50 protein-coding genes and 3 pseudogenes (2 of these 53 cut by a window edge) are annotated in these 57,671 nt (G+C 58.1%); 13 read left to right on the forward strand and 40 right to left on the reverse strand.

Features of this window, described 5'->3' with window-relative positions:
- The 11 genes and pseudogenes from N2601_RS32700 to N2601_RS32750 all read right to left on the reverse strand — a co-directional run.
- Positions 1-1,114, reverse strand: partial view of an aldehyde dehydrogenase family protein gene (locus N2601_RS32700; RefSeq protein ID WP_260306086.1) — the 5' portion only. The gene continues 386 nt to the left of window position 1, outside the view; only the first 1,114 of its 1,500 coding nucleotides appear in the window; it begins with the start codon at positions 1,112-1,114; its stop codon lies off the left edge, out of view.
- A gap of 52 nt (positions 1,115-1,166) precedes the next feature.
- Complete coding sequence (locus tag N2601_RS32705; RefSeq protein WP_260306087.1) at positions 1,167-2,126, reverse strand: AraC family transcriptional regulator; 960 nt, start codon at positions 2,124-2,126, stop codon at positions 1,167-1,169.
- A gap of 39 nt (positions 2,127-2,165) precedes the next feature.
- Positions 2,166-2,963 carry a 3-oxoadipate enol-lactonase gene (pcaD, locus tag N2601_RS32710; protein ID WP_260306088.1) on the reverse strand — a complete coding sequence of 266 codons (798 nt, stop codon included), beginning with the start codon at positions 2,961-2,963 and terminating at the stop codon, positions 2,166-2,168.
- Between the two features lie 139 nt (positions 2,964-3,102).
- Positions 3,103-4,396: pseudogene (locus N2601_RS32715) on the reverse strand (MFS transporter); the annotation flags it as partial.
- 36 nt (positions 4,397-4,432) lie between these two features.
- Positions 4,433-5,221, reverse strand: coding sequence for a benzoate diol dehydrogenase BenD (benD, locus tag N2601_RS32720; protein WP_260306089.1), 789 nt, complete (start codon positions 5,219-5,221; stop codon positions 4,433-4,435).
- On the reverse strand, positions 5,218-6,249 hold the full coding sequence (benC, locus tag N2601_RS32725) for a benzoate 1,2-dioxygenase electron transfer component BenC (RefSeq protein WP_260306092.1): 1,032 nt from the start codon (positions 6,247-6,249) through the stop codon (positions 5,218-5,220). Before benC ends, benD begins: the two co-directional genes overlap by 4 nt.
- Before the next feature lie 41 nt (positions 6,250-6,290).
- Entirely contained in the window at positions 6,291-6,779 is a 489-nt protein-coding gene (gene benB / locus N2601_RS32730; RefSeq protein ID WP_260306093.1) for a benzoate 1,2-dioxygenase small subunit, read from the reverse strand.
- Complete coding sequence (locus N2601_RS32735; protein WP_260306095.1) at positions 6,776-8,134, reverse strand: Rieske 2Fe-2S domain-containing protein; 1,359 nt, start codon at positions 8,132-8,134, stop codon at positions 6,776-6,778. Before N2601_RS32735 ends, benB begins: the two co-directional genes overlap by 4 nt.
- A 107-nt stretch (positions 8,135-8,241) precedes the next feature.
- A complete protein-coding gene (gene catA / locus N2601_RS32740) occupies positions 8,242-9,180 on the reverse strand; it encodes a catechol 1,2-dioxygenase (RefSeq protein ID WP_260306096.1) in 939 nt (312 codons plus the stop codon).
- Between the two features lie 72 nt (positions 9,181-9,252).
- Entirely contained in the window at positions 9,253-9,543 is a 291-nt protein-coding gene (gene catC, locus N2601_RS32745) for a muconolactone Delta-isomerase (protein ID WP_260306097.1), read from the reverse strand.
- A gap of 10 nt (positions 9,544-9,553) precedes the next feature.
- On the reverse strand, positions 9,554-10,729 hold the full coding sequence (locus N2601_RS32750) for a muconate/chloromuconate family cycloisomerase (RefSeq protein WP_260306099.1): 1,176 nt from the start codon (positions 10,727-10,729) through the stop codon (positions 9,554-9,556).
- 162 nt (positions 10,730-10,891) lie between these two features.
- Between N2601_RS32750 and N2601_RS32755 the strand changes: the two genes are divergently transcribed.
- On the forward strand, positions 10,892-11,830 hold the full coding sequence (locus N2601_RS32755; RefSeq protein WP_260306100.1) for a LysR family transcriptional regulator: 939 nt from the start codon (positions 10,892-10,894) through the stop codon (positions 11,828-11,830).
- 692 nt (positions 11,831-12,522) lie between these two features.
- Positions 12,523-13,977: a methyl-accepting chemotaxis protein gene (locus N2601_RS34185; protein WP_311319480.1), complete on the forward strand. Its 1,455-nt coding sequence runs from the start codon at positions 12,523-12,525 to the stop codon at positions 13,975-13,977.
- 747 nt (positions 13,978-14,724) lie between these two features.
- On the opposite strand, the gene N2601_RS32765 is transcribed toward N2601_RS34185, so the two are convergent.
- The 3 genes from N2601_RS32765 to N2601_RS32775 are packed head-to-tail and all read right to left on the reverse strand — an operon-like array spanning position 14,725 to position 17,502.
- Positions 14,725-15,540 carry an aldo/keto reductase gene (locus N2601_RS32765; RefSeq protein ID WP_260306101.1) on the reverse strand — a complete coding sequence of 272 codons (816 nt, stop codon included), beginning with the start codon at positions 15,538-15,540 and terminating at the stop codon, positions 14,725-14,727.
- A gap of 14 nt (positions 15,541-15,554) precedes the next feature.
- Positions 15,555-16,286: a 3-oxoacyl-ACP reductase family protein gene (locus N2601_RS32770; RefSeq protein WP_260306102.1), complete on the reverse strand. Its 732-nt coding sequence runs from the start codon at positions 16,284-16,286 to the stop codon at positions 15,555-15,557.
- 1 nt (position 16,287) lies between these two features.
- Positions 16,288-17,502: an MFS transporter gene (locus N2601_RS32775; RefSeq protein ID WP_260306103.1), complete on the reverse strand. Its 1,215-nt coding sequence runs from the start codon at positions 17,500-17,502 to the stop codon at positions 16,288-16,290.
- A gap of 104 nt (positions 17,503-17,606) precedes the next feature.
- Between N2601_RS32775 and N2601_RS32780 the strand changes: the two genes are divergently transcribed.
- The 4 genes and pseudogenes from N2601_RS32780 to N2601_RS32795 all read left to right on the forward strand — a co-directional run.
- Positions 17,607-18,296 (forward strand): TetR/AcrR family transcriptional regulator, encoded by a 690-nt coding sequence (locus tag N2601_RS32780; RefSeq protein ID WP_260306105.1) that lies wholly within the window; start codon positions 17,607-17,609, stop codon positions 18,294-18,296.
- Between the two features lie 215 nt (positions 18,297-18,511).
- A complete protein-coding gene (locus tag N2601_RS32785; RefSeq protein ID WP_260306107.1) occupies positions 18,512-19,426 on the forward strand; it encodes a fumarylacetoacetate hydrolase family protein in 915 nt (304 codons plus the stop codon).
- 539 nt (positions 19,427-19,965) lie between these two features.
- The gene (locus tag N2601_RS32790) at positions 19,966-21,999 is read left to right on the forward strand and encodes a methyl-accepting chemotaxis protein (protein ID WP_260306109.1); all 2,034 of its coding nucleotides are present in this window, start codon (positions 19,966-19,968) and stop codon (positions 21,997-21,999) included.
- Positions 22,000-22,396: 397 nt separating this feature from the next.
- Positions 22,397-22,811 (forward strand): annotated as a pseudogene (locus N2601_RS32795) (LacI family transcriptional regulator); the annotation flags it as partial.
- Here the strand turns inward: N2601_RS32795 and N2601_RS32800 are convergent.
- The 4 genes and pseudogenes from N2601_RS32800 to hisD all read right to left on the reverse strand — a co-directional run.
- Positions 22,794-23,091, reverse strand: a pseudogene (locus tag N2601_RS32800) (IS66 family transposase zinc-finger binding domain-containing protein); the annotation flags it as partial. The pseudogenes N2601_RS32795 and N2601_RS32800 sit on opposite strands and share 18 nt — an antisense overlap.
- 476 nt (positions 23,092-23,567) lie before the next feature.
- Positions 23,568-25,007 carry an NAD(P)(+) transhydrogenase (Re/Si-specific) subunit beta gene (locus N2601_RS32805; protein WP_260305842.1) on the reverse strand — a complete coding sequence of 480 codons (1,440 nt, stop codon included), beginning with the start codon at positions 25,005-25,007 and terminating at the stop codon, positions 23,568-23,570.
- An 18-nt stretch (positions 25,008-25,025) separates the two neighbouring features.
- Positions 25,026-26,600: a Re/Si-specific NAD(P)(+) transhydrogenase subunit alpha gene (locus N2601_RS32810; protein ID WP_260305844.1), complete on the reverse strand. Its 1,575-nt coding sequence runs from the start codon at positions 26,598-26,600 to the stop codon at positions 25,026-25,028.
- Between the two features lie 162 nt (positions 26,601-26,762).
- Entirely contained in the window at positions 26,763-28,073 is a 1,311-nt protein-coding gene (gene hisD / locus N2601_RS32815) for a histidinol dehydrogenase (protein WP_260305845.1), read from the reverse strand.
- A 90-nt stretch (positions 28,074-28,163) separates the two neighbouring features.
- Here hisD and N2601_RS32820 point away from each other — a divergent pair, with 90 nt between their 5' ends.
- The gene (locus N2601_RS32820; protein WP_260305848.1) at positions 28,164-29,144 is read left to right on the forward strand and encodes a LacI family DNA-binding transcriptional regulator; all 981 of its coding nucleotides are present in this window, start codon (positions 28,164-28,166) and stop codon (positions 29,142-29,144) included.
- Between the two features lie 651 nt (positions 29,145-29,795).
- Here the strand turns inward: N2601_RS32820 and N2601_RS32825 are convergent.
- From N2601_RS32825 to N2601_RS32840, 4 genes are all read right to left on the reverse strand, one after another.
- Entirely contained in the window at positions 29,796-30,773 is a 978-nt protein-coding gene (locus N2601_RS32825; RefSeq protein WP_260305849.1) for a helix-turn-helix transcriptional regulator, read from the reverse strand.
- A gap of 337 nt (positions 30,774-31,110) precedes the next feature.
- The gene (locus N2601_RS32830) at positions 31,111-32,109 is read right to left on the reverse strand and encodes an XdhC family protein (protein ID WP_260305850.1); all 999 of its coding nucleotides are present in this window, start codon (positions 32,107-32,109) and stop codon (positions 31,111-31,113) included.
- A 280-nt stretch (positions 32,110-32,389) separates the two neighbouring features.
- Positions 32,390-33,157, reverse strand: a complete 768-nt coding sequence (locus N2601_RS32835; RefSeq protein WP_260305851.1) for an SDR family NAD(P)-dependent oxidoreductase — start codon at positions 33,155-33,157, stop codon at positions 32,390-32,392.
- 8 nt (positions 33,158-33,165) lie between these two features.
- Positions 33,166-34,116, reverse strand: coding sequence for a cyclase family protein (locus N2601_RS32840; protein ID WP_260305852.1), 951 nt, complete (start codon positions 34,114-34,116; stop codon positions 33,166-33,168).
- A gap of 117 nt (positions 34,117-34,233) precedes the next feature.
- Between N2601_RS32840 and N2601_RS32845 the strand changes: the two genes are divergently transcribed.
- From N2601_RS32845 to N2601_RS32860, 4 genes are all read left to right on the forward strand, one after another.
- A complete protein-coding gene (locus N2601_RS32845; RefSeq protein ID WP_260305853.1) occupies positions 34,234-34,908 on the forward strand; it encodes a TetR/AcrR family transcriptional regulator in 675 nt (224 codons plus the stop codon).
- Between the two features lie 561 nt (positions 34,909-35,469).
- Positions 35,470-36,501 carry a GTP 3',8-cyclase MoaA gene (gene moaA, locus N2601_RS32850; RefSeq protein WP_260305854.1) on the forward strand — a complete coding sequence of 344 codons (1,032 nt, stop codon included), beginning with the start codon at positions 35,470-35,472 and terminating at the stop codon, positions 36,499-36,501.
- An 18-nt stretch (positions 36,502-36,519) separates the two neighbouring features.
- Complete coding sequence (locus N2601_RS32855; protein ID WP_260305855.1) at positions 36,520-37,185, forward strand: nucleotidyltransferase family protein; 666 nt, start codon at positions 36,520-36,522, stop codon at positions 37,183-37,185.
- A gap of 289 nt (positions 37,186-37,474) precedes the next feature.
- Positions 37,475-38,416, forward strand: a complete 942-nt coding sequence (locus tag N2601_RS32860; RefSeq protein WP_260305856.1) for a LysR family transcriptional regulator — start codon at positions 37,475-37,477, stop codon at positions 38,414-38,416.
- A gap of 79 nt (positions 38,417-38,495) precedes the next feature.
- On the opposite strand, the gene N2601_RS32865 is transcribed toward N2601_RS32860, so the two are convergent.
- The 15 genes from N2601_RS32865 to N2601_RS32935 form a co-directional block, all read right to left on the reverse strand.
- Positions 38,496-40,319: a methyl-accepting chemotaxis protein gene (locus tag N2601_RS32865; protein ID WP_260305859.1), complete on the reverse strand. Its 1,824-nt coding sequence runs from the start codon at positions 40,317-40,319 to the stop codon at positions 38,496-38,498.
- Positions 40,320-40,401: 82 nt separating this feature from the next.
- On the reverse strand, positions 40,402-41,169 hold the full coding sequence (locus N2601_RS32870) for an ABC transporter ATP-binding protein (RefSeq protein ID WP_260305860.1): 768 nt from the start codon (positions 41,167-41,169) through the stop codon (positions 40,402-40,404).
- Positions 41,123-41,854, reverse strand: a complete 732-nt coding sequence (locus N2601_RS32875) for an ABC transporter ATP-binding protein (RefSeq protein WP_260305861.1) — start codon at positions 41,852-41,854, stop codon at positions 41,123-41,125. The genes N2601_RS32870 and N2601_RS32875 overlap by 47 nt, the downstream gene beginning before the upstream one ends.
- The gene (locus N2601_RS32880) at positions 41,847-42,839 is read right to left on the reverse strand and encodes a branched-chain amino acid ABC transporter permease (protein ID WP_260305863.1); all 993 of its coding nucleotides are present in this window, start codon (positions 42,837-42,839) and stop codon (positions 41,847-41,849) included. The genes N2601_RS32875 and N2601_RS32880 overlap by 8 nt, the downstream gene beginning before the upstream one ends.
- Positions 42,836-43,708 carry a branched-chain amino acid ABC transporter permease gene (locus N2601_RS32885; protein WP_260305864.1) on the reverse strand — a complete coding sequence of 291 codons (873 nt, stop codon included), beginning with the start codon at positions 43,706-43,708 and terminating at the stop codon, positions 42,836-42,838. The genes N2601_RS32880 and N2601_RS32885 overlap by 4 nt, the downstream gene beginning before the upstream one ends.
- Positions 43,709-43,736: 28 nt before the next feature.
- Complete coding sequence (locus N2601_RS32890; RefSeq protein WP_260305865.1) at positions 43,737-44,996, reverse strand: amino acid ABC transporter substrate-binding protein; 1,260 nt, start codon at positions 44,994-44,996, stop codon at positions 43,737-43,739.
- 19 nt (positions 44,997-45,015) lie between these two features.
- Positions 45,016-47,394 (reverse strand): xanthine dehydrogenase family protein molybdopterin-binding subunit, encoded by a 2,379-nt coding sequence (locus tag N2601_RS32895; protein WP_260305866.1) that lies wholly within the window; start codon positions 47,392-47,394, stop codon positions 45,016-45,018.
- The gene (locus tag N2601_RS32900; RefSeq protein WP_260305867.1) at positions 47,387-47,869 is read right to left on the reverse strand and encodes a (2Fe-2S)-binding protein; all 483 of its coding nucleotides are present in this window, start codon (positions 47,867-47,869) and stop codon (positions 47,387-47,389) included. Before N2601_RS32900 ends, N2601_RS32895 begins: the two co-directional genes overlap by 8 nt.
- 23 nt (positions 47,870-47,892) lie before the next feature.
- Positions 47,893-48,759 (reverse strand): FAD binding domain-containing protein, encoded by an 867-nt coding sequence (locus N2601_RS32905; protein ID WP_260305868.1) that lies wholly within the window; start codon positions 48,757-48,759, stop codon positions 47,893-47,895.
- Positions 48,760-48,772: 13 nt separating this feature from the next.
- Positions 48,773-49,705 (reverse strand): alpha/beta hydrolase, encoded by a 933-nt coding sequence (locus N2601_RS32910; RefSeq protein ID WP_260305869.1) that lies wholly within the window; start codon positions 49,703-49,705, stop codon positions 48,773-48,775.
- Positions 49,706-49,755: 50 nt separating this feature from the next.
- A complete protein-coding gene (locus N2601_RS32915) occupies positions 49,756-50,229 on the reverse strand; it encodes an SRPBCC family protein (RefSeq protein ID WP_260305870.1) in 474 nt (157 codons plus the stop codon).
- Positions 50,230-50,504: 275 nt separating this feature from the next.
- Positions 50,505-50,804, reverse strand: coding sequence for a hypothetical protein (locus N2601_RS32920; RefSeq protein ID WP_260305871.1), 300 nt, complete (start codon positions 50,802-50,804; stop codon positions 50,505-50,507).
- Positions 50,805-51,183: 379 nt separating this feature from the next.
- A complete protein-coding gene (locus N2601_RS32925; RefSeq protein ID WP_260305873.1) occupies positions 51,184-51,558 on the reverse strand; it encodes a COG4315 family predicted lipoprotein in 375 nt (124 codons plus the stop codon).
- Positions 51,559-51,584: 26 nt separating this feature from the next.
- Positions 51,585-52,214, reverse strand: a complete 630-nt coding sequence (locus tag N2601_RS32930; RefSeq protein ID WP_260305874.1) for a YbhB/YbcL family Raf kinase inhibitor-like protein — start codon at positions 52,212-52,214, stop codon at positions 51,585-51,587.
- A 54-nt stretch (positions 52,215-52,268) separates the two neighbouring features.
- Positions 52,269-52,580, reverse strand: a complete 312-nt coding sequence (locus tag N2601_RS32935) for a putative quinol monooxygenase (protein ID WP_260305875.1) — start codon at positions 52,578-52,580, stop codon at positions 52,269-52,271.
- Positions 52,581-52,688: 108 nt separating this feature from the next.
- Here N2601_RS32935 and N2601_RS32940 point away from each other — a divergent pair, with 108 nt between their 5' ends.
- Positions 52,689-53,657, forward strand: a complete 969-nt coding sequence (locus N2601_RS32940) for a GlxA family transcriptional regulator (protein ID WP_260305876.1) — start codon at positions 52,689-52,691, stop codon at positions 53,655-53,657.
- Positions 53,658-53,725: 68 nt separating this feature from the next.
- On the opposite strand, the gene N2601_RS32945 is transcribed toward N2601_RS32940, so the two are convergent.
- The 3 genes from N2601_RS32945 to N2601_RS32955 all read right to left on the reverse strand — a co-directional run bounded on the left by N2601_RS32945 (position 53,726) and on the right by N2601_RS32955 (position 57,076).
- Positions 53,726-54,889, reverse strand: coding sequence for a DUF3095 domain-containing protein (locus N2601_RS32945; RefSeq protein WP_260305877.1), 1,164 nt, complete (start codon positions 54,887-54,889; stop codon positions 53,726-53,728).
- A gap of 74 nt (positions 54,890-54,963) precedes the next feature.
- Entirely contained in the window at positions 54,964-56,364 is a 1,401-nt protein-coding gene (locus N2601_RS32950) for a heavy metal sensor histidine kinase (protein ID WP_445945077.1), read from the reverse strand.
- A 28-nt stretch (positions 56,365-56,392) separates the two neighbouring features.
- On the reverse strand, positions 56,393-57,076 hold the full coding sequence (locus N2601_RS32955) for a heavy metal response regulator transcription factor (protein ID WP_260305879.1): 684 nt from the start codon (positions 57,074-57,076) through the stop codon (positions 56,393-56,395).
- Positions 57,077-57,234: 158 nt separating this feature from the next.
- Here N2601_RS32955 and N2601_RS32960 point away from each other — a divergent pair, with 158 nt between their 5' ends.
- Positions 57,235-57,671, forward strand: the 5' portion of a protein-coding gene (locus N2601_RS32960) for a hypothetical protein (protein WP_260305880.1). 181 nt of this gene lie beyond the right edge of the window; the window shows 437 of its 618 coding nt (coding positions 1-437); the start codon lies at positions 57,235-57,237; its stop codon lies beyond the right edge, outside the window.

Genomic DNA, 57,671 nt, shown 5'->3' on the forward strand with positions numbered 1-57,671 from the left:
GCTTTTCGCCACCCGCATGAATCTTTGCTCCGGCCGCAATAGCCGCCTTGACTAGGCGGTCAATTCGGTTGAGCTGGCGGTCATTTATGATCGGCCCGACCACGCACATCTGGTTCTCGGGTTCGATCGGTTTGAAATTGGCGACCTTTGCCGTGAGCTTCGCCAAGAAGGTTTCGTAAAGATCGCTGGCAACAATGACCTTGTCGGCAGACATGCATATTTGGCCCTGATGCAGGAACGAGCCGAAGAAGGCGACGTCCACGGCATAGTCGATATCGGCATCATCGAGCACAACGATCGAATTCTTGCCGCCCATTTCGAGAATGACCCGCTTGAACTGGGCAGCGCAGGACTTGGCGATCTCGCGCCCGACCGCCGTCGAGCCGGTGAAGCTGACACGTGCCACGCGGGGGTCCTCGACCAGCTGCGTGCCGATCTCGCCAACGCGCTCGCGGCTGCAGGTCACTACATTGATGGTTCCCACCGGAAAGCCGGCATCTTCGAACAGCTTGGCCAGCATCAGGCCGCCGGTGAGCGGTGAATCCTCCGACGGCTTCAGCACGGCCGTATTCCCGAGTGCAAGACCATAGACGAAGCCGCGCAGCGATAGATAGAGCGGGAAATTCCAAGGGGATATGACCCCGATCACGCCAGCGGCCTTGCGCTGGACCGTATTCACCTTGCCGGCAACATTGGACGGCAGGATCTCGCCGATGGCCCGCGTCGACAGTGCCGCGGCTTCCCGAAGCGCCAAAGGCACCAGGCTGCATTCGAACATCGCCTTGCCGAAGCCGGAGCCTGTCTCCACAATCAGCGCGTCGCAGAATTCGCGCTCGCGGGCAACAAAGAGCTCCGCGGCCTTGTAGAACAGTTCCGAACGCGCTGCAGGCGGCAAGGCAGCCCATGCCGGCTGCGCTGCATGGGCCGCCGCAATCGCCTGAGACAAGTCGGATGCGCTGGCATCCGGGATCCGGGCAAAACCTTGCCGTGTCGTGGGGTTGATGTCATCGAAATGCGAGGCGGTCTCGCGCCACTCACCGCCGACGAAGATTCGGTATTGCTGCGTAGTCGATCCATCCCCGCTCGCAACGAATTCCGCGATTAAATCCAGCATGGGCTGATGCTCCTCCCTGTTGATCGAAGAAGGATATGCCGGGCGCCGGGCTTCAGATATGTCCGGCACTCTCAAAGTCTTGCCTGACGCCATCAAGTTCCAGCAGCCGCGACCTCGAGCAGCGCTTGGCGTACTCCCCCGGCGTCTCGCCCGACACTTGCTTGAATATCCTCGAGAAATGGGCAAGGCTCTGGAAGCCTACCTCAAAGGCCACCTCGTTCAGGGATATGTTCCCGGCCAGCAGTATGTCCTTCGCTTTCTGAATCCGTGCCTGATGGGCGTATCGCGACGGCGTGGTGCCGAACTTCTGCCTGAAGTGACGAAAGAAGGTGGCTTCGCTCATACCGGCGATCCTTGCGTACTGTTCGGGATCGGGCCGGTTGTGCGGTTGGCTGGCAATGTACCGGGCCACAGCATCGAGTCCGGTGTCTGGCACTGTCGACCGTGTTTCCAGCAGCAGCCGCCTGTTCTGAACCTGCAACAGACGGATGGCAAGCTCGACCATGTTGGCGTCGACGAGCAGATCCCGGTATTCGGAATTTGTCTCAAGGTAGAAGTTCATTAGCCGATCCAACTGGAAATCAATCTCCCGCTCGCCTCGATAAATGGCGTAGCTGGTCCAGTCGATGGCCAGTTCATGACGCTCTCCGGCCTTGCGACGGGCATCATTTAGCCGGAAGAGGATGTCGTCGAACTTCGCGCGCTCGATTTCGAAGCAGATGCAGGTGGTCGGGTTGTCCGTGTCCGCAAACGGAAAATCGATGATGAGCGGCATACTTGGGGGCACCATCATGGATTCGCCCGGCACAAAGGCGAAAGGCGCCGAGCCGCCCACGCGCATCGTCTTGTGGCCAGACATCATTCGGCACACGATCGGATTGGAAAACTGCAGCGGCACGGAAGCCCGCTCATTGGTGAAGTAGCTCGAAGCCTCCGAGGCAGCGCTGTAATATACTTCCCGATGCTCGACCGCTTTCTGTACGTCCCGCCCCGTCTTGCCACTGGAATTCATGATGCAGTCCTCCCAGGATTATCAAGTCTCTCGGAAACCCTACGTCTCTTCGCTGAGGAAATCGAGCATATCGGTGCTAAAGCGGCAAGTGTCCTGCGCGTTCACGATGTGCCGCCCAGGCAGCATCATGTGCCGGCCAAGCCGCACCTGACCTGCAATGAACGCGAGATCGGTGGGCGGACACACTTCGTCCCCTTCTGCCGACACAGCAAGAACCGGATTGTCTATGCGACCTATTTCCAGCCGCAGGTCCGCTTCCGCTAGGGCCGCACAACATCCAATGTAGCCAATAGGCGATGTAGCGAGGAAGCCCTTGAGCATCGTCTGGATGAATTCGGGCCGGGAAGCGACAAGATCGGGGCTAAACCACCGCTCCACCGTTCCCGCCGTCAAAGAGCCGAGGCCGGCTTGGCGAACGGCGTCGATCCGTGCCTGCCAGCCTTCTGCGGTGCCGATTTTCGCAGCCGTGGCGCACAGCACCAGTTTGCCGATGCGGTCGCCGGCATGGATGGCCAGCCACTGGCCGACGAGTCCGCCGATGGAAAGGCCGCAGAAATGGGTTTGTGCGATGTCGAAGGCATCGAGAAGCGCCAACACGTCGCTCGCTAAGTCCGCCAATGTGTATGGCGCTGCAGGTGCGGAGGAATTGCCATGTCCGCGGCGATCATAGCGCAGGATGCGGAAATGCGGCGCAAGATCCGAGGCCTGCGCATCCCACATGCTCAGATCCGTGCCAAGGGAATTGCAAAATAGCAGCCACGGCCGGTCGCCCCCAATCTGGTTCGGTGCATCGATCTGATAATGAAGGCGATGGCTGGAAAGTTCGAGGAACGGCATCTGCAACTCCGATATGCACTTGGCGACGAAAGGAATGCGTGACGACCGCCGGGCAGCGCATCCGGTCGGATGGTGAGGCTTTCGGAGGTCGCCGTTTTTTGAGTTGGGCCCGGGCCGCCTGCGTTGGGACCCGGGTGTGGGCATTGTTGACCGCGAACACCAGCATCGCCAGGGCGGAGATCGCTGCCGGAATCGCAAAGATCAGAAAATTCTGCTCCAGCGGCAATTCTCGGGCCAGCAGGAGGCCGCCTAAGGTCGGGCCCACGATTGCCCCGATCCTGCCTGCCGGAAGCCCAGCCAAGCCCGGTTGAGCGAACCGACAGGTTGTAGAGTTGTGCCACGCAGGCATAGAGCAGGATCTGCGTGCCGATCGTGGTCGCGCCGGCAACGAAGATCGTGAGGAAGAGGAGTGTGGACGGCAGGTCGAAACCGATCAGCGCGACGGAGACAGCGGCCGCCGCGAAAAAGCCCACAACGACATTCGGCAAGCCGAACCGGTCGCCCAGCATCCCGCCGGCGACGGCACCCACCATGCCGCCGAAGTTGAGCGAGAACAGGCTCAGTAGGCTTGCTCGCTCGCCATACCCAGCTTCCTGGAGAAGTTTAGGCAACCAGGACGACAGGAGATAAACCAGCAGGAGGCAGCAGAAAATGGCGGCCCAGAGCAGGAGCGTCTGCACGCTACGGCCCTGCCGGAACAGCTCTGTCACCGAGGCCGAGGCGCTTTTCGGCTCGGTGAATACCAGCGTGTCGGTATCTCCCACCTGGGCAGATGGATCAAGCTTGCGATAGATGTACCTCGCATCCTCCTGCTTGCCTTGCCGAATGAGAAAGCCGAGCGACTCGGGCAGGCGCCACAGGATCAGCGGCAGAAGCAGCAGCGGCAACGTGGCAACCAGGAACATCGGCTTCCAGCCGAAACTTGGAATAATGCCGATGCCTAGCCCTGCGGCCACCATGCCGCCGACCGAATAGCCGGAGAACATCAGCGCGACCATCGTGCCGCGCGGTCGTTTGGGCGCATATTCGTTTATCAGCGCCACGGCATTGGGCATCAATCCGCCGCAACCGAGCCCGGCGAAAAACCTGAAGATCTGAAACTCGAACGGCGAACGGGATGGTCCTGTCATGAACGTCGCCACGGTGAAAAGCAGGAAGCTTATCGCAATTCCCTTCTTGCGCCCGATCTTGTCGGCCAGAGGCCCGAACAGGAGTGCGCCGAACATCATTCCGAACAGCGCCCAGGCCTGCAGCGCACCGGCTTGCGGCTTGCTGAGCCCCCATTCGGCAATCAAGGTGGGCAACACGGTGCCGGCGACAAAGACGTCGTATCCATCGACAATAAGCAGCAGCGCGCGGAGCGCAACGGCCGACAATTGAAACCTGCCGAACGGCATTCTGTCTATTGCTTCATTCACATCGATATTGCGCACCTACTCCTCCCGAATTGCTGTGCGAAAAATCTGCATTCAGCCGAGGTCGCCCCCCGCGACGGGCAACACGTTACCCGTGATGTAGGAGGCTTCGTCCGAGGCCAAGAACAGGATCGGTGCCACCTGTTCATCCACCGTGCTGTAGCGCTTCATGAAGCTTGATTGCTTCACTTGACCCACGACCTCCGCCATCCAGGCTGTCTCGTTGGCCGTGTCGCCTGCGGCATTGCGCGGGATGCGGCGCGGCGGCGCCTCCGTCCCACCCGGCGCGGTAGCGACCACGCGGATATTGCGATTGGCGAGCTCCATAGCCAGGGATTGCGTTATGGCATTCACCCCGCCCTTTGCGGCCGAATATGGCACGCGGTAAATCCCGCGCGTCGCATTCGACGACACGTTAACGATCGTGCCAGCCCCGCGCTCGAGCAGGTGGGGGACGACCGCATGGCAGCAGTAGAGCGTCGGCATAAGCGAACGGCGGATCTCGTCGTCGATCTGCTGCGGCTCGAACGCCTCGTAGGGACGCATCCGGATCGCGCCGCCGACGTTGTTAATCAGGATATCAATGCCGCCGAACGTCGAGGTCGCAAAGCGCATCGCCGCAGCCGCGCCGTCGTAATGTTCCAGATCTGCGTTGTATGCGACAGCCGATGCGCCTTCCGTTTCGGCAGCCACGTTGGCGATGAAGTCTGCACGATCCACCAGAACGACATGTCCGCCCTCTCGCGCGGCCCGCAGCGCGACCGCCCGGCCGATTCCTTGGGCCGCGCCGGTGACGACGAGGACCTTGCCCGCGAAACGGCCGGTGGATGAGGGCGCGCTCACGCCGCCACCTTCCCGGTCACGTTGGCGGTGAACTTCTCATAGTGGAAGCTGGCGGGCTTGAAGTCCGCACCATCGAAATATGTGCGGACTGCATCGACCATCTGGGGCGGCCCGCAAAGATAGGCGTCCACCTGGCCGCCATGCAGCGCTTCCTTCGGGATATGCTGCGTGACCCAACCTTTGCGGGGATGGTCGGAATTGGGATCTGCGACCACCGTCGTGAAGGTAAAGTTCGGCAGACGGCTGGCAAAGGAAGCGACCTCATCGACAAGGACGAGATCGCGATCTCGTGTCACTCCGTAGACTAGGTGGACATGCTCCCTCGACTCCGCGCGAGCAAGAACCTCGAGCATCGAGAGGAAAGGCGCGAGCCCGGTGCCGCCGGCTAGCATGAGAAGCGGCCTTTTCACGTCACGCAGATAGAAGCTGCCGAATGGTCCGGCGAGGTCAAGGCGGTCGCCGGGCCGTGCTTTCTCGAGCCAGCCACTCATCACGCCGCCCGGGATCATCTTGATTAGGAAGGCGAGCGTGTTTTCCCCCGGCTTTGAGCTGAAGGAATAGGATCGACTCTGACCCGTGGCGGGCACATCGATATTGACATACTGACCCGGCAGGAAAACAAGCGTGCTGGCGGAGGCATCGACCTTGAGCTCAAGGACGATCGCCGCGTCATGGTGCTGCGTGATGCTTGTGACGGTCGCCGCGAATTTCATTTGCCGCGTCTTGCAGGCCAGCGACGTGGTGGGCACCGCGAGCACGCAATCCGACGAGGGCCTCATCTGGCATGTCAGAACGAGGCCACTCGCCGCCTCGTCGGGCGTCAGGGCATCTTCGATAAAGTCGTTGCCAAGATCGTAAGCACCGCTCTCAGCCCGACATTTGCATGTGCCGCAAACGCCATCGGAACAATCCATCGGCAGATTGATCTTGTTTCGATAGGCGGCATCGAGGACCTTCTCGTTGTCCTTGCATTCGATGAACCGCGTTATCCCATCCTCGAAATTCAATGCAATGTTGTAGCTTGGCATGGATTCCTCCTCGACAGTTCGCGTCCAACTGACGGCTGTGGTCAGATGTGGTAGACGTCGATAACCTGGCGGATGTAGTCGTTCTTCAGCACGATCTTCTTGTGTGTGATTGAGAGTTGCTCGCCGCTAACGCGAAGCGTGACAAACGTGGTTCCGAAGAACTGATCCGTCACCTTGTATCGATGGTTGAGCGTGTGAAAATTATACCGCACGTCGATCTCATCGCCGCGGACGCCCACAATTTCGACGTTGTTGACGTTGTGGCTGGTGCGTGGCTCCGGCGTGGAAGCCCCTGACCGCTCGGTCTTGATACGGAACACCCGGTCTTCGAGGCCGTCCTTGGTCGGATAGTAGATCAGGGAAATCTGCGATTGCGGATCCTCGGTGATCTGGTCGTCATCGTCCCAGGCCGGCATCCAGTACACGACATCGGGTGCATAGCATTCGAGCCATTCGTCCCATTGCCGGTCGTCAAGGTAGCGCGCCTCGCTGTAGAGGAACTTGCAAACGCTTTCGTAGGAAACGGTCATGCTTGGGCTCCATTCTTTTCGAACACAAGGGCCTCGCGCATCACCTTCATCCAATATTCATGCTGGCGAACGAATAGGCCCTCGTCCTCGCTCCGCTCACCCGAGAGAAGCGGCCGGATTCCCATCCGCGTGGCATTTTCGTCCGGACCCTCGATCCAGAGCGGAGCACCGCGCGACAGGTCGTTCCAGAGCGCCGATATGCCGGCATAGCCGACCTGACAGGCTCTGAATTCTTCCAAGTCATCGGCGGTGCCCATACCCGAGACGTTGAAAAAATCCTCGTATTGACGAATTCGCAGGGCGCGATCGGTTGGGCTTTCACCCTTCGGCGCGAAACAGAAGATGCTGATCTCGGTCTGGTCGACGCTGATGGGACGCGTCACGCGGATCTGCGTGCTGAACTGGTCCATCAGGAAGACATTCGGGTAGATGCAGAGATTGCGGGTTTGGTTGACAATGAACTCGGCCTTGTCGGCGCCGACGCGCTCGCTGATCTCGTCGCGGTGGTTATAGACGGGCCGGACCTCGGGATTCATGGTATTAGTCCACAGCAGGATATGTCCGTTCTCGAAGCCGTAGACCCCGGCGACCGAGCGGCTCCAGCTGTTCGCGTCCACCGCCTTGGTACCCTCTTCTTTCCGGCGGCCCATGGTGGCGGCGTAATTCCAGTGAACGGAGCTGACGTGATATCCGTCGCAGCCGTTCTCCATCTGCAGCTTCCAGTTTCCATCGTAGATATACGCGGAGTTGCCGCGCAGGACTTCCAGGCCATTCGGAGCCTGGTCGACGATCTGGTCGATGATGGTTTTCGTCTCGCCAAGGAAGTCCTCGAACGACGCGACGTCCTCGCGCAGGCTGCCGAACAGGAAGCCGCGGTAATTCTGGAAGCGGGGTACCCGCTTCAGGTCATGCGACCCGTCCTTTGCGAACTGGGGCGGATATTGCGTGGTCTTCTCATCCTTGACCTTCAGGAGCTTGCCCGTGTTGGAGAAGGTCCAGCCGTGAAACGGACAGGTGAAGCTGGCCTTGTTGCCATGCTTGCGCCGGCAGAGCATCGCGCCGCGGTGAGCGCAGGCGTTGATCATGGCGTGCAGTTCGCCGTTCTTGTCGCGCGTCACCACGATCGGCTGCCGACCGATATAGGTCGTGTAGTAGTCGCCGATCTCGGGGATCTGGCTCTCGTGAGCGAGGTAGACCCAGTTGCTCTCGAAGATGTGCTTCATCTCCAGTTCGAACAGGTCTTCGTTGGTGAAGATGTCGCGGCGGCAGCGAAATACACCAGCCTCCTTGTCGTCCTGGACCGCGGTGGCCAGCATCATGTCAAGGTCTCTGGCTTTGTCGATAATCGCAGACATGGTCTCTCTCCCGCAGCCGCGCGCACGGAAAACCGGTGGCCGCTGCAACTATGCCGATGTTGAGGTTTCAAGGGCGGCTTTCCGGCCGCCCAAATGTCCGGCCTGTGTCAGGCGGCGGCACGCTTTCGCTGAGCATTGACCTGATTGTCCAGCCCGTCGATCAAGGCGGTCAGATGAATATCGAATGTGATTTCGGCAAACGGCCCGGTCAGTTTGTTCGCCTTGATGCTGGCCTCGTCGGTTCGCTCGACGAGATGGGGCACAAGGCCATCGCGGGTGGCGTAGGCGAAATCGTCGTTGACGAGCGGATCGCCTTCGATGTTGATCTGCGTGGTTAGCTTGCGATGATCGTCGGCGCTGATGAACAGGTGAATGTGCGCAGGACGCTGGCCGTGGCGACCGAGCGCCGAAAGCAGCTGTTCGGTGGGGCTGCCGGGGGGCACGCCATAGCCTTTCGGCACAATGCTCTGGAACTTGTAACAGCCCTTCTCGTCGGCAATGATCGTGCGGCGCATGTTGAACGGCGCCTGCTTGCCGGTGGGGTCGAAGTGGGAGTAGAAGCCACGGGTGTCACAGTGCCACACCTCGACCGTGGCACCCGGCTGCGGCTTGCCATCGCTGCCATAGACCGTTCCGTGCATGATCAGCGTGTGACCATCGGCGTCCGTGCCGTCGTCCAGGCGGGCGAAACCGTGCGCGACAGGTGCGCCGGCCACGTAGAGAGGACCTTCGATGGTTCTCGGTGTCGGGTTGTCGATCCCCAGCTCGGCATCGATCGCATCTAGGCGTTCGTCGAGGAAATGGTCGAGTCCGAGTCCGGGCGAAATCAACCCGGCCTGTCCCGCAGCGCCCAGTTCGTTCAACCAAGCGACAGCGGTCCAGTATTCGTCCGGCGTGACGTCGAAATCGTCGATGGTCCTGAAGAGATCCGACACGATGCGATGGACGATTTGCTTGGTGCGCGAATTGCCGCCCAGTTTGTCCTGGCCGCTCAGGACCTTCAGGAACTCCTGGATATCGGGCCGATTGAAAATTTTCACGCTCATAATTGATCCTCCTCGGTGGTTGAATTGCAAACTTGGCTGGCCTCATCCTCTCTAGACCACCACGCAGGCGTCCTAGCTGTCGTCGTCGCGCACGGCGGATGGATGCCGCAGAAGTGGCGCGACTTCGATCTCCATGAATTTGAACAAGGGAAGCCCGGACAGGATTTCGTGCAGCTCGGCATTGTCCTTGACATCGAAAATGCTGACATTCGCGAACTGGCCGGCGATGCGCCAGATATGGCGCCATTCGCCGCTTCGCTGAAGGTCCTGCGAATAGGCCCTTTCACGGGCCAGGATATCGGCCACTTCCTCCGACGGCAGATCGTGGGGAATATTCACATTCATGCGCACGTGGAACAGCATGGCCGCCTCCTCACAGCGCGAGACTGATTGTTTTGCGGACACCGTCACGGGCGAAAAACGCGACACGATCCTCGTCGAGTTCGATGCCCAGGCCTGGCCCCTGGGGGACAGTCAGTTCGAACTCACTATAACCCAGGGGCGTAGCCAGTATTTCCTCCGTCAGCAGCAACGGACCGAAGAGTTCGGTGCCCCATTGCAGATTGACGAACGTCGAGAACACCTGGGCCGCTGCAATGGTGCCGATCGCGCCTTCGAGCATGGTGCCGCCATATAGTTCGATGCCGGCAGCGTCGGCGATAGCTGCGACGCGCTGGGCGTTCAGCAGTCCACCGCTCTGCTCGATCTTGACCGCAAACACGTCGGCGCCTCCCGCCTTGGCGATCTCGAAGGCGCTTTCCGGCCCATGAAGGGATTCGTCAGCCATCAACGGCACTGAGAAACGGCGAACCAGCCGCGCCAGGCCCGCTGCCGACGAGACAGGCTGCTCTACAAGCTCGCAGCCGGCATCCGCCAATGCCGCCATGCCGAACGCCGCCTCGGTCTCGCTCCAAGCCATGTTGACGTCCACGCGAACTGCGGCGCGGTCGCCCAGCGCGCGCTTGATGGCCGCAACATGGGCGATGTCTTCCGCTATTCCCCGCAGGCCAATCTTGAGCTTAAAAATTCGGTGGCGCCGGAGATCGAGCATCCGCTCTGCCTCGGCAATGTCCCGGGCCGTATCGCCGGAGGCGAGCGTCCAGGCGACGGGCAGGCGATCGCGCTGGCGGCCACCGAACAGCAAGCTGATGGGCACGCCGAGCCGCTTTCCCTGGGCATCGAGCAATGCCGTCTCCACGGCGCTTTTTGCGAATCGGTTTTCCTTGACCATCTTGCCGATGCGGGTCATCAGCGCCAGGACGCGGGCTGCGTCCTGGCCGAGCATCACCGGCGCGAAATAGCTGTCGATCGCCAGCTTCATGCCTTCCGGGCTCTCGCCGCCATAGGCTAAGCCACCGATCGTCGTTCCTTCGCCGATGCCAACGACACCGTCGCTGCAATAGACCTTCACCAGCATCAGGGACTGGCCGTTCATTGTCGTTACCGACAGTCGGTGCGGCCGGATAGTCGGCAGATCGACGATCAGCGTTTCGACGCGCTCGACTGTGGGAGCGATGGAGGCAGCGAGTGGTTTAGCGATCCAGTTCATGGTGCCACACTGCGGTCGTTTAACGTTCACGTCCAACACCAATTATGTTTCGTACAATACCTTCATCGTATAGTATCGAGAAAAATACCTAGCGAACCGATCATGCTGCACTGCAACATATGAAGATCGTTTGGATGTCATCGCTTTCAGAGGAGCGGTCAGATGGAGCTTCGTCAACTAAGATACTTCGTGGCGGTTGCGAAAGTGCGGAACTTCACCCGTGCCGCGGAGATCTTGAATATCGCCCAGCCGCCCCTGAGCCGGCAGATCCAGTTGCTCGAGGAAGAGCTGGGCGTGGAGTTGATCGTGCGCAACCGACCGATCAGACTGACTGCCGCCGGGCGACTGTTCTACGAGCAATCGCTGCAGATCCTCGGCCGCATCGATCAGATGCGCGACGCCACTCGCCGCATCGGCCTCAGCCAGAACACCGTTCTCTCGATCGGATTTGTCGCATCGACGCTGTATGGCGGCCTGCCGTCCCTGGTCAGGAAGCTGCGGCAGAATGCACCGGATCTCGATATACAGTTGCTGGAGATGGTATCGGTCCAGCAGCTTCCGGCCTTGAAGGAGGGCCGCATCGACATCGGTTTCGGCCGTCTCTACCACAGCGATCCGAACATCGTCGGGATCGTGCTAAGGGAGGAACGACTGGTCGTGGCTGTGCCGAAAGGCTCCCCGCTGGCACAGGAAACAGGGCCAGTGCCGGTTGCCGCGCTAAGTGGCCAACGATTGATCGTCTATCCGAAGGAGCCTCGGCCGGGCTATGCAGACCATGTGTTGAGCCTCCTGCACGGGCATGACGTCTGGCCTGCGGAAGTACATGAAGTCCGGGAGATTCAGACCGCTTTGGGCTTGGTCGCCGCCGAATCCGGCCTTTGCGTGGTGCCTTCATCCGCGAGGCAGTTGCGCTCGGACGTCTGTTATCGATTGCTAGAAGGAGCGCGCACGACCTCGCCGGTAATCTTGAATCATCGCGTCGGAGACACGTCGCCCCATATCGAGCTTGTCAAGTCGCTGATCCAAGAGATGTACGCAGAGAATCCACCCTGGCTAAGCATCGAGCACAATCTGCCCGTATCTACTTCGTTCAACCGTTAATTCGGGAGCAACTGGCAACTGCAGTCTCGATCTGCAGGGGCAGATGCTTAAGATCAGTCGACACTTATTTGAGATTACTCTGTGGTCAACCCAATCCATGCGGCAAGATATTTCCGCCGCAGCGTCGACGGGCTTGTCCCAACGACACAGCACGACAACTCGTCACCTGTCGAACTGCCTTATATAATACCAATGCTCAATGATTAGATTCATTTGCCCATTTCCTTTGCTCTACGCACATAACGCACCATGGCTGGCATTGAATTTTTTTGCCAGGGATGTTGAGGCGCCGCGCGGACAATCAGGCCGCCGTCCCCGTCACCCGCTTATGCGGGAGGTGCAGAAGCCACTGAAGGACGTTTCGAAAGTGTGCCATGCGATCATCGAGGCCATGGAGAAAGTAGGGGCATCCGTTTCAGCCTGTTGACCAAAATTGATTGCGATAACTCGGGACTTACGAACTCTCGTTTGAAGGAGGATTTAACATCCCGACGATCATCAGACGCGTAGAAATCGATGACAGCCCGGAAAGACAAGATTCGCTATCCAGAAAACGCATCGTTTTTATATCGCCGCGAGCAAGAAAAGATTCCGTTAACCGTAGCGACCTACCTCTCCAATAGTAAGTTGGACATTCGAAGCGTTCCAAACGAGCGCGCTACTTATGCTCGACCAACCCGAGGAGGCTATCAATGTTTGCAATCGAAGATAAGATTAAACCCTGGCAAGGCGAGCAGAAGGCTGTCGGCCGCGAGGTCCACGAGCGCATCGTCAACCATCTGGATAAAATACTGTTAGGCGCTTACCGGGGCGTTGATCCTTCGATCGTCTCGCTACCGCCTGAGGTTATGACGACAGAACGCAAGAAGTTCGACATGTTGGCGCTCGGCGATTTTTCCAACATCTACTTTACCGAGCAATCGAAGATCATCGAGAATATCTCGAAAAGCGTCGATTTCGTTGACTATCTGGTGGGTGGTTACGCGGCATATACTTCCGGCCTTGTGGCGACATTGGTGAAGGGAATGGCTTGGTCCGGGAAGAAACGCGACCTGCTTATCTCCAGCCTCATGAAATCAATTTTTTCAGAAGTCAGCGTCGTTATGTATTACTATTTCGACGGTTTGAATAAAGCAGCTGAGGCAGAGCGTGCCAAGGCTGAGGAAGAGCGTAACAAGGTTGCCGCTGAAGACAGGGCCGTCGTCAGTGTCCTGGCAGATGCGTTGGAGGCCTTGGCAAACGGAGACCTTTCTTATCGTATCTTCAACAGTGTCCCAGAAAAGGGCGAAATTGTTAAACGACACTTCAACGAAGCGATTGCCAAACTTCAAGACACAATGCGCGATGTTGCTACCAGTACCTTAGCAATTCGGTCTGGGTCAGCCGAGATTTCGGCCGCTTCGGATAATCTATCGCGTCGCACCGAGCAGCAGGCAGCCAATCTCGAAGAAACCGCAGCGGCTTTGAACGAAATCACGGCAACGGTCAAAAGCACCGCCGATTTCGCCCGTAACGCAAGGCAAGAAGTCTCTAACGCCAAAGAGGATGCAGAGCGTTCCGGCCAGATCATGCAACAAGCCGAATTGGCCATGGGCGCGATAAAAACGTCATCTAACGCGATTCGTCAGATTACCGACGTTATCGATGAGATCGCGTTCCAGACGAACCTTCTAGCTCTTAATGCGGGTGTCGAGGCTGCGCGCGCTGGAGATGCAGGCAAAGGTTTCGCCGTTGTAGCACAAGAGGTCCGGGAATTGGCGCAGCGCTCCGCCAGTGCCGCTAAGGACATCAAGAGCCTGATCGCAACCTCCGAAGAACAGGTCGCCCAAGGCGTAACTCTGGTTGCCGATACAGGCAAAGCCCAAGCTCGTATTGTCGCCGGGGTTGCCGACATCAATGCGACTGTCTCCGAAATTGCCGCTTCTGCACAGGAACAATCCGTGGGCATTCATGAAGTGAGCACCGCCATCAATCAGATTGATCAGTTTACCCAGCAGAATGCGGCGATGGTAGAGGAGTTCACGGCCACCAGTCATAGCCTTTCGAATGAAACTGAAACCCTGCTCGGCCTCATAGGAAAATTTCGAATTGGGGGCGAATTCAATACTCAACAGTTCAAAACGCCGCAGGTTAAATACGCGGCGTAAGGCTTGCTAGGCGGGACGCACCCTATGCGAGGCGGAATCAGCTTGCGCGGCCAACTTGCAACATTTTTCGCGAAGTGGCGACGTCGTTTGCCGAGGCAGCGTTCGGCGCCTCTACAAACGATGCTCCATTCAACAATAACCCCGAGAGGTCTCTGGAGAGGCGAGTCGGTCTAAAGGCTGCGGTCGATTGCCATGAGAAGATCGCTAAGAGTGGCGCTTTCGGCTTGGTGACGAGGCGCCTGTTCGAGCTTAAGGAAACACCTCCCCGCGGCCGATTGTCCGGCTGACTTCCGGGTCACGTGCGGAATACCACGGACCCGGCCTTTTCGTCACTGTGCGCCGGCGGGTCCGCCGTCTTCATGACGCAGCGCCGCCACACTGGGAGCGCTCCGTCAAGCGGGCCCGCCAGCGTTCGCCGGCGTACGCGAGTCTCGACGAATTAAAAACACTCGCCTTGAACGGAGTCGAACCTACGACCCACCGGTGTTTTTCTTAAGAAGCAGGTATGGGATCAGTATAGTACCTTCGCTTAGAACTGCGAGATATCTGCGGTAGCTGAAAGCAGGGCAAGACGATGTCGGAGGCCCGCCTCCGGATGAGGCGAACCAAACGGTTGAGCGGCTACATTGTCGTGCCGCTTGCATCAGCTGTGTTTTCGGAGTCATCTTCCAACGTGCCATAACGGCCGATATTGCCCACAATTTCATATCGAATTTTCGACTTTTCAGTCTTGAGATCAGTGCCGGACTAGGTGGTCTCGGTCAGTTCCCCGAGCTGTCGGCGGGTCAGCATGGGCCCGCTCGCTGCCCCTGTATTGTCGATCATGGAAACCGGCTTTCCGGTTCCCGGAATTGCGCAAGTGATGGCTGGGTGATCGAGCACGAATTTGAGCGCGAGCTGCGCCCATGATGTCGCACCGACTTCGACCGCCCAGACTGGTAGCGGCCTCGCCCTAAGGCGGCGCAGCAGATCACCGCCGCCGAAAGGTCGGTTACACAAGACGGCGACGCCCCTGTCATCAGCCAGCGGCAGTAGTCTGTTCTCCGCTTCGCGTTCTTCCAGCGAATAGTTGATCTGGAGGAAGTCGATTGGCGTCGTGTTCAGAACCCGCTCCACCTCGGCATAGGCCGATCGGGTGTAATGGGTGATGCCGATATACCGGATGCGCCCGGCTTCTTTGAGACTACGCAGAGTTGGCAGATGAGTTTGCCAGTCCTGTAAATTGTGAACCTGCACGAGGTCGATGACGTCAGTGCGAAGGAGCCGGAACGACTGCTCGATCTGCCGGACGCCAGCCTCACGCCCTGATGTCCACACCTTGGTCGCAAGAAAGCGCGGTGCAGCTCGGGGCTGGCGGGTGAGCAGCGAGCCGACAACGTCTTCGGCGCGTCCGTACATAGGCGAGCTGTCAATGAGCGTTCCGCCGGCCGAAAAAAGCGCATCGAGCACATTGGAGAGCCGTTCCTCTCTAACAGCATCGAGGGTGACGTCGAAGCCGCGATAGGTGCCGATCCCGATGACTGGCAAGGCTTCTTTCGTGGCGGGAATGATACGCGTTAACATCGTCGTCTCTCCATTCAGCTCATATACCAGCCACCGTTGACGTTGATCGTCTGGCCGGTGATGTAGCCGTTGCCGGCCAAAAGTACGACCACCGACGACACCTCGTCGGTCTGGCCAAATCGCCCCAAAGGGATTAGTGTGGGCTGGATCGCCGAGTTGCTCTTGAGCATTTCCGTCTCGATCAGCGCCGGAGCAATAGCGTTGGACGTGATCCCCTCCTTGGCTAGCGCAGCCGCGTAGTAATGGGAAAGCCCAATCAGACCGGCCTTGCTGGCTGCGTAATGTGGGCCGATGACGCCTCCAAGCTGTGCAGCCACAGACGATATGGTGACGATCCGGCCCCACTTCCGTTCCCGCAGGCCCCGTACAGCGGCTTGAGTGACATGAAAAGCTGAAGTGAGATTGACCCGGATGGTCTCGTCCCAGTCGGCCGCCGTGATCTGGTCGAGTGGGCGTGATGGATTGATCCCGGCATTGTTCACGACAATGCCCAGCGGCCCCAACTGCGCCTCTGTCTCGCGGACGAGATTTTCTGCAGTCTGCGCCTCGGACACGTTGCCGCCTACGGCGACCGCCCTCCCACCTCTTTGGCGGATAGTCTCGGCGACTGCCTCTGCCCCCGATTGATCGCTGTGGTAGCCCACCGCGACGCTGGCGCCGGCAGAGGACAGGGCGTATGCTATATCACGGCCGATACCGCGCGAGGCGCCGGTAACAAGTGCGACTCTTCCGTTAAGATCGCTCATTTCATTCTCCATTTATGTGAGAGGATCGGTGTTCGTTCTTCCAGTTCAGGACGAGCGTGGTACCCGCCGCAGCTATAAGGGCTAGCGATAGGCCGCAGGCGCTGACCCAGCCGCCGAGGCTCCATGCCAGGGTCCCAGCAAAGGAGCCGGCCGCTCCGCCGCCGAAGGTGGCGGCCATGTAGAGCGTATTCAGGCGAGCGCGGATGGCATCGCCAAGCCCCAAAATGCGCGTCTGGTTCGCGATCTGACCGCTTTGCAAGCCGAAGTCGAGCAGGTTCACGGCCATTACTAAGGAGAGTAGCGAGCCGCCGCCGATCCAGCCTGCCAATGCCAAGGCTATGCCGCTGGCAGCCAGCGAAACCAGGTTGATCTTGGACGAGCCAATGCGATCGGACAAACGTCCGGCCATCGGCGCCAGGATCGCGCCTGGCGCGCCGTAGAGCCCGAACAGACCTGCCGTCGCTGGCCCGAACTCAAAGTCTGGGCCGGCGAGGTAGAAGGCCAGCGTGGCCCATAGGGCCGAGAAGGCACCGAAGACCAGGAAGCCCAGCGTCATGGACAGGCGTAGCGGGCGGTGCTGCAGCAGTGGCGGTAGCGAACGCAGCAGGCCGAGATAGCCGATTTCTGGGAGCTTGGTTCCCCGGTCGGGAATCAGGCGTGGCACGATCAGCACTAACAGGCCTGTCAGGACCGCGGCCAGCACATAGGGAGAGCGCCAGGTACCGGTCGCCTGCGCGAGCGCGCCGGATGCTGTGCGCGACAACAGGATACCAAGGATCAGCCCGGTTTGCAGCGTACCGATGATCCGTCCGCGATGCTCGGGCGCCGTCATGCCCGAGACGATCGGGATCAAGATTTGCGGGATAACGGTCGATGCTGTTAGCGCAACGCTGGCAGCGACCAGCATCGAAATTCCTGACGAAACCGCTGCTGCCAACAGAAAGAGCGCAGTCAACACCAGCAGCGTTCGCACCAATCGACGCGATGCGATCACGTCGGCCAGCGGCAGAACGAACAAGATGCCGAGTGCATAACCGACCTGCGCGCCGACAGCGACCAAGCCAGCTGTTGGCTCGGGCACCTTCAGGCTCACTGCAATCTGGTCGAGTAGCGGCTGGCATAAGTAAACATTGCCGACGGTGATCCCGCAGGCCGCCGCCAGCATTGAAAGCGTGCCGCGCGTCAACTTCGAATGAGGAAAACTTTCGCCTGCCATAGAGATCCGTTGTCCCTGGGTGGTTGGGGTTGCGTCCCATCAAGGTGCACTGTATAGTGCAACTCTGCACTCCGCAGTGCAAGGCAGTCAAGAGGAAAACTGAAATGCCATCCCGACCGCCCGCCGCCTTGTCTCCCAAGGGCGTGGTTTCGATCTTCGAGGCCGTGGCGACACCCACGGCCGCGCTCTCCAAGCGAGATGCGATTCTGGCGGCCGCGACGCGTGTCTTCCTGCGTCAAGGCTACGAGGGCACCAGTATGGACCTGGTGGCGCAGGAATCCGGTGCGGCCCGGCGCACTCTCTACAACCAGTTTCCGGACGGCAAAGAAGAATTGTTTCGCGCCGTCGTCGAACGCGTCTGGAGCGCCTTCCCCGTCTTGGATATCGTGGCCGAGGCCGAGACGCGGGCAGATCCAGACGTCGGCTTGCGTCGGATTGCAGCAGCCGTGGCCGCATTCTGGGAACCGCCGCTAGCGATCGCCTTTCTGCGCATGATCATTGCCGAGGGCACCCGTTTTCCTGACTTGACGGAGAGCTTTTTCAAGCATGGCAAGACGCCAGCGATGGGCGCCGTTCGCGCTTATATCGAAATGCAAGCCGAACGGGGCCTCTTAACAATCAATGACGGCGAACGCGCCGCCCGTCAGTTTCTGGGGCTGATCGACGAACCCCTGCTCTGGATTCGAGTGCTGGGCCGTGACGAGAAATTCAGCCAGGCTGAGCGCCAGGCTGTGATCGATGAGGCCGTGGATATCTTCCTCGGCCATTACGGGACCCGGGCTGCGGAGCGCTGACGAACTTCTTCCGTCAACATGGATACTCAAGATGCCGTCTTTCACATTGGGCGAAATTCGCACATGTCGCTCCGTCCTCGATAGTCCGGCTGGGCCGGTTAGGTCCTTACACCAAGCGGGCACCGGATGATTCGATCGTTTCGGCGACCGCGATCAATATCATCGCTTTCCCGCTCGCTCCCTCATTACCCAACATGGTTCAGATTGGTCATTCAATGAAACTCGCGACGATAATTGCAAACGGCCGACCCCAGGTGGTCGTCGTAGATCCATCCGGAGAACGCTACACCCCCGTTGCGGAGGTCTTTCCAGACCTGACGCCGTCTACACATGCCGACATGATCAGCCTGATCGCTGAAACAGATGGCCAGAACCGATCGGCGCCGATGAATGGGAGCAAGGTGTTGGCGCTCGACGATCTCCTGCCGCCAATCACCAATCCTCCGCACAATGTGTTCTGCGTTGGCAAGAACTATCACGCCCACGCCCATGAGTTCACCAAAAGTGGATTTGACGCCGGAGCAACCGCGGCCGAAGCCATTCCAGAGTATCCCATCATCTTTACCAAACCTTCGTCTGCGCTAGCGCGCCCCTTCGGAGATATTCCTCTTTGGCCGGGCCTTGACGAAGCCGTCGATTACGAAGCGGAGTTGGCTGTTGTGATCGGCAAGGCTGGACGCTCCATCGCGGCCGAGCGCGCGTTCGACCACGTTTTCGGATATACCGCGTTCAACGACGTTACAGCGCGCGACCTGCAGAAGAAGCACAAGCAGTGGTTCCTCGGCAAAGGAATCGATGGGTTCGGGCCGATGGGTCCCTGGATCGTGACCAAAGACGAACTCGATATAGCGAATGTCGAAATCACCTGTACGGTGAACGGTGAAGAGCGTCAGAAAACTTCGACAAAGGATCTTATCTTCGACATTCCCAGCTTGATCGAGGTCATTTCCCGCAGCGTCACGCTTTTGCCGGGAGACATCATCGCCACTGGCACACCGGCCGGTGTCGGTATCGGCTTTGAGCCTCCACGGTTCTTGAAACACGGCGACAAAGTCGTGGTCTCAATTCAGGGTATTGGAAAAATCGCCAATACGGTCAGGGTACATTCGATTGCGCCACAAATCGGCTAGATAACCAGAGCTCGACGACGACTGCAGGAACGACACCACTGGGCAATACCTGCAGTCGTCACTGTCACCGGTTCTGCCGGTTGGCGATCAGATCGTCGACGACGGCGGGGTCTGTGGCGGTTTGCCAAGTCATAGTCGGCAGGTGGTGAGGCCTCCGACAGGGTACCGAGAAATCGTTGCCCTTGTTGCTGCCGATCAGATCCAGGCTTTAGCTGTTAATCGCTAACTGTTGATCGGCTCGTCTCCTAGAAACTGTTCAGTATAACTAAGACGAATCCGCCCGCAGTCTCCTCGCTAGTCCAGATTGCGCGCGATGAATCCCAATTCCGCGACCTAATTACCAAACCTCGGTTATGCGGAACCTTTTGTTAAGCTTCAGAGGATGTAGGTTGGCTCGAGCTAGGCGGTGATCCCTTCTCGAAAGCGAAGGTGACGTCCGAAAGCCAGACGCACAGACGACAGTCGAATGAAGTCGACCGACCCATTTCGTAGCGGCAGGGGGTATGAGGACTCCTGTTTGCGCTCAATAGGAACTGATAATGCCCGCAAGCATCTTTTCGCGCATCAGCACCAAATTGGCCACGCTTTCCGCCATCGGCATTTTGCTGGTAGCAGTTATGCTTTTTACCGTCTGGCAGGGCGGTCATTATGTCTACGAACACGCGAGCTATCAGAAAGAGCAGTTGATCGTTTCCCGCGACTTGGTTGACGCTAAGGCTTCATGGCGCGGTATGCAAATTGGCGTACGTGACCTGCGCCTCGCTACCACGCCGGACGAGATCGCCGACGCCATTGATCATATCGCGGCACGTCATCAGTCGGTGACGAGATACCTAGACGATGCAATTGGCGGACTGCGGCTGCAGGTCAACAGGGACCGGCTCGTAACGCTCAAAGCCTTGGCCGACAACCTATTCGTCGCAACCGGCGATATCGTTGACATCGCCAAGGCAAGGCTGGCTCTCAATTCCGGTGACACTTCTCTCCACGCGAAGGAGGAGGACGCCCAGGCGAAACTTCTGGCGATATCAGATGAGGCAGCCAAGTTGATTGACGAAGGAGTGGACACAGCAAAGACGATGGCAACAAAGGCTGGGGAAGAGGCGGATGCCGCCGCCGCTCTAATTCTCTTTCTTAATCTCGGCATGGGACTGCTGACCATCGCTATGCTGACCGGCGCCGCGCTGTTCGGCGCACTGGTGATCGCAAGGCCGATAGGCCGGATCACCGGGAGTATGAACGATCTGGCTAGCGGCAATCTCGACTCCGACATTCCGTTCGCTGACCGGCGCGACGAAATCGGCCAGATGGCTTGTGCCGTCGAAATCTTCAAGCAGAATGGTGCCAAGATGCGCGAACTGGATGCCGCAGACGCGGACAAGCGGGCCAAGATCATTGAAATGCAGAAGAGCATCGACGCGGCTATTACGGCGGCGGGAGCTGGCGATTTCACGCATCGCGCGCCAGAGGAGTTCGGCTATCCCGATCTCAACCGCATTGTGATGGGCCTAAATCAGCTGCTCGTCTCGGTCGATCACGGCGTCGCGGAGACCCACCGAGTCGTTTCGGCTTTGGCGAATGGCGACCTGACCGAGACTATGCGCGGCGAGTTCAAAGGCTCCTTTGCGGAGCTGCAGAACAATGTTAACGCAACGATGACCAACCTGCGCTCCGCCCTCGGCGAGGTGCGCTCTGCTGTAAGCACGATCAATGGGGGCGCAGGCGAAATGCGCATAGCTTCCGACGATCTATCCAAACGCACGGAGCAGCAGGCTGCTTCGCTTGAGGAAACCTCTTCCGCGTTGGAAGAAATCACCGTCGCGGTGAAACACTCGACGGAGCGAGCCCTGGAAGTCAGCCATATGGTACACGAGGCGAAGAAAAGCACCGGGGAGTCGAGCGCCGTCGTCAGCCAGGCTGTTTCGGCCATGGGGCGGATCGAGCAGGCGTCGGGCGAAATCAGCAAGATCATCAGCGTCATCGACGAGATCGCGTTCCAGACCAATCTTCTGGCGCTGAATGCCGGCGTCGAGGCGGCGCGGGCCGGTGAGGCCGGCAAGGGCTTTGCCGTCGTGGCTCAGGAGGTGCGCGAGCTGGCGCAGCGTTCGGCCAATGCCGCCAAGGACATCAAGGTGCTGATCAACCGTTCCAGCGACGAGGTCCATTCCGGGGTGAAGTTGGTGACGGCGACGGGCGAAGCGCTCGGCAATATCCAGAACCATGTGGTCAAGATTGACGAGCATGTGCGCTCGATCGCAACAGCGGCAAGGGAGCAGTCGACCGGACTCTCTGAGGTCAGTATCGCCGTCAACCAGATGGACCAGGTGACACAGCAGAACGCGGCCATGGTCGAGGAATCCACGGCTGCGACCAACCGGCTGGCGGACGAGGCGTCGGCCCTCGCGCAGTTGATAGCACGTTTCAAACTAGAAGCTATTCACATCGCGCCCGGCGCCGTCACTGCCGAAAGCCGTCCGGGGATCTCGCCGGCTAGGGCGCTCGGCGAGAAGCTCGCCGGAGCCTTTGGCCGACAAGCACCAGCGGCGGCGGCCGCTGTGGCACGGCAAGCATAACGGATGTTCCACGCCTACCCTTATCCTACTCTGTCAATGTATGAGCATAAGTTGCTAATGAGACCAGTCACTGAATTACCAAACGGACACCCAGAGCGTCAAAGAATCACTGACTTTACTAATGCGTCTGACGAGTTAGTGAATGGCGCCCCTCCAGATGCATTCGAAAAACTCCGGGCCGAGATGGTCGGTGTAGCAAATCATCTTGAGGCGCTTTATGCCCAAATCCGGCGTGACATTCTTGGGCAAGAAAATCTTTCGCTTATCACAGATATGTCGCCGAATCGCCACCAATACCGCCCGCCAGAATGATGGGGCGCAAGGGTGTATCCTGCCGCAGTATGTTTGAGGTTAGGCGCGGGACCTTCAGCTGGTCACACTTCGTTATCTGTCCAGAGTCGCGAAGGCCTGCAGCAAAAGTGGCCGCTACGCCATTATCGCGACGACGGACGACAAACCTAGGGCCGACAGAGCTTGCTGCCGGGTCGCTTCTGAAGCGAGGCGTTGACGGTTTGCTCCTTTCGGCCGCACGTGAGGATCATGATTTTTCTGATGTGCTGGCCGCCCGAGCCGTGGCTTTGTCCTGGCTCTGCGCACCGACGCGCGGAGCCTTTCTTCGGTTGGCGACGACGGGTTGCGTGGATATCTGGCGACGCGCCACCCCATGGACGACCTGGGTCATTGTCATATCAGCGTGATTGCTGGCCATCATACGCCCTAAGCTCGCTCGGATGCGTCGAGGGCTAGAAGCGGGCCTTGAACAGGCAGGGATCTCGGTCTGTCCTGTATGCATTGTTCCTTTGAGCTTTGGGACTCTTGCGCTTGTAGAGTTGCGCCTGGCGATACAGTGGCAGGTGGTCGGCGTACTTGGAGACCAGAACTTGGGCGATGGTTGCCTCGGTGGGAATCCCGCCCTCGATCAGCCGGGCGGGAGCGGAGCTCGAACGACGACATTTTCGCAGGCCCGGCAGCCGTACTTCGGGCGGCGCACCACCAGCACGCGAACTGGGCGGGCACAATGTCGTGCTTCTCGCTGAAATCCTCGCCGATCCGATGCAGGTCATTGCGGCAGCAAGGACAGACATCGTCATCACAAACCATGCCGTCGAGCAACGGCCCTCACCGACACCTCGCCGCTATAGCTCTCAGCGACAATTTGGTGCTTCTCCTCGTCGCTTCAATCACGATGGCGACCCGCGCCAGTGAAAATCTCAAACCGCTGCACAGTGGTGCTATGCGTAAACCCTGTAATCGTCATATGTCGAAGCCCTATTCGGACAAAACAGCGCTTACTTTCCTCCTACCATTTCAGGTACTTTTCCTTATCGATAAGGGCAGGCAAAACGGTCGATTTCGCTGACGGCAAACGGAAGATGTCAGACATTCGGCACCATTTTGATTGAGAACAAACCTGGTCAGGTTCGTGTGGATGATTTCCAATACGGACTGGGACGATCGAGCTTAATGGGGCACACCCGCTAGACGATGTTGCGGCTAATCGGGCCAGTGTCCCCGTCGGGACGTGAGGTGAGCAGCGAGCGGCTGGCACATTCACCCCCGCCGCCTCATCAGGCTGATATGACCTTCGGCGTAAGCTCTTCGAGGCTTTTGCGGGCATCGCCATAAAGCATTCTGGTGTTTTCCTTGAAGAACAGCGGGTTTTCGATCCCGGAGTAGCCCGTTCCCTGCCCTCGCTTAGAGACGAAGACCTGCTTGGCCTTCCAGACTTCGAGCACCGGCATCCCTGCTATCGGAGAGTTCGGGTCTTCCTGCGCGGCCGGATTGACGATGTCATTCGAGCCAATGACGATAACCACGTCGGTCGAGACGAATTCTTCGTTAATCTCATCCATTTCGAGCACAATGTCATAGGGCACTTTGGCTTCAGCGAGCAGGACGTTCATATGGCCCGGCAGACGCCCGGCGACAGGATGGATGGCGAATCGGACCATCTTGCCGGCGGCGCGCAGCCTGCGGGTCAGTTCCGATACGGCTTGCTGTGCCTGGGCCACGGCCATTCCATAGCCCGGTACGATAATGATGCTCTGCGCGTCGTTCAGAGCAGCGGCAACACCAGCGGAATCGATGGCGACCTGTTCCCCAGAGATATCGAGAAGCGGTCCGGCCTTTGTACCAAATCCGCCGAGGATAACCGATATGAACGAGCGGTTCATCGCCTTGCACATGATATAGGAGAGGATCGCGCCCGAAGAGCCGACGAGCGCACCGGTGACGATCAGGAGATCATTGCCGAGCGTGAAGCCGATCGCGGCCGCGGCCCAGCCGGAATAACTGTTGAGCATCGAAACGACGACCGGCATGTCGGCGCCGCCAATTCCCATGATCAGGTGAAAGCCAATGAAGAGAGCAAGCGCCGTCATGATGGCAAGGGGCCAGAGACCGCCGCTTTGATAATAGATGATGAGGAGTGCGATAGACAAAAGTGCTGCAGCAGCGTTCAGCCCTTGCCCGCCCGCGAGCTTCCTCGCCCTGCCATCCACCTTCCCGGCAAGCTTGCCGAATGCGATGACCGAGCCCGTGAAGGTCACGGCGCCGATGAAGACGCCAACGAAGATTTCGGCCTTCATGATCAGAAGCTCCACAGCGTCCTTCTCAGCGAGGATCGCGGCATAGCCAGAAAGACCAGTGCGGCTCGTTTCGTCCAGCGCGGCAACGTGCGCAGCCTCCAGATGGGTATTAAAGCCGATGAATACAGCTGCCAGCCCGACAAATGAGTGTAGCGCTGCCACCAGCTGCGGCATCTCCGTCATCTGGACGCGGCATGCGAGAGCATAACCGATGACGGCGCCGCCGCCGACCATGAAGATGAGATTGAGCCAACTGCCGCCAGCCGCGCCGAAGATGGCCGCGATAAGAGCAAGGCCCATCCCTGCCATACCATACCAGACGGCGCGCTTAGCGCTCTCCTGGCTCGACAATCCGCCAAGGGAGAGGATGAACAGAATTGCAGCGGCGATATTCGCTGCGGAAACAAAACCCATTGTCAAATCGATCCCTCCTCCAGGTCAGGACTTCTGGAACATTGCCAGCATGCGCCGCGTCACGAAAAAGCCGCCGATGATGTTGATCGTCGATATGAGGACGGCAATTGACGCAAGGACCGTTACCGGAATCGACGTGGAGCCGATCTGCAGCACCGCGCCCAGGATGACAATGCCGGAGACGGCATTGGTAACAGCCATGAGCGGAGTGTGAAGGGCGTGCGAGACCTTCCAGATCACCTGGAACCCGATAAAGCAGGACAACGAAAAGACGATTAGATGATTCATGAAGCTTGCCGGGGCGTAAGCGCCGGCAACAAGCAGGAGTAACGTTGCGAACGCGAGCAAAGCGGCTTGACCGCGCGTCTCAGCTCGGAAGGCTGCCACTTCCCTCTGGCGTCGTTCTTCAGGAGTTGGATCCTTGGGCTTCTGCTTAGTCTTCTGCGCCGCAATGGCCTGCACCTTGAGCGGCGGCGGCGGGTAGGTCACGGCTCCTTCATAGGCGACGGTTGCGCCGCGTATGACGTCGTCTTCCATGTTATGAACGAGATTACCATCCCTGGCTGGTGTCAGATCCGCCATCATGTGGCGAATGTTTGTGGCATAGAGAGTGGAAGATTGCGTCGCCATGCGGCTTGGAAAATCGGTATAGCCAATCACCACGACACCATTGCTCGAGACGATCCGTGTGCCTCCGACAGTGAGATCGCAATTTCCACCCCTTTCGGCAGCGAGATCCACCACCACTGAGCCGGGCTTCATCATCGCCACCATATCGGCCAGCCAGAGCTTTGGCGCGTCGCGACCGGGGATCAGGGCAGTGGTGATAACGATGTCGATTTCGCGTGCTAGGGAGCGGAACCTATCGAGCTGCTTCTGGCGAAATTCTGGCGAGGATGGCGTCGCATATCCTCCCGTCGCCGCTCCATCCTGTTGCTGATCGCCAAAGTCCAGGAATACGAACTCGGCGCCCATGCTTTCGATTTGTTCGGCGACTTCGGGGCGCACGTCGAAGGCATAGGTAATGGCACCCAAGGCTGTTGCCGTCCCGATGGCGGCAAGGCCGGCGACGCCAGCGCCGATGACCAGCACCTTGGCTGGTGGCACCTTGCCGGCAGCCGTGACCTGGCCGGTGAAGAAGCGGCCGAAATTGCTGCCCGCCTCAATCACGGCGCGGTAGCCGGCGATGTTGGCCATCGAGGACAAAGCATCCATCTTTTGAGCGCGCGAGATGCGCGGCACCATATCCATCGCGATGACGTTGACGCCCTTGTCCGTCGCCCGCGCAAGCAGCACATCATTCTGCGCTGGATAAAAAAACGAGATCATCGTCTTTCCGGCGTCGATGCTGTCGATTTCGGTGAGCTCCGGCGGGCGTACTTTTGCGATGACGTCTGCCAGTCGGAAGAGTTCCGTCGCGCTTTCGACGATCTCGACACCGGCACCGCGGTAGGCGTCGTCAGAAAAGCCCGCCAGAAGACCGGCTCCTGACTGGATCAAGCAGATGTGGCCGAGTTTCTGCAAATGGACCGCACTGTCGGGCGTCATAGCAACGCGCGCTTCGCCGGCCCATATTTCACGTGGAGTCCCGATCCTCATTGCCCCTCCTCTCCTCCTCGCGCGCTCACAGCCCATGAGTGCGCAGCCCTGGAGGCGGCGTCAGCCGCCGACCAAAACGCATTGTTGGCGAGTCATGAGACCTGCCTTTGTGGTCCAGGGGACCACAGCATAAGCATCTGAACGCTAGCCTGCTTCAGGCAATCATTCAGCCGCCGTTCCGTAGGCGACGTTGCGGCCGCCATGCCGCCTGACGCGCACATTGGCTTGCTCCGCGTGGCCGACGAACCCTTCCAGCATGCAAAGCCGCGAACAGTACTGGCCGATCATCGTGGCCGCCTCATCCGTCAGAACCTTCTGATAGGAATGGGTCTTTATGAATTTCCCCACCCAAAGACCGCCGGTGTAGCGACCGGCCTTCTTCGTCGGCAGCGTGTGGTTGGTGCCAATAACCTTGTCGCCATTGGCGACATTGGTACGGGGGCCAAGGAACAGGGCGCCGTAAGAATGCATATTGGCAAGGAACCAGTCGTCCCGGTCGGTCATGACCTGAACATGCTCCGAGGCGATGTCATTGGCGACGTCAAGCATCTCCTCATAGGTGTCGCAGACAATGATCTCACCATAGTCCGCCCAGCTCTTTGAAGCGGTATCGGCAGTGGGTAGGATTTTCAGGATGCGGTCGATTTCCGACAGGGTCGCCTGTGCAAGTTTGCTCGAATTGGTGACCAGGACTGCCGGCGAATTGTACCCATGTTCAGCTTGTCCGAGCAGATCTGTTGCACAGAGTTCGGCATCGACCGTTTCGTCGGCAATGACCATCGTTTCCGTGGGGCCCGCAAAAAGGTCGATCCCCACGCGGCCGTACAACTGCCGCTTCGCCTCGGCAACAAAGGCATTGCCGGGGCCAACGAGCATATGGATCGGCTCAATAGTCTCGGTTCCAATTGCAAGTGCTCCGATGGCCTGGATTCCGCCGAGCACGTAGATTTCGTGGGCTCCGCCGAGATGCATGGCCGCGATGACGGCCGGGTTCGGTTCGCCCTTGAATGCCGGCGTTGCGGCAGCAATCCGCGGGACACCGGCGACGGAGGCAGTCGCAACCGACATATGAGCCGAAGCCACCATTGGGAATTTGCCGCCGGGAATGTAGCAGCCGACCGACTGAACGGGAATGTTCTTGTGCCCAAGAATGACACCCGGCAGTGTCTCGACCTCGATGTCGAGCATGGAGTCGCGTTGAGCCTGTGCGAAATTTCGAACCTGGGCCTGCGCGAATTTGATGTCTTCCATGTCACGAGCCGAAACCCGGTTCATGAGCGCCTCGATCTCGCTCGCAGAGAGCTTGAAGGACGCCGGCGAATATTTGTCGAATTTTTCCGAGAGTTCGCGAACCGCGGTGTCGCCTCGCGCCTCAATATCTTTCAAAATACTTTCAACGGTCGAACGAACCTTCTGGTCGTCTTCGGAGCGTTCGTTTTCCGGCTTTCCGCGCTTAATGTAGGTAATAGCCATCATCTTCTCCCTTTCTGTGAGGAGCATAAGCTGCTACATCTGCGTTGCAAGTTTTCATAATGATAGTGAAAAATTTTCAGGATCACTTAGATGAAACCGACGGCAAAACAGGTTGCCCATGCAGCCGGCGTCTCAATCGCCGCCGTTTCGCGCGCCTTCACACCAGGGGCGCCGATCAATCCGGAAAAGAAAAAGAAGATCTTCGCGGTCGCCGAGGAGATCGGTTACATCAGCCCGGCCCGGCGGACCGCGAAGGCCGTGGCAGAAAGCACGATAACGCTCGTTGCGGGAGACCTTCACAATCCCTTTTACCCGCTCGTGCTCGATACCCTTGCAAGGCACCTTCAAGAGAGCGAGCGCCAGTTGCTGGTTTACGCCCTGCCAACTGACAGTAGTATCGACGCGGTCACGGACCAGGTGCTGGCGGCTCGTCCGTCGGGCATCATTGTTACGTCTGCCTCCCTCACATCGAACATGGCGCGCGCATGCCGGCAAAATCAGATCAAGGCCGTCCTGCTTAATCGGATACAGCGAGATATCCGCACCAACGCGGTCTCTTGCGACAACTATCAGGGAGGGCGCGACATCGGCCGACTTTTGCTCGATCGTGGTCACCAGAGGATCGGTTTGATAGGTGGGATCGCCAATACGTCCACCCATGCCGAGCGTGTCCGCGGGTTCCGCGATGTACTTGCCGAGGCAGGACGAACAATCCACGCGCAGGCCAGCGGCAACTACCAGTATGAGATCGCCAAGGAAGCGGGTGTTCACCTTCTTTCAGCCGCCGATCCGCCAGACGCCATCTTCTGCTGCAACGACATCATGGCTTTGGCTGTCATCGATGCTGCGAAAGAGCGGGGGCTGCGTATCCCGCAGGATTTGGCCGTTGCCGGCTTCGACGACATCCCGATGGCAAGCTGGAGTTCCTACCAATTGACGACGATTCGGCAACCAGTGGAGCGGATGGTGCAGGAGGCAGTAAACCTGATCGACGATCCCAACATCAAGGCCTCCGATAATGGGTTCACGCGAATGCTGTCGGGAACACTGGTCGTACGGTCAAGCGCTTGATTGGCCAACCGTTCGCGCGACGGCATCGCAGGGGTCAAATCCTAGCATTGACGCTCGATGCCAACGAACAACGTGTATGCAGAGCGGTCGAGGGTAATTGTGCAACCAGTCTTTTGCTATAGGGTCCATGTCCGGCGATGTGACGGACAGGTTGGGCACCTTGATCTGAGGCGTGAGTTATAGCGGTGGTCTGGCAGGTCGCTATCCCACCGCGTCCCTGAATGTAACGGCTGGCATACTGTGATTTTCATTGATCTGGTGATCAACGAAAGAGCTGCCGTCGGATTTGGCGGCGCCATCAAAGCAAAAACCGATCGGATCGTTTTCGAGCCGATCGGTCAGTCGGCGATGGTCCCGGTCTCAACCCCGGATTATGCTATTGCAATATTACGGCGCCCGTTGCCCTTTGACGACGCACGGCACGAAATCCAACTCGTGGTCTTCGACGCTTCAAGCTCACGTCCAGATTTTCCTGATCGTGAGAACATCCAATTTGGTCTCCATGGAGAAACTCCCCTTCTCGTCCAATGGAAGGGCGGGCAGCCAGGACAACGTGGGAGTGGAAGACCGGTTACGATCGAGGAACAAGGCGAGTGGAACGCCGGTTCTGATCGGTCGGGCTCGTCATTGGCCGCATGCGGTCTGTTTTGGCTATGCCGGATTGTCCCCCGTCCTGCTAAGGGTTTGCGATGGCAGTTCGCCGAAGCGCCTTCGATATTGGCCGGAGAACCGGCCGACATGTGTAAAGCCCCATTTCTGTGCAATGGCTCTTACGGATTGATCAGATTCACCAGATGAAAGCTCCCGACGAACAGCATCGAGACGGAGATGCTCTAGAAAGGTCATGGGCGTCGTCATGCGGAATTTTCGAAAACCATCCTGCAGGGTGCGGGTACTGACGCTGCACGCCTCGGCGATCTCGTTCAGCGTCACCCCGCGGGAAACGTTGGTATGCATATAGTGGATCGCATGCTTGACGTGCCGTGGAATGGGAGATGTGGTGCTGCGGGAAAACTCGCGGGCGTAGTTGTGCCCAACCGCTTCGATAAGAAACTCGAGGCTAGCTTCCAGAAGATGCCCGAGCGCCACCGGTGTTTTATGCAGGGTCTCGCCCGCGAGGCCGTGATGCATGGTTGTCGCGAGACGCGCCAAATCCAAACCCGGTCCCTGAGAAAGATCGATTTCATTGGCGAATTGCAGGCGGCCCCGCACTGAAATATTCAATCGAACTTCGATCCGCCGCGCTAGCTCGACGTGAGGCACCCTCAAGCAAAGGTGGGTTCGAGGGCCGGCAATGTGAAGCTCATAATTCTGTAGCCGATCAACAAAAACGCCGAGGTTTTCGATGGAGGGTATCTTGCGGTCGGTGACCGCCACCAAGGCGTTGCCCGTAAGCGGGATCAGAACCGTGGCCGTGTCGATCGACGCGGGAAAATGGATCGTGAAAGCTCCGTCATAGCTGCTCGCTATGATCGAGACCCCTCGCGTGCCGACCAAGTCGATCCGGTATTTCGTTGCCCCTCTGCTTTCCCTTCTCACCTCTCCATTGTGCAGGTGGGAAAGCGACGCTGAGAGCTCCTGCAGATCCGTTCCGGCGAACGATAGATGTTCAACGCTGTTCCAGTTCACATCAGGCACTCCTGTCGACGCCGGACAATGGTGATGTCTGCGTTTGACATGAAATCTCTCGTCAATCAGTGCGGTGAAAGGACATACGGCCGCAGTCGATCGTTAACGTCTTGTGTGCCAGCCGGTGTCATTTTTGTCCGCCTCGTCCCCTGTGCCTTCCATATCCGGCCGAACCCGGTTCATACCCGGCCACAGTTCGTGGCAATCATAGACACAATGTGCTGAGCCAAGTCGCGCGGCCTCGTGGTGCAACCATGACAACCACGTATGAAGACGGGCGGTCCAGCAGGCCGAAGTCATGGCTCACCTCGCGCTGCTCTTGGAACAATGCAATCGATCACAGGCAGCACTCCTTCGTTAGGTTACGCTGCTCGGAGGCTTTAGAGGCCTGCGAACCCGCTGCCACGATCTCGGCGAGCACGGACACCGCCAGCGACTTTGGATCGCGCGATGAGGGGATCACGCCAATCGGCCCGCGAACTCGGCTCGACTGCTCAAGGGAGACACCAATCTCGTCCAGCCGCTGCAGCCTTGAGCGTTGCGTGGCACGACTGCCTTGAGCGCCGATATAGAAGGCAGGGGTCGAGAGAAGATGCTTCAGGATTTCGGGCTCATAGTCGTGATCATGGTAGAAAAGGACAGCCGCGGTGCGCGTATCGATTTGCAGCGCGCAAAGCTCCGAAAGGTTTGTGAGTTCGCGGCACTGATTTCCAGATGCCCGCGTTGACGCAAGGGTTATCGCGTCATGAGATACCAGCAGTTGTTGATAACCCAGCCCCTCCGCCAACGCAGCAAACACTGATGCCTCTGGTCCAGCGCCGAAAGTGACAAATTTCAGCGGCGGTTCGAAGCCGAGGGCGAAACCATGAGCGTCGATTTTCGTTTCACGGATCGGTCCGAGCGTAAGCCGTCCGAATTTCGAAATCTGCAAGCTGACAGGGGACCGGAGCTTCCTTGCCTTGGAAAGTTTTCGCAGAACATCGACATCCCGGAGGGGAAACAACATGACATCAATACCGCCACCGCACGGAAGGCGGATATCAATAAAACGCGATCCCTCGCCGTAGCAAAGCAGACGCACCTCACCGGACGCGCGGATCTCATTTGCATGCAAGATGAGGTCGGCTTCGACACAGCCGGATGTTATCGCCCCGGCAAAACGCCCGTCTGGAAGAATCGCCATGGCCGCTCCTGCCGAGCGGTAAGCGGGACCGCGGGTCTCGATCAGAACGGCGAGGACTACATCGCCGCTGGCATTGATGGCGAATTCCCATGGATCGGCCAGCGCCGGATGTGCGCCTGACAGCAATGGCGCGGCCTGCAATTCACATCGCATTGGCGATCCTCCCGAAAACTTCGTCTTAAATGCGCGTTCCAGCACGCCTGTCGCGTGCAGCCCAGACGCGGCTCGCTCGGCCTGGAACCCCTCCCGAACTCCGCGACCCCTTCCAAAGAACATTATTTATCAGTCGAACACTAAACGGCTTCGATGTCAAGCAGGAACAATTACCGCAGTCAAGATTTTCCATACGGAACAGGTGGTTACCTTCGTTAGCCAACGTCCCGATCCCAGGTAGGGAAGCCGACTGGGAATGTGGGTACATTTCTCCGACCGATCAATCCGCCGTCCAGCCACCATCGACCACAAGAGCGCTTCCCGTGATGAGTGACGATGCGTCCGAGGCGAGGAAAAGCACCGCTCCGACCACGTCCTCGGGCGTACCCAGGCGCCCGAGCTTAATTTTCGAAACGATGGCGTTGCGCGCGGCAGGATCTTCGAGAAACGGTCTTGTCATCGGAGTTTCGATAAAGGTCGGCGCGACCGTGTTGACGCGAATCCCAACAGGGCCGAGCTCAATGGCGAGTGCTTTCGTAAAGCCTTCCAGCGCCCACTTGGAAGCGCAGTAGATGGTGCGGTTGGCAGCACCGACGTGACCCATCTGCGATGACATGTTGATGACCGAACCCTGAATGCCTAACGCTGCCATACGGCCCGTGACTGCCTGAGCCGCAAAGACCGCGGCCCGGACGTTCAATCCCATCACCGCATCGAAGTCGTCGACGGTCACGTTTTCCAGAGGTTTGGGCCTGTTCGTGCCGGCATTGTTGACGAAAATATCGAAGGCTGGCAAAGCCTCGATCTGGCCACGAAAACCTGCGATGTCGCTGACATCTGCGACGAGCGCGCGGGCCTTGAAGCCGTGATCCCGGATGATCTGGGCGCCCTCCTCGACTTCACTTTCGGTCCTGGCGCAAAGTGTGACCTCTGCGTCAGCGCTTGCCAGCCCCTCGGCAATCGAGCGCCCGAGGCCGCGGCCAGCACCGGTGACAAGCGCCCTGCGGCCAGAAAGCGAGAGCCGTTCAAGGATGTTGAAGCCCGACATTGTCTCGTTCACTTGATGGCTTGCGGATTGATCGGCGAGCCGGCCCCGCCTGGCAAATGCAGAGGAGGCGCCAGGAAGAAGAACTCGTAGACCTTGTCCGCGGAGCAATCCTCAGCAAGCTCCTTGAGATAAAAGATCTCACCCATCGCGATTCCCATTGCCGGAATGACCACCCAGTGCCAAGGCTGGTTGGCTTCCTTGGTTTGATTGGGACGGACTTCGCATCCCCAGGTGTCGGTGCAGATACCGGCAACGTCCTTCTCTCGAAGCCAGAAGCAGGTATCAAAGCCCATGCCGGGCGCATCGCCTCCGGCGTACCCGTCCCAGCTTCCCTTCGCCAGACAGCGCTCCTGATGGCCTGTGCGAACGATTACGAAATCGCCCTTGCGTATTTCCACGCCCTGCGTGGCGGCGCATCCATCAAGATCCTCGGGCGTGATCGGGTAGCCATCGTCAAGCGATGCAACACCTTTCCAGCGCGCGACGTCGAGAAGAACGCCACGTCCGACCATCTTGTCGCGATAATGCTCAATACCGAGCTTCTTGGCGCCTTTGACGTCGACCAATTTGGCGTCGTAGCCGTTATACATCTTGTCATCAAGAAAGATGTGGCAGAGCGCATCCCACTGCGTCGAGGCCTGGCAGGGCATGTTGATCGCATCGTCGGCGTAACGAAGATAGGGTGCAGGCTCATCTTGATTGCCAGCGGCAGCGTCTGTGCCCGTGGCCAACATTGTGTGGATCGGGTTCCAGCGGCCTCCAAACAGGCCTGACTGGATTTGCTCCTTGAGCGACAGACCGAGCGAAAAGGTCTTGCCCTTCCTTACCAGCGAGGCGGCCGCGACGATGTCGGCGGGCTCGATGTTGTTGAGTGTGCCGATCTGGTCGTCCTCGCCCCAGCGACCCCAGTTCGAAACCTTTTTCGCGGCGTCGTAGATAGCCTGACGGGTAAACGTCATGATGGTTTCCTCCTCAGTAGTTATCAGTCGATAAATAAAACTACATTTTGCCGATAGTCAAGGGGTTTTTTTCCGTGTAGAAAAATCCTTCCACGCCAAATCAAAATTAACGGGAAAATGGTTCCAAAGAACGCCGCCAAAAGACGCCGCCTACCGCCTACAGAGCGGCGAGAGGAGATTCTCAAAAAGGCAATCAATCTGTTCTCAGAGCACGGGTTTGAGAGCAGCACGCGTGAGATCGCGCGACAGCTCGGCATCACGCAACCCCTGCTCTATCGCTACTTTCCAAGCAAGGACGATCTCGTCCGCGCGGCCTATCGCTCCGTTTACCTCGATCGGTGGGATGTGGAGTGGGATCGCTTGCTCTGTGAACGCGACCAGCCACTGGATTGGCGGCTAAAGACTTTCTACAGAAGCTACACCGAAACCATTTTTACCCGAGACTGGATGCGCATCTATCTCTTCTCAGGACTGAAAGGCGCGGACATCAATCGATGGTATATTGGTCTGCTTGAAGAACGGATCTTGCAGCGTATCATAAAGGAATACCGGTACCTGGCGGGACTCGACGGCGAGGCGAAACCTCAGGCTGAAGAATTGGAACTGGCGTGGGCTTTGCACAGCGGCATCTTCTATCTCGGCGTTCGCGAGCACATCTTCAGCCTGCCGCCGCCGCAAGATCGTCACCGGATCATCGCAAACGTCGTTGATGTTTTCCATCAGGGCATCCAAGCATATTTCGCGAAACTTTCGGATCGCGAGCCTGCGAAGCTCGCGGCACAAGTCTCCTAAAATCGCCGCAGTTCACCAACTCATCACTATTGAACCCGACGGCAGCGGGGCCGGCCGGGCCGATTGTGGTGGGTCGAACACAAGCCCCCTGCGCCGGATTTTCGAATTCATATTGACAAATTTAATTATCATTAGATAAATAAATTCTCAACGCTGCTAGTCTCCCCCGTGCCGCCTCTCGGGCAATGTAAGCATCTAGCTAGCCAAGGCTCGAGAGGTGGCAGGGAGGGCGTCGGGCAAACTGGGAGGAGCCATCTGAGGTCGGCTGTCTGACTTGGACGATCGATACCGGACGAAGGGGAGAATAGATGTTCACTATGCTGGAACGTCAGCACACGCTCTCACCTTTTTTGCCTATCTGGAGTGGGGCATCGAAACACGCGGCCGCACCATATCAGCGCTCGACGGGAAGGCATAATCGAAGGGCTGAGGCAATCTGGCTCGATAACTCGACATGCTAACCAAGAAATCGCCGGGGCGCCAGGCATCGCGGTTCGGGTGTCGGTCGCGGTTTTATCAATTTACGATGCAGAGTTTCTGTGTGTTTTTTGGAGAGCTCCTATGCTCGCCTCGAGGGACGTAAGATACCAACCGCAGAAAAGACGGATGATCGACCCTTTTGGGCGGGCGGTCACCTATCTCCGCGTCTCCGTCACCGACCGCTGCGATTTCCGCTGCACCTATTGCATGGCCGAGAACATGACCTTCCTGCCGAAGAAGGACCTGTTGACGCTGGAAGAGCTCGACCGGCTCTGTTCCGCCTTCATCGCCAAGGGCGTGCGCAAGATCAGGCTCACCGGCGGCGAGCCGCTGGTACGCAAGAACATCATGTATCTGGTTCGCCAGGTCGGCGAAAAGATCGGCGCCGGCCTCGACGAATTGACGCTGACCACCAACGGCTCTCAACTGTCCCGCCATGCCGAGGAGCTCTATGATTGCGGCGTGCGCCGCATCAACGTCTCGCTCGATACGCTCGATCCCGACAAGTTCCGCAAGATCACCCGCTGGGGCGATTTCGCCAAGGTCATGGAAGGCATCGACGCCGCAGAGAAGGCCGGGCTGAAGATCAAGCTCAACGCCGTGGCGCTGAAGGGTTTCAACGACGCCGAGATGCCCGATCTCCTGCGCTTCGCCCATGGCCGCGGCATGGACTTGACCGTCATCGAAACCATGCCGATGGGCGAGATCGAAGAAGACCGCACCGACCGGTACCTGCCGCTCTCCGAGTTGCGCGCCGATCTGGAGAAGCAGTTCACTCTCACGGATATCGACGATCAGACCGGCGGCCCGGCGCGTTACGTCAGGGTCACCGAGACCGGCGGCCGCCTCGGCTTCATCACGCCGATGACCCATAATTTCTGCGAGAGCTGCAACCGCGTCCGCCTCACCTGCACCGGCACGCTCTATATGTGCCTCGGCCAGAACGACGCCGCCGACCTGCGTTCCGCACTGCGCGCCACCGAAGACGACGCCCTCCTCCACGCCGCCATCGACGAAGCCATCACCCGCAAGCAGAAAGGCCACGATTTCATCATCGACCGCACGCATAATCGCCCCGCCGTGGTACGGCATATGAGTGTCACTGGCGGCTGAAGGAAAGGATAGGTTGGCATGTCTAACGATGCTCTGGAAACTCATGCGAAGAGCACGTCTGTGGGACAAGGCCCGTTTCGCCGTGTTGCCATCATCTTGCTTGCCGCTGGTCAGGCGACCCGCATGGGCCCCAGCGGCGCCCATAAGTTGCTCGCAGAATTTGACGGAATTCCGCTGGTTCGACGTATGGCCGCGATCGCACTCGAGTCGAGCGCGCGGGCCGTCATCCTCGTAACGGGCCATAGGCGATCCGAGATCGAAACTGCGATTGAAGGCCTGAGGCTCGAACTGGTCGACAATCCACAATATCTTTCGGGAATGGCGAGCTCTTTGATTGCAGGTGTGTCACGGCTTCAAGATCGGGCGGTCGAGGGGGCACTGGTGATGCTCGCCGATATGCCGGGCTTGCGGAGCTCGCACCTCGACGAGTTAATCAACGCGTTCCAATCTTCCGGGTGTGATTGCATCGTGCGCGCGGCTTGTCATGGCAGCCCGGGAAACCCGGTCATACTTCCGAAATCGCTCTATCCGAATATCTTTCAGCTGCAGGGTGACATCGGGGCTCGGCACCTTATCGAGAATGCATCATTGCCGGTCATTCAGGTGGAAATTGGCGAAGCCGCGCTGCTGGATTTGGACACACCGGAGTCGGTAGTAGAGGCCGGCGGCATCATCAAAAACTAGGGCCTCTAGCGTGCGTGCAGGCGCCATGGGTGTCTCTGAGAACGATCAGACGCCCGACATCTAACTAAACGATCAGTTCGCTGACGCTGCTGAACAACGCAAACGGCCGAGAACCAATAGGACCTCGTTCGTCGCGTGACGGTACGGGGTCAGCTAGGGGGTGAGAGAAGCTTACCGGCTGCTGCGTTGATGACGACTTCAATTCCCGCGGTCCGCGCCGCCATAGTTGACGCCTCTTTCCACTTCACGGCATGATGGGACCAAAAATGAATAGGGCGGAAACCGGGTCATGAATTTGCGGCAAATTCGATACTTTCTGGAGATAGCCGAACACGGCAATTTCACGCGTGCCTCTGAAGTTCTCAATATCGCGCAGCCCGCTCTTTCGAGGCAGATCCGGCTGCTTGAGGAAGATCTAGGCGAAGCGCTTTTCATTCGATCCGGCCATGGCGTCGCGTTGACCGCTGCGGGCAAGGCTCTGCGTGAAAAAGCAACAGCGCTCGTCTACGAGTTTGACAAGCTTCGTGATGTCGTTGCCGATCAATCGGAACCGCGAGGCCACCTGACGGTGGGGTTGCCCCCTGCCATCGCCCAGATGGTGAGCATCGAGTTGATCGACGCTTACTGCCGACAGTATACTGATGTTCACCTTCATATTCGCGAAGGGATCAGTTTGGATCTTATTGCCGGTATCCAGCAGAGCAAAATCGACTGCGCAATCGTCGTGTCCGATGAGAATCAGGTTATGCGCTCCGAATTTCTATTCAGGGAAACCCTTTTCCTGGTCGCCCCCGCCTCTGAGAACTATGACCTAAATCAGCAGCTCAAGTTGGATAGCGCTGCTGGCAAGCCGCTCATAATGACCAACAGAATGAATAATTTTCGGGTAGCGATCGAAGACGCTTTTGGGCGTAGCCAGCTTCCGATGCGCGTCCTAGCTGACAGCAATTCGACGAGTATGATTGCGGCGCTCGTCGCCAAAGGCACGGCCTACAGTATCCTGCCCTATTGTGCGATCGACGCCGCCCTCAGCCAGGGTCTTATTTCAGCAAGCCCTATTGAGGGCCTCTTTGTCGATTGGGCATTTGTAAGCCCTCCTCAGACGGAACTGACCATTCCTGCGAAGCTCTTTCATCAAATGCTCCTTGACCAGATCCATCGAAAAATCGAAGGAAACAACTGGCTGGGTGCCGTGATAGCTACGCCTGGGCCGACCACTGTAGGTGCTTAGTACAGCTCTCATCGATGGCGCGGTGCAACCGCCTGACGCGCAGGCAGATTTTCGTTTAGAGGCGCATGAGCCATCTGCTTTAACCAACCGATGCGATCTTGGCTGTGACCTGAGCTGTCGCGGTGCCACCAACATTGAACTCGCCAAGCAAACGGAATAGTGCGGTGGCTTCGGCTGCAAGACTGTGGGCGGCGGCAGCGGATTCCTCAACCATCGCCGCATTTTTCTGGGTGCCGCGGTCGACGACGTTGATTGCCTGGTTTATCTCGGCAATTCCGAGAGACTGCTCCTTGGCAGCTTCCACAATCGCCTCGACATTGTCGCTCACCTGCTTGACCTGCGACACGATAGTATGGAGCGCACTGCCTGTTTCGCCAACCAAAGCAACGCCCGTCTGAACGTGGACATTCGAAACGGCAATCAACTGGTTGATCTGTTGCGCAGCCTTGGCAGAGCGTTGCGCGAGTTCACGCACCTCCTGCGCGACGACTGCAAAGCCTTTCCCGGCGTCACCTGCACGCGCCGCCTCGACGCCGGCGTTGAGAGCCAGCAAATTGGTCTGAAAAGCGATTTCATCAATGACGCCGATGATGCCGGAAATTTCTTCTGAAGAGGCTTCAATTTTGCTCATTGCCTCAATGGCGCGGGCAACGACGGTGCCGGATATCTCGGCATTCTCCCGTGTCCGACGCACAAGACGCCCTGCCTCTTCGGCGCGTCGGCTTGCCTGTGCCACCGTCGTCGTGATCTCCTCCAATGCCGCAGCCGTCTCCTCGACGGAGGCTGCCTGCTGTTCCGTGCGCTTCGACAGTTCGTCCGATGCACTGCGGATCTGCTCCGAGCCCGCCGTGATGGCGCCGGCATTGCGTGCGACCGCCTGCATTGCTTGAAGAAGCCTACTTATCGCGGAGTTGAAATTGGCGCGCAGTACATTATAACGGCTCCCGAGATCCGAGCAGCGCACCGTGAGATCGCCCTCAGAAAGTGCCGCAAGTGCCTGGCTCAATTGTTTCACGACATGTGCCTGTCCCTCAGCTTCCTCCTGCTGAATGCGGGAGCTCTCGGAACGTTCCTGTTCGATCAGCTTCTGCTGTTCGCCTTCACGCTTTTCCATCGCCAGACGATCGCGAACCTTGTCCTGAAGGATCTTCGTGGCTCTTGCCATCATCCCGATTTCGTTCGTCATGTTCGTATGGGGGATAGCGATCGCGACGTCATCATTCGAAACCGCCGACAAAGATGAATGAATGCGGGCGAGCGGTTGTGTGATGCTGCGCATAACCACAAATGCTCCTATTAAGCTGACGATGAGGACGGCCGCCACGACCCCGAGTGCCTGACCGTAAACCTGATTAACCTTCGCATCGATGTCGTCGAGGTATGCGCCAGTACCAAGCACCAACTGCCAAGGCTCAAATGCCTTTGAGTATGAGAGCTTCTTAAACGTCACATCATCTGCACCACCGGGCTTCGGCCACAAATATTCACTGTAACCACCCCCGGCTCTGCCGGCATCCACGATATTCTTAATCAGTGGCGTTCCGTTTTTGTCGGTCAGGGCCATGAAATTCTTGCCAACTCCGACATTGCCCGGGTTGATGACGCGCACGCCGGAATAGTCATATCCGAAAATAACGCCATTCGGCTCGTAATGAATCTGCGAAATTAGTGCCGTCGCCTGCGCAACCGCCTCATTACGACCTATTTTCCCGGCAGTCTCGTCACTATGGAGTTTGGTCACGATCGAATAGGCGATGTCGACCTGTGTCTTCAGTGCGTCCTTGCGCTCGCTATAGATCGTCTTCGTTGCTGAATTAATGAGGAATACGGCAGCTACGGCGAACATGATGACGAGGCCCGTCGTCAGCAAAATCAATTTGCTGGAAATGCGAAAATTCGACATAGAATCCTCTACGGACAGCAGAAAGCTGATCCAGTTGCACCTGTGTATTTGAAGGCCCTGGGGTGGGGACGGCTTTCAGGCATCAACCTCCCAAGTAGAGTTGGCTGATGAGCTCGCTGTCGCGAAGTTCAGCGGCGGTGTCCGCAGAAAAGGCTACCTCACCATGCACGAGAACATAGCCTCGATCAGCAATTCGCATAGCTTCCTGAAAATTCTGTTCGGCCATAATGACGGTTAGCCCGAACTGCTCTTTCAACTCACCGATCTTCGCGATCGCCTGTGACACCATGATCGGTGCCAGACCCACGGAAGGCTCGTCGACAAGGAGAATTCGCGGCGAGGACATGATCGCCCTGCCAAGCGCCAGCATCTGCTGTTGTCCGCCTGACATAGATCCTGAGAGCTGCCGGCGTCTTTCCTTCAGGATTGGGAAGGCGCCATAACAAAACTCGAGATTGGCGGCGATCTTTTTTCTTGCGGCTTTCCGATAGGCGCCGAGAAGCAGATTTTCCTCCACGGTGAGCTGCGGAAATAGCCGCCGCCCCTCTGGAACGATGCTGATACCGTGTTCAACGATTTCATCGGTGTTGAGGTTGGTTAGGTCAATCGCCTGTCCGTCAAGCTCAAGGATGATCGAGCCATGCGTCGGACGGACGTCGCCGATCAGGCACTTCATCAATGTGCTCTTGCCATTGCCGTTGGTGCCGAGGAGGGCAACTGTCTCGCCGTCCCGCGCTTCGATTGACAAACCATGTAGGACCTGCACCGTACCGTATCCGGCATGCAAGTCGCGCACCACTATCTTAACTGCCAAGATATGCCCTCCGCACTTCTGGATTAGCCATGACATCCGCGGGCGCGCCGTCGCATATGATCCGCCCAGCAGTCAGGCAAACGATGCGCTGCGAAAACCGCATGACCGCTTGTAGAATGTGCTCCACCATGATGATGGTAATGCCGGATGAATTGAGTTCCATCAGGATATCGAGGATCTCATGGACTTCCTTGGTGGCAAGGCCGGCCATGGCCTCGTCACAGATCAGCAATTTGGGGCGAGCAGCAACTGCCCTCGCCAGCTCAAGTTTGCGCAACTCAACCTGCGACAATTGTCCCGCCGGCGCGTTCATGCGATCGGAGAGCCTGACGCGGCGTAGTAGATCGCTGGCTTCGGAACGAACCACACTCTCGTTCTTGGCGTCGACCAGACGGTGAACGATGTATTCGAGCGGCACCATCAGGTTCTCGATGACAGTCATCGAGTGGAACGGCTTCGGGATCTGAAACGTCCGCGCCAGGCCGGCCTTGGCCCTGCGATAGGTCGCGAGCTTCGAAATGTCTGCGCCGTCAAATGAAATCGCTCCCCCTTCGATCGGCAATACGCCGGAAATGCAGTTGATCAGGGTTGTCTTGCCAGACCCGTTCGGGCCGATTAGGCCGAGGCGCTCGCCCTTGGCAATGTCTAGATTGACATCCGTGAGCGCGGTAAAACCACCGAACCGTTTCGTGACGTTGTCCACCTTCAAAAGGCTAGTCATGCGCTTTTGCTCCTTCGGCGAGGTGGATAGGTTTGGCAACTGGTTGAATGCTCTTGCGGGCAAGCTTTACCAAGCCCACTAGACCCTCGGGTGCCATGATCACGAAGATGACCATGAGAAGTCCGACGACAAACAGATGAAGCTCAGGGCTGGCCGATGCGGCGTATTGCTGGCTGCCGGCGATCAGAATTGCGCCGAGGACGGGACCCCACCAGCGTGACATTCCACCAACAACGGCCATTGAAAGGGCCATGACCGAATAATTCAGGCTAAACGTCGAACTCGGTTCGACAAAGCTTGTATAGAGCGGGAACGGAGCACCAGCTGCCGCCATGAGCGCGCCCGATATCGCGCAGGCTATCAGTTTGAGCCGCAACGTCGGAACTCCCGAGCACTCTGCCGCCGCTTCTGCGTCGCGCACGGCATGAAGGCCTCTGCCGAGCCAGGAACGCTCGATGTAACGGGCGACAATGATTGCAACAACCGTGAGGATCGTCATCACGAACAGCAACAGCCTGGTATATGTGTCGAATCCAAATGGGACTTCCGGGCGTATGATCTGCATGCCCGTCGCGCCGCCTACGAAGCGCCAGTTGAGGATGAATGTTTCGATGACGATCGCAGCCGCGATCGTTGCAATCGAAAAGAAGATGCCTTTCAAGCGAAGAGTCAGTAACCCGGCTCCTACACCAAGAAGAGCTCCAATGATGGCGGCCCCGGCAATCTGTATCAGGAGCGGCGCATCGAAAGCCTTCATCAGCACAAGAGCAGTGTAGGCGCCAAGACCGAAAAAGGCGCCTGTTCCGAAATTGACGTAGCCTGCGTAGCCGCCAAGAATGTTCCAGGCCGTTGCGAGGACGACGTACTGAAGAACGACATACCCGACATACAGGTAGTATTCATTGAGCCCGAGCTTCGGCAATAGGAATGCCATGGCCGGAACTGCCAGGACGAGCAACCAGAATGGGATCGAATTGTTTCTCATCGTCCAAAAAGCCCCTGTGGCCGCAAGCCCAATACGAGCAAGAGAAGTCCGAAGGCCACCGCAGGGGCCCATGAGGCGCCAAAAGCGGTCAGCACGAGCGATTCCATGACCCCCAACAAAATGCCGGCGATCAATGTCCCGTTCATACTTCCCAGTCCTGCGAGAACCACGACGCAGAAAGTTCTGCCGATATAAACCCTGTCGAGGCTCGGTTCGACAGGGCTAACTATGATCAGCAACGCCCCGCCGATCGCCGTTGCAGCAGTGGCAAGACCGAAAGCCCATTGTTTGGTCAGCACCGGGTTCGCACCAATCACCTTCAACGCCCACGGATCCTGGGCAACCGCACGTACCGCCCGCCCCCGGAATGTTTTGGACAGATACAGATTAAGGCCGAAAACCAGGCCGACGGCCACCACAAGTGCAACGATCAGGCGCCAGGGTATTCTCATTTCCCCAAGCCCGAGGCTGCTGCCGATATAGGGTGCACCCACACTTTGCTGGTCGAGACCGAACATGAGCGAAAGCACAACCTGTACAATGAACGCTATACCGAAGAAAAAGGCGATGCCGCGGACCCCCGCATCGGTGCCGCGTTTCTCGAAAGCTTCATAGTAGAAGCGGTAAACGGCGGCACCGAGGAAGAAAAACGGGATCAAGATCAGGGCTCCTGCAATGAGTGGATCTATCCCGTAAGATCCAAGCAGGAAGGTCATGTAAGCCGCCAGCACAAGGAAGGAAGCGTGGGCGATGTGGGGCACGTCAAGCAGCCCGAATGCAATTGAAAGCCCGATGCTGACGGCTGCATAAAAGCAGCCGACCAGAACACCGAAGACGAGCCCCTCAATCAAAAGATCGATCGAAACCATGTTCAGTTCCTCCCTCGGAACGCTAGGCCTACATGCCTTGTGCCTTGCTGAGGGGCGAAATTAGATCGCCGGTGCGATATTGGTCGGGGTAGACGATGACCTGTTTACCCTCTTGGCGAAACTGCTCGGCATCGCCATCCTTGACGTCCCGGAACTGGATCATGACAACGCGGGGTTGCGCCCATTCGCCGTCGGCGCCCCACCGGATTGGCCCGACGATTGTTTGGACCTCGTTGGAGCGTAGATATTTGGCGAGTTCGGCATTATCCAGGCTTCCGGTGGCCTTGATGGCCTGTTCGAGGATCTGACCGGACGCATAGGAGAAAGGAGCGACATAGTAGCCAAGGGTCTCGACATTGGCGGCCTTTGCCCTGACGGCATACCGGTCCAGAAATTCTTTGACGCCGGGAAACGCCATGGTCTTTTCCGGGACGTAGGTGTGATAGTTGACGATCCCGTTCAACTGGGAGCCCAGGCCCTGCATCACGGAGGCATACTGAAGCCCAACCATGCCGCCGCCGAACAGCTTCACGGAAGATCCAACACCGATCTCGTTGACAGCGCGGATGATTGCTGTGGAATCTGCCGGATAAGAAGCGACGAAAACCATGTCAGGAGAGGCGGCGCGGATGGCCCGGATCATTGCCGAGAAGTCCACGGTTGTTGGCGGATAGGTCTGCTCGTAGACCGTTTCAAAACCGGCCTTTTCGGCAAGGGTTTTGGCACCCGCCAGGATGTTCTGGGAGAACTCCTGGTCTGCCGCTAAAAACGCAACCTTCTTCACCCCGACCTTTTCGCCGAGCTTGAAGAAACCACCTACCCAGCTCTCCGCGTTGCTCCAAGGGGAATTGTTGAACCACATGTCGTGGTGCACCTTGGAATTGATCTGGTAGCCGATCTGCCCGATTAGAAGCTTGCCGCGTTCCTTGACCATCGGCATAACCGCCGCCGCGGGCACGGTGCCGTAGGGCGCGATTAGAAGGTCGGCCTTGTCGAGGTCGATCAGCTTGGAAAAAATTCCAGGGCTTTGGGCGGGACTCCCCTGGTCGTCATAGGTGACGAGTTCCACCTTTCGGCCAAGAAGCCCCCCGCGCGAATTGACCTCCTCCACCCACATTTGCAGTGCAAGCTGCGATTGCCGGCCGCCCGCGGCGAGCGGCCCGGACAAGGCCATGCTCGTGCCGATCTTAATGGGCTGGTCCTCGGACCAGGCAGGCTGCGCTAAGGTCAGGGCCCCCATTGTGAGAGCCATGGCCCGAAGTAATTCCCGTTTTGTAAAATCTGACATGGTTTCCTCCCTGAAATTGTCAGTCGTTTTCTGCGGAACTTAGCCGATCGAGCCCCTCGAGGACCCGCTCCGGCGTCATCGGCATATGTCGGAGACGAAGGCCGATGGCGTCGAAGATCGCGTTCGCGATGGCCGGCGCCGTCGGCGATGTTGTTGCCTCCGAGAAGCCCTTCGCCTGATAAGGGCCGTCAAATTGCGGGATCTCAACGATGTGGGTCGAAACGTGGTCGTTCGACGGAGCATCTTTTGCAGTCAGGAAGCGATACGACGAAAAGTCGCCATTGCGCACGCCTCCCTCGCTGATCTGCAACTCCTCCGAGATCGCCTGGCCAAGGCCCATTGAGATTGCGGCATGCATCTGGCCTTCGCACGACATCGGGTTGATCGCCTTGCCGAGATCGTTCGCGATGGCGATTTTCTCCAGCTTGACCTGGCCGGTTTCGATATTGACGGCCACCTCCACGGCCTGGGCCGCGCGCGTGCAGAAGGAGAATATCTTGCGCATACCGTCGTTTGCGGCATGCCCTGTCTCCGGGTCGATCTTGCTTGAGGGGACCGTGAAGGTAGCCTTGCCCAGCAACTCGCCACCAATTGGCAGGAAGGAGCCAGTAAAAAACACCGTACGGAAGAGATCACGCACACGCATTGAACGTCCCGGACTTTCCTTCACGAAAACGACCATATCGGCAAGGTCGAGCTCTTCGGGCGTTGCCTGCATCATCTGGGCCGCCATCGTCAGGATCTGGTTCTTCACATCCTCGCAAGCCATCAGTACGGCGTTGCCGGCCGCAAATGTGAGGCGGCTCGACCCGGTCAGCTGGTCGTAAGGAGTGACCCAAGTGTCCACTTCAGCCGTCCTTACTTGCTCAGGCGCGACCTTGAAGAACTCCGCGGTGATCTGGATAAGAGTCGTCGAGCTGCCCTGGCCGATATTACCGGCGCTATGGCGAATTTCGACAGTCTCGTCGTTATGGATCTTGACGATGGCAGAGGATGCAGACGGGGCCACGCTGTCCTTGTTTGCAAAGGCGATGCCCCTGCCGCGGCGCCACGGCCCGTGTTCCCGTTGCAAGGGGCCGTGACGCTCCAGGCCGGCCTTGATCTCGTCGAGCAGCTCGGCGCCCGCGACTGAATGCTGGATTTCGCCGGCTGCGTTTATCTCATTTTCCTTGAGAACATTCTTGCGGCGAATCTCGTAAGGATCCATTCCGATCGCATGCGCGAGCTCATCGATGTGAGACTCCAGTCCGAAATGGATTTGGGTGTTGCCAAAACCGCGATAGGCGACGCCTGGAGGGTTGTTGGTATAGACAACGTAGTTGTCGAGCTTGAAATGTGGGAAGCGATACGAGCCGAGCGGCCCGTAGCTCGCCTGGCGGGTGACGAGGAAGCCGTGCTGAGCGTAGGCCCCGCCATTCACGAGCACGAACATCTCGCAGGCTGTAATGACCCCATCTTTGCGCACGCCAGATTTGATACGCATTTCGAAGGGATGCTGCACTCCTGCCCAGCAAAGCGATTCCTCGCGGGTATAGATGATCTTGATGTGTCGGTGGCCGGCGGCGCGTGAAAGCACGGCACACAGGCCTTCTGCCTTCATCTCGATCTTGCCGCCGAAACCGCCCCCGACATATTTCGGGATAATAACCCGGACACGGGAATGTGGGATGTCCAACGCCTCGCTGATTTGGTTGAGCAGCGGATAGGCGGCCTGAGCGGACGACCAGGCCGTTACCTTACCGTCGGAGTCCCACAGCGAGATCGAATTGTGGCGCTCCATTGTGGCGTGCGCCATCATGGCGTTGGAGTAGGTCTTCTCCAGGACGACATCCGCTTCTGCAAAGCCTTGCGACACTTCGCCGGTGCGGATCCTGTAGTAACCGAACGCGTTGGGGTGCTTCGGGTCGTATTGCACGGGTCCGATAGGCACGCGGCGGTAGTTGGCCTGGTCTTCGTGGATGATCACCTTGGGATCGGCTTCGAAGGCCTCCCACGGGTCGAAGATTGCCGGCAGGTCCTCGTAGTCGATTTCGATCAGATCACAGGCTTGCTCGGCAATCGCCTCACTCTCGGCTGCGACCGCGGCCACCGGCTCGCCGATATAGCGAACCTTTCCCCGGGCGAGCAACGGCTCGTCATAACAGCCAAACCCGAACAAGGTCTGGGGGCAGTCTTTGTCCACGATGACGGCGTGAACGCCCGGCAACGCTTGTGCCCGACTGATATCGATGTTGATGATCTTGGCATGAGGGCGCGTGCTGCGTTTGATTTTTGCCCAGAGCATCCTTGGGAACTCGAGGTCGATTGCGTATTTGCCAAGGCCGGTGACTTTTCCCGGACCTTCCTCGCGAATGACGTTCTTGCCGATTACGTTGAATTCTTGATCTGGACTATTCATGTGCGTGGCTCCGCATTTCGCTTGCAGCTGCCAAAACTGCATCGATGATCTTCACGTAGCCGGTGCAGCGGCACAGATTTCCTCTGAGCGCATCGCGCACTTCGGCTTCCGTCGGGTCTGGATTACCTTTCAAGAGTGCATCGGCCGTGACGATCAGGCCCGGCGAACAGAAGCCGCACTGGACAGCGCCGAGCTCCAGAAACTTCCGTTGGAGCGGATGAAGCGTATCACCATCGGCCATGCCTTCGATCGTCGTGATCGACTTGCCGTCCACCTGGACCGCCAGCGTCAGGCAGGATCTGACGAGTTCACCATTGACATTGACGGTGCAGGAGCCACAAACGCCCTCACCGCATCCTTCCTTGGTACCCGTCAGGCCGACTTCCCATCTCAGAAGGTCGAGCAAGAGTGTATTCGCTGGGACGTCCAACGAATGTGATCGCCCATTAATCACAAGCGTGATGTTGCTTCGCATAATGTGGTTCCTCCTCCTCAAGTCTACGCCACGCGGCTTGCTGCCGCCTGCAAGGCGTCGCGCACATAGACACCCACAAGCCTGCGCCGGTACTCGCCGGATGCATAGACGTCGCTGTCTGGCGAACAATCCTCAGCCGCGATGGCAGCCGCATGAAGGATTGCCACGTCGTCGAGCTTGCGTCCGATGAGCGCCTCCTCCGCTCGCGAAACACGGACAGGCGTTTCGTCGGCGCCGGCAAGCGCGATCGTCGCGCTGCTGCAGATGCCGTTCCTGGTTGAAACGATTGCTCCTGCCGCAACAAGTGGGGTTTCCATTGCAGCTCTTCCGGCATGAGCCAGATAGGCCATGCCCGGCTTGTCATTGCGTCTGGGTATCCGCACTTCGCGAACCAAATCAGCGACGTCGAGAGAAGTTGTCATATGGCCTACGAAGAACTCGCTGATTGGAACGATGCGTTCACCTTCCGGCCCGACGACGACAAGCTCGGCATCCAGGGCTAGCAAGGCCGCTGACGGATCGCTCGCCGTATGTCCGACACATATATTGCCAACGACGGTCGCGGTGTTGCGAACCGCTGTCGTTGCGATCCTGGCGATAGCCTCGGCCAGTAAAGGAAACTCCTTCTGGACGATGTCGTTACGCAAGACGTCGCTCTGCGTTGCGGTGGCGCCGATACGGAGCGTATCGGCGTCGCCTTCGATGTAGCGCAGGCCGGGTATGGCCTTAACATCCACCAGAAGCTCTGGCGCCATGATGCGGAACTTCATGACGCGCAGTATCGACTGTCCCCCGGCGAGCAGTTTTGCCCCATCCGGATTGGATGCCAGTGCCGCGCAAGCCTCTTCGATACTTTTGGGTGCGAAGTAGTCAAAAACCGGTAGCGCCACGTTCGTTGCCTCCTTAAGCGATCTCTGCGATGCGCTCTTGCGGCGCATCCGCCTTGAGATACCGATCATACCACTTGATCGATTCCGCGATCACCTTTTCGAACACGTCCGGATTGACGAACTGATAGACGTCGTAATGATCGGCGTTCGGGATGGTGACGAGCTTCTTCGGCTCTTTGGCCTTTGAATGAAGCGCATAGCACTCGTCGATCGGCACGAGACCGTCGCATTCGGTATGCATGAAGAGGATAGGACGGGGAGCAATGGCGTGCGCGAAATCCTCGGGTTTCCACCGCAGAGTCGCTTCGGCATTTTCCAGAGGATAGCCTTGCGTATAGGTTTCCGCCGCCTTCACCTTCTCCTGGATGACCTGCCGGGAGTGGGGATCGCCAGGCATCAGCTCTGTGACGTCAACGCGGCGGGATTCTCCCGTCAGAACCCGCTGGCGGCGGTCCTCGGCGAGGACGTCCTGAAACTTGAGCCACTCCCAGTGCTTGCGAAGGCTTTTCAGCCAGCGCTCACCGTTGCCGACGGGCACAACAGACACCACACAGCGGACGCGGTCGTCGGTTGCGGTCGCGACCACGACATTGCCTCCACCGAATGACGTGCCGTAGAGTGCAATGCGATCGGTATCCACCGAGGGCAAGGTGGAGACGAAGGTGATAGCATTGCGAATATCCTCCACTTGCTCCGGCGGTATCAGACGCGCGCGCACACCCTCGCTCTTGCCGAAGCCGCGATGGTCGAATGCAAATGCCACATAACCGTGTACGGCCAAGCGCTCAGGGACGGGGAGAAGGTAGACGTCCTTCATGCCGGTGTAGCCGTGGCAGCACACCACTGTAGGGCGCTTTTCTCCTGGCTTGAGATCGTCAGGCTCATAGAGCAGGCCCTTGAGCTTCACGCCTTCACTAAAGAACGTTAATTCCGTAACCTTAGGCATAGTTCTACCTTTCAATTCATTGAATGAGGGGTTGGTGAATCCTGGAATTTCTATTCCGCTTCAGCCGTAACGGTCTCATTTTGCAGGCGCTTCACGAGTGTCTCGAAAAAGCGATCGGCAATTTTCTTGCTGGTGCTGGCGATCAGGCGCTGTCCCAGCTGAGCGATCTTCCCATTGACGTTGGCTTCGGCCTCGTAGGACAAAAGCGTACCGCCCTCGTCGTCTGGTGCCAGTTTCAAAGCCGCACCTCCCTTGGCAAATCCGGCGATGCCGCCGTCGCCTTCGCCGATAATCCGGTAGCCGTTCGGAGGATCCAAATCCTCCAAGCGGACTTTACCTCTAAAGCGCGTCTTCAACGGACCAAGCTCCAGCCGGACCACGGCCGCGAAAATGCCGTCTGCACGAGCTTCCAGCTCCTCGCAGCCTGGAATACATTCGCGAAGCACGTCCGCGTCATTGAGCGCGGCGTAAACCTCAGCTTGACTTGCTGGCAAAGAATAATTTCCCGATAGCAAAACAGCCATCATCAACCTCCCTGGATACATTTGGCCGGCCTCGCTTGGATGCGCCGTGCCTCACCTAACCGGCCGAAGGAGCTTTGCTCCCCGACCCAAATTGCAATAGAATTTGATCAGCGGCACGCCGCCATGCACCAACTCCCGTCTGTGAAAGCCGCAGAGCTGCCAAGCCTCAATGGTTGGCTTCGCGAGGCGGAACACGACGTGGTCGATAAAAACTCTGAGGACGCGATCGTCGCGGCTTCCGTCGTCGCCTCTAAAAAGAGGCAATCCAGTGCGTTCTAGCGCAATGCCGCTGCGTTGTTGATTGCGACCGGTACCTCGTAGATCGAAAGTGTCGGTGGCGTGCCATAGCGTTGCGTCAGCGACTGACGCCACTCTTCGGTGTATAGCGCTTCCGCATCAGCCCGGCTCGACCAAACGTAGAATGCTCCACCCTGGCCGGCACCATCGAACAGATAGTGCTTGCTAAGAAGACCCGGCATTCCGGTAAATCGCGGCGCGGAGAGTTCGTAAGCTTCCTTTACCTGCTCCGTCGTCGTTCCGGCGGGAACGGGGAACAGCACCAAAGCTGCGATCAAGGTTTCTTCCTCCTATGTCTCCCAAGCGGCTCCATCCGCCTGTCAAGGAACAAGCCCTTGAATAACCGTGACGGTAATCCAGGCTCTGATATTGGTCCAATATCATTTTGCTACGAGCCGATACCCGACTACTATCGCTGTCTCTAGTGCGCCTCATGCAGACCGGTTTAGCGGCAACATGGAGCGCGCCTGCAAAGAACGGAATGACGGCGAAGAACAGGTCAAGATCCTGTGCAGGTAAGTTGGCGGCCCCATCTCAGCCAGTAGCAGTTGGCGATGGCCTGCGGAGCTTGCCAAGGTCCAGACGGATTGATCGTCTGAAAAGCATCTCTTAGAAAGGTGGCGCGGAAGCCTTCTGCTTCCGCGCCACCGTTGAAAATCAGGGCTTCGCGACGTCCCAAACACCACCGACGCCGTCTCCGGTGACGTCGCCTTGCTTGGCGTCCTTGATCCAGTAGTAGAGCGGCTTGCCGTCCTTTGCCCATTGCTTCGTGCCGTCTTTGCGGGTCACGATCGAGTAGGCGCCATTGGCCTTGGCGTTGTCGGCGGCAATAGCCGGGGGCCAGTTTTGGGCGCATTCATCGTAGCAATTCGAGGTGCCCGCTTCGTCCTTCTTGAAGGTATAGAGCGACCGACCCTTTTCGCCGGAAAGTACCTCCCCCTTCTCCGTCTTTACCGTCTTGAAGGGAGTGGCGGCAAAGACAACACCGGTCATCGAGGCCAGCAGGATTGGTACGAGAATAAGTTTCTTCATGATGATCTCCAGGTTTTGATGATTGATTAGCGGCCGTAGGCGGCTGTAAAGGACGCCTTGCCCAGCAGTTTGTCGCCGAGGCCCTTGTTCAGGACGAAGCCATGCAGGGCTGCCGTGCCGGTTTTTGGAACGCCCGCTGCCGCGTCGATGTCATCGACCGCGAGTGCAAAAAGCGTAAATTCGTACGGGTGCGGCTTGTCGCCAGCCGGCGGGCACGGGCCGCCATAATTGCCGTTGCCGCCGGTTGCACCCGTGTCCTGGTAGTCGTTGACGCCGCCATAGGCGCCCGCCGGCAGATTTGCCGGGGCATTGCCGGCACCCTGGGCCAGCTGCGTGACGTTGGCCGGGATATTATAGACCGTCCAATGCCAGAAACCGCTGCCGGTCGGGGCATCCGGGTCATACACTTGCAAGACAAACGACTTGGTGCCCGCAGGCGCGTTTTTCCATTGCAGGGCCGGTGAGATATTTCCGCCCTTGCAGCCAAAGCCATTGAGGACGAATTTGTCGTCGATCGTACCGCCAGACGCAATGTCAGGGCTCGAAAGCTCGAACTTGTCTGACGAACCGGCAACGGCCGGCACTGACGCAAGGCCAGTCGCGCTAACGAGGAGCGCGGCAAGCAGTGAGAAGCGGGTAGATGCTTTCAGGGTCATGTGATTGCTTTCTAAATATTGGCCGAGGCCTTTGCCTGTCCTCGACGCAATGTGTCAGTTTGCCGTCGTTTCGTTCTTCAGGCCCAACACCTGGATCAGCTCGATGGCGGGCGCCATCGCGAATAGGTCCGGTGCCTTTGCCATCAGAGTTTGCGCGATCGGGCCGGACAGGTGGTCCTGCCGCGCCTTCTCGTCATGGAACGCGTCAAATATGGCGAACGTCGAATTCGACAGTCGCAACGCGAACCAGATCGGGGTCGAGCTTTCGTCCCTCGCCATTTCGAGCGCGGCTTTCAGGAAGTTCTCGACTTCCGCCTCTTTGCCGGGCTTGGCTTCGAGACGGGCAAACAGGGCGTACTGGATCATTGAATTGATCTCCTTCACAGAGCGTCGAACATCCGACGAAGACCAGAGTAGGTGCGGAGTTTCCTAAACGGTATTGCCGCAAATGACATTTTCGGTATCATAAGCGCCATGAAGATTGCTGTCCTTGCCCACAACAATGTGTTCGACACCGGCTTGGCGGCCGTGCTCGACACGCTGGCCATTGCCAACGAACTAGCTGCACTGGAGTCGTTTCCGGTGCCGCGGTTCGAATGTGTGATAGCCGGCGTTAGAGAGGCCGTACAGACCTCGCTAGGCCTAAGCGTGCCGGTGCAACCCGCAGCCACTATCAGGCATCCTGACTGGGTGATTGTTCCAGCGCTCGGCGCCAAAATGCCCGAACCATTACTTGAAGTGTTGGATCGGCGGGAGACTCAGGAAGCCGCTGAACAACTGCAAGCCTGGCATGCCGATGGCGCGCGGATCGGGGCGGCATGTATCGGGACGTTTATCCTTGCCGAGTCCGGGTTATTGTCCGGCCATGAGGCGACGACCGCATGGTGGCTGGGGCCGCTATTTCGTCAACGCTACCCCGAAGTCCGGCTCGACGAACAACGCATGTTGGTTCCATCAGGCGACGTCGTCACCGCCGGCGCTGCAATGGGGCATATGGAACTCGCTCTGTGGCTGGTGCGTCAGACAAGTCCGGCACTGGCCGATATGGTGGCACGCTACCTCCTCGTGGATACAAGGCCGTCGCAAGCCCCTTACATGATCCCGATGCATCTGGCGAACGCTGATCCGCTGGTTCAGCACTTCGAACGCTGGGCTCGCAGCCGTTTGCACGAGGGTTTCAATTTGGACGTTGCCGCAGATGCTCTGCATGTCAGCAAAAGGACGCTCCAGCGCCGTATGGAAGCCGTGCTTGGGAAATCGCCGCTGTCTTATTTTCAGGACCTGCGTGTGGAACGTGCCGTGCACCTCTTACGCACCAGTCGCAAGGACATCGAGGCAATCGCCACGGAAGTAGGCTACGCCGACGGGGTCACACTGCGCACGCTGCTGCGCCGTCGACTCGGTCGCGGCGTGCGCGAGCTTCGGGCCGTTTATGACCCATGAACGAGCGGATCAATGCTGCGCGTCCGACCCGTCGTCTATCGACCAAACAATTGTCGATCCTCCAAAAATCACCCGGCTCTTGTTCCGCCCTTGTTCAGATTTCGCGCTGCCATAGCGTAGCCTCCGGCTCCACCATCTATGAAGTGCATGTGGTCGCGGCTCATGGGGGAAGAGGCGATGCAGGTCATCAGCGCTGAATCCTGCTGGTGCAGGCCGTAGCGGCAGATGCCGGCCGCTGCCCCAACGGCCAACCGCTCCTCAAGGAGGCGCAGCCGGTCGAGGTTAATGTCAATTGTCATCTTTAGCCCGTCATCGAACTTGCGATAGTCGGAATTGCGGGCGAGATCTCGTGTGCTTTGTTTGAAGTTGAAAGGCCCGAAATTAATCCCGAGCCGAAAGCATGCGAATAGGATCAGGCTCTGCATGGCGATGAAGGGCCAGATGAGCAAGCGCCAGCCTCTCGACGCGCTCGCGCGAGATTCGATTGTAACGCCCCGCATCGAAAGGCGTGGATCGGGCCCTTCCTTCGGAACCGGATGGCCCCCCCGCTCCTCTCCCTCGGTCAGTGCCACGATGTCGCCGATGAGCGCCTGGAACTCAGGAGTGCTGACGCGTTCGCTCGGCACCGCGATGATCGACACGATCGCTCCATGGCGCGAGACGATCGGGCTCCAGCGGCACGACAATCCGGTGAGATCAGGCCGTGTGCCTGGAGGAGCCGCCTCGATCCGGTAGCGCCCCGCCTTCATTTCGGTTTCCGCCCAACTGGCGCCGCCTCCCGAAAACATCGCATAAGAAACCACCTCGCTTGCCTTGAAGCGAGCGACGCGCATGTCATGTCCTTTGGCGCGAATATCGGCAACTGGGACGAGCGCGGCACGCAGCTCTAGCCCGAGTTCTTCCGCCACCCACGTCTTGGCGGCGGCAAGTGCCTCTGTCGCCTTCGCAGACAATGTCCCCGGCACCGCCGCCATCGCTCCATCGCCACCGAAGACGAATGGCAGATCCCGCTCTTCAAGCCCATTCATGAGAGCCGAGATGACGCTCGCGCCTGCCATGTTCACGCTCTTGTATTGTCCTTCCGCGATCGCGCTCGTCGAGCTGACGATATCGGCAACAGCCAGCCACCAGCCATCCGGCAAGGGTCTGTAATTCGTTTCGTCGGCGACGCCTTCAAACGCGTCGAAAGGAGGCAGGCTCTCATAGAAACACTTGTTTTCTGTCTGCGCCATTAACGCAACGACCTTTCGGGATAATCATTTTTTACTTGCGGCGAAGGCATTTGACCGCCGCTGGTGAGATCACATTAAAGAAATTTTATCTCCATCTGATTTGCTTCCCGAACCGAAGGATGAGGGAAGTTAAGGCGAAAGCGGATCACGCCAGACGCCGGGAGGTCAACAGTCGCCGATCCATCATGCAATTTCATGATGGCCTGTACAATCGCCAGCCCGAGGCCGTGGGTTTCTGTCGATGTGCTGCGTGATCGATCGACCTTGTAGAAACGATCAAATAGACGACCGAGCTCATCGACAGAGATTTCTGGCCCCGCGTTTTCGACCTCGACAGACGACTCTTGGTCATTCCCATGGCCACGAAGGTAGATGGTGGTATCCGCTCTTCCATGCCGAACCGCATTGACGACCAAGTTGCCTACCGCCCGACGCCACAGGCCAGGATCAACCATAGCAAGCCCTTGCGCCTCGACCTGAAAAGCCAATCCTTGCTCCGCAGCCAGTCCCTCGAAATAGTCTGCGACTTTCCGCAACTCCCGCTGCATGTCGATGGTCTTACGCTCGATGGCCTGGGTGGCATGATCCGCCCGGGCAAGGAAGAGGATGTTCTCGCTCAATCTGTTTAGATGTTCGAGCTCTTCCAGATTGGATTCCAGGAGATATTGATATTCCTTCACTGAGCGAGTCTTGGCCAGAGTTACCTGAGTTTGCCCTATCAAAACACCCAGTGGCGTGCGGATTTCATGAGCCAAGTCGGCCGAAAACTGCGATAGGCGTTGATAGCCGTTCGCTAAGCGATCAAGCATGGCGTTGAAAGCAGCGGCCAGTGAGCGCAACTCTATCGGTGCCGACTTCTCGTCAAGTCGAAGTTCGAGTTTCCCTGGATGGATCTCGGCCGCTTTCCTCGCCATGCCGCCAATAGGCCTCAACCCCTGCTTTAAGAGGGCATAACCGAGGAGAGTTGCAAGAGTGACGCTGACAGCGATTGCCCAGACCGCTCGATCGCGATACGCACCAAGCATCTCGCGTTCGGCCGTCATGGGATGGCCCGCCAGGACGAGCAGCGATTTCCCGTCTTCCAAAGCTTTCGTTGTAATAGATGCCCAGTAAACCACCGTTCCATTGGCTAATGTTGTCTGGGAGTGCTTGACCTGCTGTTCTCCCTCCGAGACCTCACTTCGCATCCGCGGAAGTTCTACATGATCGGGATTTACCTCTATTACCGTTTCCCCCGAGGATCTCCTAAAGACTAGGACATCCCGTTCAGCGCCGAGCATATTTGCGACCAGAAGCGGCCGAGCCTGCAGGTCGTTCATGGAGTACATTTTGTTTGCGAGGCGCGCAAAATAGACGACACGCGCCGCAAGAATGGTGCGTAGCCGGTCTTCCTGCGCCACCCGCACAGAATTGTAAAAGTAAAACCCGAGCGAAATTGTGAGGATCAAGATCACGGATGCATAGGACAGGGCCATCCGCAATATCAAAGAATTTTTGAACCACTTACTGATTATCATAGCTATCGCAGTTCAGGCCATATCCAACACTCCTCACGGTATAGATCAGCTTCCTGTCAAATGGCGCATCGATCTTGGCACGCAAGCGCTTCACAGCCACGTCAACGACGTTCGTATCGCTGTCGAAATTCATATCCCAGACCTCTGATGCGATCTGGGTCCGAGATAAGACTTCCCCCTGGCGTCTGATGAGCAAGTGCAGCAGCATGAACTCTTTGTTCGTAAGCGGAATTTCAACGCCTGCGCGCATGACTTTTCGGCGCATAACATCAAGCCGGAGATCGGCCGCTTCGAACACGTCCGTCTCGCGGATGGTCCCTCGGCGCAAGATCGTCCTAATCCGCAACTCAAGCTCGACAAATGAAAACGGCTTCACAAGATAATCGTCCGCTCCAAGTCGTAGACCCTGGATGCGACTACTTACGTCGTCACGAGCCGACAGGAAAATAATTGGGAGATCTTGCTCGAGGCGGATGCGCCGGATTATTTCCCACCCATCGAGTCCAGGCAGCATGACGTCCAGAACGATCAGATCATACTGAGATTCCATCGCCATATGGAGACCGTCCAAGCCGGTCCTGGCGAGGTCGACGGAGTAGCCATTTTCTCTCAGTCCTTTCCGCAGGTAGTCGCCGGTCTTTTGATCGTCTTCAACAATGAGGATCGCCATTCTCCGCACTCCACATGCATCAGAAAATACCGGAAGGCTCGAACAATCCGATGACCTGCGCATGACAAAATTGTCATCTTATGGTCATCCTGCGGAGCCGGGCTCACTACTACGCTCCTCCATATGCCCTCAACAGAGCTTATGGAGCAACGAATACTATGTTCAGGCCTACCAAACTGACCGCTTTATGCGCAGCTTTTACAGTAGCCATTAGCTACGCCACGACGGTCAAGGCGCAGGAGACTGCGCCAAGCCGCGTTCGTGGCACCTTAACTGAAGTGTCGCCCAGTCAGGTGAAAATGCGGACGCGAGACGGCAAGGAACTGGAAGTCGCGATCAACAATGATACCAAGGTTGTCGCAGTTGCGCTTACGGATATCAGCGCTATCAAACCTGATAGTTATATTGGAACGGCAGCAGCGCCGCAGCCCGATGGTTCGCTCAAGGCTCTCGAAGTGCATGTGTTCCCCTCCTCTATGCGCGGTGTCGGCGAAGGCTCGACCCCTTGGGATCTTACGCCGGGAAGCACCATGACGAATGGCGCAGTCGGGAGCATTGTGGGGACAGACGGACGCGTTCTTACCGTCAAATATGG

The organism is Rhizobium sp. CB3060, from assembly GCF_025200735.1.
Taxonomy (GTDB): domain Bacteria; phylum Pseudomonadota; class Alphaproteobacteria; order Rhizobiales; family Rhizobiaceae; genus Rhizobium.

Coding starts and splice junctions, on each gene's coding strand:
- N2601_RS32705 (WP_260306087.1), bottom strand. CDS start 2,126: ATGAATTCCAGTGGCAAGACGGGGCGGGACGTACAGAAAGCGGTCGAG.
- pcaD (WP_260306088.1), bottom strand. CDS start 2,963: ATGCCGTTCCTCGAACTTTCCAGCCATCGCCTTCATTATCAGATCGAT.
- benC (WP_260306092.1), bottom strand. CDS start 6,249: ATGCCAAGCTACAACATTGCATTGAATTTCGAGGATGGGATAACGCGG.
- benB (WP_260306093.1), bottom strand. CDS start 6,779: ATGACCGTTTCCTACGAAAGCGTTTGCAAGTTCCTCTACAGCGAGGCG.
- N2601_RS32735 (WP_260306095.1), bottom strand. CDS start 8,134: ATGTCTGCGATTATCGACAAAGCCAGAGACCTTGACATGATGCTGGCC.
- catA (WP_260306096.1), bottom strand. CDS start 9,180: ATGAGCGTGAAAATTTTCAATCGGCCCGATATCCAGGAGTTCCTGAAG.
- catC (WP_260306097.1), bottom strand. CDS start 9,543: ATGCTGTTCCACGTGCGCATGAATGTGAATATTCCCCACGATCTGCCG.
- N2601_RS32750 (WP_260306099.1), bottom strand. CDS start 10,729: ATGAACTGGATCGCTAAACCACTCGCTGCCTCCATCGCTCCCACAGTC.
- N2601_RS32755 (WP_260306100.1), top strand. CDS start 10,892: ATGGAGCTTCGTCAACTAAGATACTTCGTGGCGGTTGCGAAAGTGCGG.
- N2601_RS34185 (WP_311319480.1), top strand. CDS start 12,523: ATGTTTGCAATCGAAGATAAGATTAAACCCTGGCAAGGCGAGCAGAAG.
- N2601_RS32765 (WP_260306101.1), bottom strand. CDS start 15,540: ATGTTAACGCGTATCATTCCCGCCACGAAAGAAGCCTTGCCAGTCATC.
- N2601_RS32770 (WP_260306102.1), bottom strand. CDS start 16,286: ATGAGCGATCTTAACGGAAGAGTCGCACTTGTTACCGGCGCCTCGCGC.
- N2601_RS32775 (WP_260306103.1), bottom strand. CDS start 17,502: ATGGCAGGCGAAAGTTTTCCTCATTCGAAGTTGACGCGCGGCACGCTT.
- N2601_RS32780 (WP_260306105.1), top strand. CDS start 17,607: ATGCCATCCCGACCGCCCGCCGCCTTGTCTCCCAAGGGCGTGGTTTCG.
- N2601_RS32785 (WP_260306107.1), top strand. CDS start 18,512: ATGAAACTCGCGACGATAATTGCAAACGGCCGACCCCAGGTGGTCGTC.
- N2601_RS32790 (WP_260306109.1), top strand. CDS start 19,966: ATGCCCGCAAGCATCTTTTCGCGCATCAGCACCAAATTGGCCACGCTT.
- N2601_RS32810 (WP_260305844.1), bottom strand. CDS start 26,600: ATGAGGATCGGGACTCCACGTGAAATATGGGCCGGCGAAGCGCGCGTT.
- hisD (WP_260305845.1), bottom strand. CDS start 28,073: ATGGCTATTACCTACATTAAGCGCGGAAAGCCGGAAAACGAACGCTCC.
- N2601_RS32820 (WP_260305848.1), top strand. CDS start 28,164: ATGAAACCGACGGCAAAACAGGTTGCCCATGCAGCCGGCGTCTCAATC.
- N2601_RS32830 (WP_260305850.1), bottom strand. CDS start 32,109: ATGCGATGTGAATTGCAGGCCGCGCCATTGCTGTCAGGCGCACATCCG.
- N2601_RS32835 (WP_260305851.1), bottom strand. CDS start 33,157: ATGTCGGGCTTCAACATCCTTGAACGGCTCTCGCTTTCTGGCCGCAGG.
- N2601_RS32840 (WP_260305852.1), bottom strand. CDS start 34,116: ATGACGTTTACCCGTCAGGCTATCTACGACGCCGCGAAAAAGGTTTCG.
- N2601_RS32845 (WP_260305853.1), top strand. CDS start 34,234: ATGGTTCCAAAGAACGCCGCCAAAAGACGCCGCCTACCGCCTACAGAG.
- moaA (WP_260305854.1), top strand. CDS start 35,470: ATGCTCGCCTCGAGGGACGTAAGATACCAACCGCAGAAAAGACGGATG.
- N2601_RS32855 (WP_260305855.1), top strand. CDS start 36,520: ATGTCTAACGATGCTCTGGAAACTCATGCGAAGAGCACGTCTGTGGGA.
- N2601_RS32860 (WP_260305856.1), top strand. CDS start 37,475: ATGAATTTGCGGCAAATTCGATACTTTCTGGAGATAGCCGAACACGGC.
- N2601_RS32865 (WP_260305859.1), bottom strand. CDS start 40,319: ATGTCGAATTTTCGCATTTCCAGCAAATTGATTTTGCTGACGACGGGC.
- N2601_RS32870 (WP_260305860.1), bottom strand. CDS start 41,169: ATGTCATGGCTAATCCAGAAGTGCGGAGGGCATATCTTGGCAGTTAAG.
- N2601_RS32875 (WP_260305861.1), bottom strand. CDS start 41,854: ATGACTAGCCTTTTGAAGGTGGACAACGTCACGAAACGGTTCGGTGGT.
- N2601_RS32880 (WP_260305863.1), bottom strand. CDS start 42,839: ATGAGAAACAATTCGATCCCATTCTGGTTGCTCGTCCTGGCAGTTCCG.
- N2601_RS32885 (WP_260305864.1), bottom strand. CDS start 43,708: ATGGTTTCGATCGATCTTTTGATTGAGGGGCTCGTCTTCGGTGTTCTG.
- N2601_RS32890 (WP_260305865.1), bottom strand. CDS start 44,996: ATGTCAGATTTTACAAAACGGGAATTACTTCGGGCCATGGCTCTCACA.
- N2601_RS32895 (WP_260305866.1), bottom strand. CDS start 47,394: ATGAATAGTCCAGATCAAGAATTCAACGTAATCGGCAAGAACGTCATT.
- N2601_RS32900 (WP_260305867.1), bottom strand. CDS start 47,869: ATGCGAAGCAACATCACGCTTGTGATTAATGGGCGATCACATTCGTTG.
- N2601_RS32910 (WP_260305869.1), bottom strand. CDS start 49,705: ATGCCTAAGGTTACGGAATTAACGTTCTTTAGTGAAGGCGTGAAGCTC.
- N2601_RS32915 (WP_260305870.1), bottom strand. CDS start 50,229: ATGGCTGTTTTGCTATCGGGAAATTATTCTTTGCCAGCAAGTCAAGCT.
- N2601_RS32925 (WP_260305873.1), bottom strand. CDS start 51,558: ATGAAGAAACTTATTCTCGTACCAATCCTGCTGGCCTCGATGACCGGT.
- N2601_RS32930 (WP_260305874.1), bottom strand. CDS start 52,214: ATGACCCTGAAAGCATCTACCCGCTTCTCACTGCTTGCCGCGCTCCTC.
- N2601_RS32935 (WP_260305875.1), bottom strand. CDS start 52,580: ATGATCCAGTACGCCCTGTTTGCCCGTCTCGAAGCCAAGCCCGGCAAA.
- N2601_RS32940 (WP_260305876.1), top strand. CDS start 52,689: ATGAAGATTGCTGTCCTTGCCCACAACAATGTGTTCGACACCGGCTTG.
- N2601_RS32945 (WP_260305877.1), bottom strand. CDS start 54,889: ATGGCGCAGACAGAAAACAAGTGTTTCTATGAGAGCCTGCCTCCTTTC.
- N2601_RS32950 (WP_445945077.1), bottom strand. CDS start 56,364: ATGGCCCTGTCCTATGCATCCGTGATCTTGATCCTCACAATTTCGCTC.
- N2601_RS32955 (WP_260305879.1), bottom strand. CDS start 57,076: ATGGCGATCCTCATTGTTGAAGACGATCAAAAGACCGGCGACTACCTG.